General features: G+C 64.4%; 50 protein-coding genes (2 of these 50 running past the window's edge). 26 read left to right on the forward strand and 24 right to left on the reverse strand.

Annotation, left to right across the window (positions count from 1 at the left end; genetic code table 11):
- The 4 genes from CFE42_RS08990 to CFE42_RS09005 all read left to right on the forward strand — a co-directional run.
- Positions 1 to 621: the 3' portion of a DUF692 domain-containing protein gene (locus CFE42_RS08990; protein ID WP_004627293.1), read on the forward strand. 246 nt of this gene lie to the left of the window's left edge; only the last 621 of its 867 coding nucleotides appear in the window; the start codon falls outside the window, past its left edge; its stop codon occupies positions 619 to 621.
- Positions 608 to 1,366: a DNA-binding domain-containing protein gene (locus CFE42_RS08995; RefSeq protein ID WP_004627296.1), complete on the forward strand. Its 759-nt coding sequence runs from the start codon at positions 608 to 610 to the stop codon at positions 1,364 to 1,366. Before CFE42_RS08990 ends, CFE42_RS08995 begins: the two co-directional genes overlap by 14 nt.
- Positions 1,363 to 1,833: a DoxX family protein gene (locus CFE42_RS09000; protein WP_004627297.1), complete on the forward strand. Its 471-nt coding sequence runs from the start codon at positions 1,363 to 1,365 to the stop codon at positions 1,831 to 1,833. Before CFE42_RS08995 ends, CFE42_RS09000 begins: the two co-directional genes overlap by 4 nt.
- Positions 1,834 to 1,894: 61 nt before the next feature.
- Positions 1,895 to 2,311, forward strand: coding sequence for a BON domain-containing protein (locus CFE42_RS09005; RefSeq protein WP_004627300.1), 417 nt, complete (start codon positions 1,895 to 1,897; stop codon positions 2,309 to 2,311).
- 13 nt (positions 2,312 to 2,324) lie between these two features.
- On the opposite strand, the gene CFE42_RS09010 is transcribed toward CFE42_RS09005, so the two are convergent.
- Positions 2,325 to 2,747 (reverse strand): hypothetical protein, encoded by a 423-nt coding sequence (locus CFE42_RS09010; protein ID WP_004627301.1) that lies wholly within the window; start codon positions 2,745 to 2,747, stop codon positions 2,325 to 2,327.
- A gap of 104 nt (positions 2,748 to 2,851) precedes the next feature.
- Here CFE42_RS09010 and CFE42_RS09015 point away from each other — a divergent pair, with 104 nt between their 5' ends.
- From CFE42_RS09015 to fdhD, 9 genes are all read left to right on the forward strand, one after another.
- Positions 2,852 to 3,253, forward strand: coding sequence for a MerR family transcriptional regulator (locus CFE42_RS09015; protein WP_004627303.1), 402 nt, complete (start codon positions 2,852 to 2,854; stop codon positions 3,251 to 3,253).
- Between the two features lie 273 nt (positions 3,254 to 3,526).
- Entirely contained in the window at positions 3,527 to 4,780 is a 1,254-nt protein-coding gene (locus CFE42_RS09020; RefSeq protein ID WP_004627306.1) for a TolC family protein, read from the forward strand.
- Between the two features lie 4 nt (positions 4,781 to 4,784).
- Positions 4,785 to 5,933, forward strand: coding sequence for an efflux RND transporter periplasmic adaptor subunit (locus CFE42_RS09025; RefSeq protein ID WP_004627308.1), 1,149 nt, complete (start codon positions 4,785 to 4,787; stop codon positions 5,931 to 5,933).
- Positions 5,934 to 5,935: 2 nt separating this feature from the next.
- On the forward strand, positions 5,936 to 9,031 hold the full coding sequence (locus tag CFE42_RS09030; protein WP_004627309.1) for a CusA/CzcA family heavy metal efflux RND transporter: 3,096 nt from the start codon (positions 5,936 to 5,938) through the stop codon (positions 9,029 to 9,031).
- Positions 9,032 to 9,123: 92 nt separating this feature from the next.
- Positions 9,124 to 9,603 carry an Hpt domain-containing protein gene (locus CFE42_RS09035; RefSeq protein WP_004627312.1) on the forward strand — a complete coding sequence of 160 codons (480 nt, stop codon included), beginning with the start codon at positions 9,124 to 9,126 and terminating at the stop codon, positions 9,601 to 9,603.
- 278 nt (positions 9,604 to 9,881) lie between these two features.
- The gene (locus tag CFE42_RS09040) at positions 9,882 to 11,537 is read left to right on the forward strand and encodes an OFA family MFS transporter (protein ID WP_004627313.1); all 1,656 of its coding nucleotides are present in this window, start codon (positions 9,882 to 9,884) and stop codon (positions 11,535 to 11,537) included.
- Positions 11,538 to 11,565: 28 nt separating this feature from the next.
- A complete protein-coding gene (locus CFE42_RS09045) occupies positions 11,566 to 13,905 on the forward strand; it encodes an FdhF/YdeP family oxidoreductase (protein ID WP_004627315.1) in 2,340 nt (779 codons plus the stop codon).
- A complete protein-coding gene (locus CFE42_RS09050) occupies positions 13,905 to 14,150 on the forward strand; it encodes a hypothetical protein (protein WP_004627316.1) in 246 nt (81 codons plus the stop codon). The genes CFE42_RS09045 and CFE42_RS09050 overlap by 1 nt, the downstream gene beginning before the upstream one ends.
- Positions 14,147 to 14,962 carry a formate dehydrogenase accessory sulfurtransferase FdhD gene (gene fdhD, locus CFE42_RS09055; RefSeq protein WP_004627318.1) on the forward strand — a complete coding sequence of 272 codons (816 nt, stop codon included), beginning with the start codon at positions 14,147 to 14,149 and terminating at the stop codon, positions 14,960 to 14,962. Before CFE42_RS09050 ends, fdhD begins: the two co-directional genes overlap by 4 nt.
- 18 nt (positions 14,963 to 14,980) lie before the next feature.
- Here fdhD and CFE42_RS09060 read toward each other — a convergent pair whose 3' ends face one another.
- Positions 14,981 to 16,876, reverse strand: a complete 1,896-nt coding sequence (locus tag CFE42_RS09060; RefSeq protein WP_004627320.1) for a potassium transporter Kup — start codon at positions 16,874 to 16,876, stop codon at positions 14,981 to 14,983.
- 351 nt (positions 16,877 to 17,227) lie between these two features.
- Between CFE42_RS09060 and CFE42_RS09065 the strand changes: the two genes are divergently transcribed.
- The gene (locus CFE42_RS09065) at positions 17,228 to 17,431 is read left to right on the forward strand and encodes a cold-shock protein (protein WP_004627322.1); all 204 of its coding nucleotides are present in this window, start codon (positions 17,228 to 17,230) and stop codon (positions 17,429 to 17,431) included.
- A 177-nt stretch (positions 17,432 to 17,608) separates the two neighbouring features.
- Complete coding sequence (locus tag CFE42_RS09070; protein ID WP_004627325.1) at positions 17,609 to 17,815, forward strand: cold-shock protein; 207 nt, start codon at positions 17,609 to 17,611, stop codon at positions 17,813 to 17,815.
- Between the two features lie 76 nt (positions 17,816 to 17,891).
- On the opposite strand, the gene CFE42_RS09075 is transcribed toward CFE42_RS09070, so the two are convergent.
- On the reverse strand, positions 17,892 to 19,415 hold the full coding sequence (locus CFE42_RS09075) for a CoA-acylating methylmalonate-semialdehyde dehydrogenase (protein WP_004627326.1): 1,524 nt from the start codon (positions 19,413 to 19,415) through the stop codon (positions 17,892 to 17,894).
- A 1-nt stretch (position 19,416) separates the two neighbouring features.
- On the reverse strand, positions 19,417 to 20,754 hold the full coding sequence (locus tag CFE42_RS09080) for an aspartate aminotransferase family protein (RefSeq protein WP_004627328.1): 1,338 nt from the start codon (positions 20,752 to 20,754) through the stop codon (positions 19,417 to 19,419).
- A gap of 155 nt (positions 20,755 to 20,909) precedes the next feature.
- On the opposite strand from CFE42_RS09080, the gene CFE42_RS09085 reads away from it, so the two are divergent.
- From CFE42_RS09085 to CFE42_RS09100, 4 genes are all read left to right on the forward strand, one after another.
- On the forward strand, positions 20,910 to 22,313 hold the full coding sequence (locus tag CFE42_RS09085) for a PLP-dependent aminotransferase family protein (RefSeq protein WP_004627330.1): 1,404 nt from the start codon (positions 20,910 to 20,912) through the stop codon (positions 22,311 to 22,313).
- A gap of 192 nt (positions 22,314 to 22,505) precedes the next feature.
- Positions 22,506 to 23,249 carry an acetoacetate decarboxylase gene (locus tag CFE42_RS09090; protein ID WP_004627332.1) on the forward strand — a complete coding sequence of 248 codons (744 nt, stop codon included), beginning with the start codon at positions 22,506 to 22,508 and terminating at the stop codon, positions 23,247 to 23,249.
- Positions 23,250 to 23,302: 53 nt separating this feature from the next.
- On the forward strand, positions 23,303 to 24,088 hold the full coding sequence (locus tag CFE42_RS09095; protein WP_004627334.1) for a 3-hydroxybutyrate dehydrogenase: 786 nt from the start codon (positions 23,303 to 23,305) through the stop codon (positions 24,086 to 24,088).
- Between the two features lie 31 nt (positions 24,089 to 24,119).
- A complete protein-coding gene (locus tag CFE42_RS09100) occupies positions 24,120 to 25,382 on the forward strand; it encodes a patatin-like phospholipase family protein (RefSeq protein WP_004627335.1) in 1,263 nt (420 codons plus the stop codon).
- A 27-nt stretch (positions 25,383 to 25,409) separates the two neighbouring features.
- On the opposite strand, the gene CFE42_RS09105 is transcribed toward CFE42_RS09100, so the two are convergent.
- Together CFE42_RS09105 and CFE42_RS09110 are read right to left on the reverse strand one after the other, a co-directional pair.
- Complete coding sequence (locus tag CFE42_RS09105) at positions 25,410 to 27,521, reverse strand: cation:proton antiporter (protein ID WP_004627338.1); 2,112 nt, start codon at positions 27,519 to 27,521, stop codon at positions 25,410 to 25,412.
- Positions 27,518 to 28,594: an oxidoreductase gene (locus CFE42_RS09110; RefSeq protein WP_004627341.1), complete on the reverse strand. Its 1,077-nt coding sequence runs from the start codon at positions 28,592 to 28,594 to the stop codon at positions 27,518 to 27,520. The genes CFE42_RS09105 and CFE42_RS09110 overlap by 4 nt, the downstream gene beginning before the upstream one ends.
- A 266-nt stretch (positions 28,595 to 28,860) precedes the next feature.
- On the opposite strand from CFE42_RS09110, the gene CFE42_RS09115 reads away from it, so the two are divergent.
- From CFE42_RS09115 to speG, 3 genes are read left to right on the forward strand one after another with little or no spacing between them, the layout of a single operon-like run.
- Positions 28,861 to 30,981 (forward strand): TonB-dependent siderophore receptor, encoded by a 2,121-nt coding sequence (locus CFE42_RS09115; RefSeq protein WP_004627342.1) that lies wholly within the window; start codon positions 28,861 to 28,863, stop codon positions 30,979 to 30,981.
- Between the two features lie 30 nt (positions 30,982 to 31,011).
- Entirely contained in the window at positions 31,012 to 32,154 is a 1,143-nt protein-coding gene (locus CFE42_RS09120; protein ID WP_004627344.1) for a PepSY-associated TM helix domain-containing protein, read from the forward strand.
- A gap of 55 nt (positions 32,155 to 32,209) precedes the next feature.
- Positions 32,210 to 32,752: a spermidine N1-acetyltransferase gene (gene speG, locus CFE42_RS09125; RefSeq protein ID WP_004627346.1), complete on the forward strand. Its 543-nt coding sequence runs from the start codon at positions 32,210 to 32,212 to the stop codon at positions 32,750 to 32,752.
- A gap of 16 nt (positions 32,753 to 32,768) precedes the next feature.
- Here speG and CFE42_RS09130 read toward each other — a convergent pair whose 3' ends face one another.
- Positions 32,769 to 33,485, reverse strand: a complete 717-nt coding sequence (locus CFE42_RS09130) for a winged helix-turn-helix domain-containing protein (protein WP_004627348.1) — start codon at positions 33,483 to 33,485, stop codon at positions 32,769 to 32,771.
- A gap of 88 nt (positions 33,486 to 33,573) precedes the next feature.
- Between CFE42_RS09130 and CFE42_RS09135 the strand changes: the two genes are divergently transcribed.
- The 3 genes from CFE42_RS09135 (at position 33,574) to CFE42_RS09145 (ending at position 36,413) form a co-directional block, all read left to right on the forward strand.
- A complete protein-coding gene (locus CFE42_RS09135) occupies positions 33,574 to 34,713 on the forward strand; it encodes a cytochrome P450 (protein WP_037043587.1) in 1,140 nt (379 codons plus the stop codon).
- Between the two features lie 48 nt (positions 34,714 to 34,761).
- On the forward strand, positions 34,762 to 35,106 hold the full coding sequence (locus tag CFE42_RS09140) for an antibiotic biosynthesis monooxygenase (RefSeq protein ID WP_004627352.1): 345 nt from the start codon (positions 34,762 to 34,764) through the stop codon (positions 35,104 to 35,106).
- A 152-nt stretch (positions 35,107 to 35,258) separates the two neighbouring features.
- Positions 35,259 to 36,413, forward strand: coding sequence for a Gfo/Idh/MocA family oxidoreductase (locus CFE42_RS09145; protein ID WP_004627353.1), 1,155 nt, complete (start codon positions 35,259 to 35,261; stop codon positions 36,411 to 36,413).
- A gap of 52 nt (positions 36,414 to 36,465) precedes the next feature.
- On the opposite strand, the gene CFE42_RS09150 is transcribed toward CFE42_RS09145, so the two are convergent.
- From CFE42_RS09150 to CFE42_RS09230, 17 genes are all read right to left on the reverse strand, one after another.
- The gene (locus CFE42_RS09150) at positions 36,466 to 36,756 is read right to left on the reverse strand and encodes a hypothetical protein (RefSeq protein ID WP_004627354.1); all 291 of its coding nucleotides are present in this window, start codon (positions 36,754 to 36,756) and stop codon (positions 36,466 to 36,468) included.
- Positions 36,757 to 36,924: 168 nt separating this feature from the next.
- The gene (locus CFE42_RS09155) at positions 36,925 to 40,164 is read right to left on the reverse strand and encodes a cytochrome P450 (protein WP_004627355.1); all 3,240 of its coding nucleotides are present in this window, start codon (positions 40,162 to 40,164) and stop codon (positions 36,925 to 36,927) included.
- Between the two features lie 150 nt (positions 40,165 to 40,314).
- Complete coding sequence (locus CFE42_RS09160) at positions 40,315 to 41,097, reverse strand: DUF2968 domain-containing protein (protein ID WP_004627356.1); 783 nt, start codon at positions 41,095 to 41,097, stop codon at positions 40,315 to 40,317.
- 106 nt (positions 41,098 to 41,203) lie between these two features.
- The gene (locus tag CFE42_RS09165; protein WP_004627357.1) at positions 41,204 to 42,619 is read right to left on the reverse strand and encodes a sigma-54-dependent Fis family transcriptional regulator; all 1,416 of its coding nucleotides are present in this window, start codon (positions 42,617 to 42,619) and stop codon (positions 41,204 to 41,206) included.
- A 15-nt stretch (positions 42,620 to 42,634) separates the two neighbouring features.
- On the reverse strand, positions 42,635 to 44,338 hold the full coding sequence (locus CFE42_RS09170) for a TadG family pilus assembly protein (RefSeq protein ID WP_274521280.1): 1,704 nt from the start codon (positions 44,336 to 44,338) through the stop codon (positions 42,635 to 42,637).
- Positions 44,339 to 44,357: 19 nt separating this feature from the next.
- Positions 44,358 to 44,687, reverse strand: coding sequence for a DUF3613 domain-containing protein (locus tag CFE42_RS09175; RefSeq protein ID WP_004627359.1), 330 nt, complete (start codon positions 44,685 to 44,687; stop codon positions 44,358 to 44,360).
- Complete coding sequence (locus tag CFE42_RS09180; RefSeq protein WP_004627360.1) at positions 44,684 to 45,607, reverse strand: tetratricopeptide repeat protein; 924 nt, start codon at positions 45,605 to 45,607, stop codon at positions 44,684 to 44,686. Before CFE42_RS09180 ends, CFE42_RS09175 begins: the two co-directional genes overlap by 4 nt.
- 1 nt (position 45,608) lies before the next feature.
- Positions 45,609 to 46,598: a type II secretion system F family protein gene (locus CFE42_RS09185; protein WP_004627362.1), complete on the reverse strand. Its 990-nt coding sequence runs from the start codon at positions 46,596 to 46,598 to the stop codon at positions 45,609 to 45,611.
- 9 nt (positions 46,599 to 46,607) lie between these two features.
- Positions 46,608 to 47,534 carry a type II secretion system F family protein gene (locus tag CFE42_RS09190; RefSeq protein WP_004627364.1) on the reverse strand — a complete coding sequence of 309 codons (927 nt, stop codon included), beginning with the start codon at positions 47,532 to 47,534 and terminating at the stop codon, positions 46,608 to 46,610.
- On the reverse strand, positions 47,527 to 48,882 hold the full coding sequence (locus CFE42_RS09195; RefSeq protein WP_004627366.1) for a CpaF family protein: 1,356 nt from the start codon (positions 48,880 to 48,882) through the stop codon (positions 47,527 to 47,529). Before CFE42_RS09195 ends, CFE42_RS09190 begins: the two co-directional genes overlap by 8 nt.
- Complete coding sequence (locus CFE42_RS09200) at positions 48,879 to 50,222, reverse strand: CpaE family protein (protein ID WP_004627368.1); 1,344 nt, start codon at positions 50,220 to 50,222, stop codon at positions 48,879 to 48,881. The genes CFE42_RS09195 and CFE42_RS09200 overlap by 4 nt, the downstream gene beginning before the upstream one ends.
- Positions 50,223 to 50,231: 9 nt before the next feature.
- A complete protein-coding gene (locus CFE42_RS09205; protein WP_004627370.1) occupies positions 50,232 to 51,596 on the reverse strand; it encodes a type II and III secretion system protein family protein in 1,365 nt (454 codons plus the stop codon).
- Positions 51,589 to 52,512 carry a Flp pilus assembly protein CpaB gene (gene cpaB, locus CFE42_RS09210; protein ID WP_004627373.1) on the reverse strand — a complete coding sequence of 308 codons (924 nt, stop codon included), beginning with the start codon at positions 52,510 to 52,512 and terminating at the stop codon, positions 51,589 to 51,591. The genes CFE42_RS09205 and cpaB overlap by 8 nt, the downstream gene beginning before the upstream one ends.
- Positions 52,513 to 52,564: 52 nt before the next feature.
- Entirely contained in the window at positions 52,565 to 53,032 is a 468-nt protein-coding gene (locus tag CFE42_RS09215) for a TadE/TadG family type IV pilus assembly protein (protein WP_235202098.1), read from the reverse strand.
- A gap of 100 nt (positions 53,033 to 53,132) precedes the next feature.
- Positions 53,133 to 53,684 carry a prepilin peptidase gene (locus CFE42_RS09220; RefSeq protein ID WP_012430290.1) on the reverse strand — a complete coding sequence of 184 codons (552 nt, stop codon included), beginning with the start codon at positions 53,682 to 53,684 and terminating at the stop codon, positions 53,133 to 53,135.
- Positions 53,685 to 53,693: 9 nt separating this feature from the next.
- The gene (locus tag CFE42_RS09225; protein ID WP_004627381.1) at positions 53,694 to 53,873 is read right to left on the reverse strand and encodes a Flp family type IVb pilin; all 180 of its coding nucleotides are present in this window, start codon (positions 53,871 to 53,873) and stop codon (positions 53,694 to 53,696) included.
- A 565-nt stretch (positions 53,874 to 54,438) separates the two neighbouring features.
- Positions 54,439 to 55,563: a collagen-like triple helix repeat-containing protein gene (locus tag CFE42_RS09230; protein WP_004627382.1), complete on the reverse strand. Its 1,125-nt coding sequence runs from the start codon at positions 55,561 to 55,563 to the stop codon at positions 54,439 to 54,441.
- Positions 55,564 to 56,052: 489 nt separating this feature from the next.
- Here CFE42_RS09230 and CFE42_RS09235 point away from each other — a divergent pair, with 489 nt between their 5' ends.
- Positions 56,053 to 57,320: the 5' portion of a collagen-like triple helix repeat-containing protein gene (locus tag CFE42_RS09235; RefSeq protein WP_004627385.1), read on the forward strand. The gene runs 91 nt beyond the window's last position; only the first 1,268 of its 1,359 coding nucleotides appear in the window; it begins with the start codon at positions 56,053 to 56,055; its stop codon lies beyond the right edge, outside the window.

Raw genomic sequence — 57,320 nt, forward strand, 5'->3', positions numbered from 1 at the left:
CTTGCCGATGCCGTAGCGCCGGCCGCCATTTCCGAGCACCTGTGCTTCAACCGCAGCGGCGCGCAGGTCGTCAACGATCTTCTGCCGCTGCCCTATTCCCGCGAATCGCTCGATATCGTCTGCGCCAACGTCATGCGGGCACAGGACATTCTCAAGCAGCCGCTGCTGATCGAGAACATTGCCGCGTACATCGACTGCCGCACGCTGGTCGATGCCGACGAGGCCATCTCCGAAGGCGCATTCCTGACCGCCCTCGCCCGACGCACGGGCTGCGGCATCCTGCTGGACCTGAACAATCTGTACGTGAACAGCGTCAACCATGGCGTGACAGTCGAATCCGTACTCACCGATATCGACCCAGCGCTGGTCGGCGAAATTCACCTGGCGGGCTTCAGCGTGGAAGACGGCATGCTGATCGACACGCATAGCGCGCCGGTCCATGCGCCCGTCTGGGCGTTGTATGACGCGTGGGTTGCCAAGCACGGCGCACGCCCGACACTGATCGAATGGGACGCTGAACTGCCGCCCGTGCAGGTGTTGCTGGACGAGGCGGCACGTGCCCAGGCGGTACTGAATCGCCACACCAACGCCATGCAGGAGACACGCCATGCGACTGCCTGACTGGGAGGCGCACCTCATCGGCGCGCTGACGCATCCTGTAAGCGACGATGAAACACGTGGCATCGCCATCTACCGCAATGCGCGTCTGGCCATTCTGCGTAACGCGCTGGCGGGGGCCTATCCCGTCTGCCGCGCGCTCGTCGGCAACGACTGCTTTGATGCGCTCGTGCGCGACACGCTGGCCGCGCAGGCGTCTACATCCCCCAATCTGCATCGCTATGGCAATGCGCTGCCGGATGTCATTGCGCAATGCCCGTTGGCGCACAGCGTGCCGTATCTGGCTGACGTGGCGCGGCTGGAATGGTGCGTCCACTGGGCGCATTACGCCCCGGATGCACACGTCGAAGCGGCGAACGCCACCCTCCTCGCGCAGCCCGCGGACACCGTCCGCGCGGGGCTGATCGAAGGTGTGCAGTGGGTGGCCTCACCGTGGCCGGTGGTGTCGATCTGGCGCGCACATCAGCCCGGCGCAACCATCGCGCTCAACGAAATCGACCTGGACGCAGCCGAAGCCGCTGCGATTGCCGTGCGGGGGCACCGCGTTGCCGTGCTCGATCTCGATGCCGCCACAGCGATGTTTCTGGCAGCTTGCGAGGCTACGCCATCGCTCCAGACCGCGCTCGAGACCACGTTGGCTGAGCTGCCAGCTTTTGATCTGACCGCGAGCCTATCTGGCCTCTATCGCTCGGGGCTGCTCGCGCTATCTGCATGCCACACAACAATGCCTACCGGAGACACGCCATGAATACCCTCACCACAACCTTTGCCCCACTCACGCGTATCCGCGCATCGCTGGAACGGCTTGCCGGCCCGCAGAGCACGCTCTGTTCGATCATCCTGTTGATCGCGCGCGCGTATCTCTTCTACGTGTTCTTCCGCTCGGGCCTGACCAAACTGCACGACTGGGACACGACCGTGCTCCTCTTCACCGAGGAATACAAGGTGCCGCTGCTGCCGCCCGCACTGGCAGCGGCGCTTGGCACCTTTGGCGAACTGGTCTTCCCCTCTCTGATGCTGGCCGGCATCGTGCCCCGGCTGGCGGCGGCGGGGCTGTTCTTTGTCAACGTGGTGGCAGCGGTGTCGTACTGGGCCAATCTGTCAGCATCGGCCATCGAGTTTCACTTGGTTTGGGGCGTGCTGATTGCGCTCGTGGCGACGGTGGGACCCGGCTGGCTGGCGGCGCAGAACCTTTGGCAGCGCCGTAAGCACTAAGCGGATTGTGTGGGCGGCAGGCTTATGATGTGAGCCTGTCGCCCTCTCTTCAGGAGCATCGATGCGCTTCCCTCAGTTGTCCTTCGCTGCCTCGGCCGGTGTGTTGGCTGCAATCGGCGCCGCAGCGCTTCTTACGGCCTGCGCGTGGGGCGATAGCCCGAACACCACCGGCGCGCGCATGCTCGACGACTCGCTCCTGACGTACCAGGTCAAGGCGGCGCTGGATCAGGACACGGCGCTCAGCACGCGCCAGATTCGCATCCGATCCAGCCCGGACGGCAAGGTCATCCTGACGGGCTGGGTCGATACCCCAGAGATGGCCCGCCGGGCCGGCGACGACGTCAAACGCTTTGTTGACTCGGCCAAACTCGACAACCAGCTGCGCGTGCTGTCGCGCATGCAGGTGCTGGGCGGCGGCCCGTACATCCCGGCCGGCTTGCCGCCCGAGGCACCCGCCAGCGCCCCGGCCGCGCGCTAAACCACGCAAGCGGTTACGCCGCCCGCGCGCCTGCTCGCCGGGGCACGCGGCCCACGGGCAGCGATTGCAGCAACCCAAAGCCAATCTCTGCGATCAGGAAGGGCACCAGCAGCAGCGTCGCGCCCGATGCCAGGGCGTACGCCTGCCACGCCGCAAACAACCAGCGCGCCACGGCGTCGTACCGGCCGAGCGCCACACTCGTCTGTCGGAGACGCAGCACCGACCACACGCACACCACCGATCCCATCAGATTGGCCATCAGCAGATGCGTTGGCTCAAATGCCGGCAAGCTGCCGATGCCCAGCGCCTGCGCCAATGCGCTGAGCGCCTGATGCAACAGCGCGAACGTCCACGGCGTCGCAAACGGCGCGGTCACGATCAGGTCATACCAAGCGCTGACCCGCACGATACGCAGGAAGGTCGATTCGGAAACCATGGGGAAACTCCAGAAGTGAAGTGAAGTGAAGGAGTCGCCACGCTAAAGCTTGGTGTACGCTCCAAGGTCAAGCCCGCCGACCGTATCCCTCCTCCCAAACCACCATGCCTGCCGCTCTTCCCGCTCCCATTTCCAATGCGCATGCCGGTGACCTGTCCATCGGCGACCTGGCCGCTGCCACCGGCGTCTCACGGGATGGCCTGCGCTTTTACGAGGCACGTGGACTGATCCGTGCGCGGCGCCGGAGCAACGGTTACCGCGCCTATCCGCCCGAAATCGTGGAACTGGTGCAGTACGTCCGCACGGCCCAGCAGCTGGGTTTCACACTGGCGGAAATTAGAGAAGGCATGGCGCAGGTGTGGCAGCAACCCGACACCGTTGCCGCCGTCACCGCGTTGCTGCGGGAGAAGCTTGCCACCATTGATGCCCGCATCGCCAGCCTGCAGGCCATGCGAGACGCACTTGCCACGCGCGTCGGCATGGCATGTCCACTTGCACCGGCCTGAGACGGTCGTCATGTCTTGTCATATAACTGTCGCAGACTGGCACTGGAGGGCGGGGTTTTTGCGTTTCCCCCATCCTGACAGCTTGCTGAGCCGTGAAAGGCGCTTGAAAGTTCGCGTCGGTAAAAACGCTCCCGTCTCAAGGGGGAGTCTGCTGCAGTGAAATATCGGGGTGCGTTTCATTCAAGGGCGAGGGCCGTGCTATGCGCGGTGGTCTGCCTGCCATTTGCCGCTGCCTGGGCAGCCACGCCGGCATCGGCGCCGGCTGCGGCCAGCATGCCGGTCCCGACCATGCCGCCGATCCAGCCATCCGTGCCGGGCGTGACGGGTGCTGGCTTCAACCTGGTCGAACTGTTGCAGGAGCTGAAAGGCAACAACCCGCAATTGATCCAGGGGCGCCACACCTACCTGTCAGCCAAGTCGATACCGCCGCAGCTTGCGTCGCCCAACAACCCGCAGCTCGGCTATATCTGGAACAGCATCCCGAAGGGATTCCCGCTGGCGGTGAACCGCGCGGGCGGCAGCCAGTACAACCTGACGCAGCAGATTCCGTTTCCGGGCAAGAAAGCGCTGGCGGCCGAGATTGCCGATCGCCAGGCTGAGTCCCTGAACGCGCAAAACGACGCGCTGTACCTGCAGCTCTATGCGCAGCTTTCCACCACGTACTACCAGGCGATTGCGCTGCAAAAGCAGATCGACGTGCAAAAGCTGACCATCACGCGCCTGGAGCAGGTCAAGCAGATCACGCGTGTGCGCTACGCCAACAACGCCGCCGCCTATGCAGACTTCCTCAACGCGCAGGTCATGCAGAGCAGCGCGCAGAACGACCTGTTTGCCGCTCAGCGCCAGTACGACAGCACGCTGCAGACGCTCAACACGCTCATCGGGAAAGATCCGAGCTTCCCGCTCGTGCTGCGCGCAGACGACGAGGCTGTCCACCTGCCGGAAGAACCGCTGCCCGAACTGGAAAACCAGGCGCTGCGCGAGCACCCGTCGATCAAGGCATCGGCCGAGCTGATGGACGCGGCACGCAAGAGCGTGACGCTGGCGCGCAAGGCCTACCTGCCCGACTTCCAGGTCATTGCCACCGTCACGACGGACAACCCGCCGTATGGCGTGCGCCCGAACAGCTACCAGATCGAGCTGGACGTGATCATCCCGTTCTGGTTCCTGACCAAAGAGAAGTACGGCGTGAACCAGGCGGTGGAAAGCCAGATTGCCACCGAGGCGAACGACGTGTCGGTGCGCCAGCAGACGTTACTGGCCGTCGATACCGCCTACAACACGCTGCGCCAGACGCTTGCGCAGCTCGACTTCAACAAGCAGCGGCAACTGCCGCAGGCGCTGGCGGCCTATCGCGTCACGATGACCAACTACGCCAGCAACAACGCCGATTTCAACGACCTGCTTACCGCCCAGGGCGCGCTCAAAAACGCCGAACTGGCGGTCGCGCAGGCGCAGGCCACGGCCTTGCAGGCCTATCACGCGCTGCTCGCGGCCACCGGCCGCTCGCCGGTTCAAGCTCAATAACATCATGAAGAAGTTCTCTCCCGTCGTTGCTGTGATCGCCCTGGCAGCGGCCCTCGCTGTGGGCGTGGTGGTCGGACGCAAGTGGCCTGCCGCCGTGCCGGCCGAGACTGCAAAACCCGAAGCGGGTCCGGCATCTGCGCCGGCTGCCGCGTCGCGTCCGAAACCGGACTCCATTGAAATTCCTTCTGGCGGCTTCGACCCCCAGCAGGTGAAGGTCGCGCAGGCCAGCCAGCTTTCGGTGCCGGTGGAATTGTCCACACCCGGCAAGCTGGCCTACAACGCGGAGCGCACCAAGCTGGCGTCCGCACGCGTGGCCGGCCGGCTTGATCACATCCTCCAGTTCGAAGGGGCGCTGGTGCGTGAGGGCCAGCCGATTGCCGAGCTGTACGCGCCGGACTACATCTCTGCGCAGAAGGAATACCTGCTGGCGCTGAATACCGCCCGCCAGCTCAAGGGCTCCAACATGAAGGACTTGCAGGAAGACGCAGACGCCACCGTGCAGTCCGCTGCAGGTCGCCTGCACGTGCTGGGCATGTCCGATGCCGATGTCGCGCAAATAGCCAAGCGCGGCACACCGGCTGAACACCTGACGCTGCGCGCGCCCATCTCGGGCACGATCGTCAAGCGCAACATGGACCCGGGCGCCTTCCTGAATGTGGGCGACTCGTTCATGAGCATCGTCGATACGCGTGTGCTGTGGTTTACGGGCAATGTGTATGAGAACGACATTGCCAGCGTGCGCATCGGTCAGCCGATCTCGCTGCACACGTCGGCGTATCCGGACCGCGAGTTCACGGGCCGCGTGAGCTTCATCGCCCCAAATATCGACCCGGCCACGCACACGTTGACGGTGCGCTGCGACGTGCCGAACAACGACGGCCTGCTGCGCCCCGAGATGTACGCCACGGCGCGCATCCAGACCGGCACCGGCCAGGCCACGGTGGTGCCGAAGTCCGCCCTGGTGAAAGACCATGGCAGCTACTTCGTGATCGTGCAGAGCGATGCTACGCACTTCAAGCGCGTCGAAGTGCACGGCAAGGACATCGGCACCGACGGCAACTTTGCCGTGACGGCAGGGCTTGAGGCTTCGTCGCAGGTGGTGGTGCGCGGTGCCGCGCTGCTTAACGAGATGATCGTCAAGGCAGGAGCGTAGGCATGGGCTTCAACCCCATCGCGGGCATTCTCAAGCGGCGGCTGCTGATTGTCTTCCTGGCTGTCGCGTTGCTGGTGGCTGGCGTGCTGTCGTTCCGCGAGCTGCCACTGCAGGCGTATCCGGGCGTGGCACCGCTGTCGGTGCAGGCCATCACGCAGTGGCCCGGCCGCAGCACGACCGAAGTCGAGCAGCAGATCACCATCCCGATTGAAAACGCACTGGCCGGCGTGCCGGACGTGCAGTCGTTCCGCTCGGTATCGCTGTTCGGGCTGTCGGTGGTGACGCTCAAATTCAAGGAAGGCACCGATAGCTTCAAGGCGCGGCAGAACTTTTCGCAGTATCTGGCGAGCGCCAACCTGCCGACGGGCGTGCAGTCTTCACTGAGCCCCGACTCGGACGCCACCGGCGAGATCATGCGCTTTCGCCTCGAGGGCGATGGCGTCGACCTCACCACGCTCAAGAGCTACCAGGACTACGACATCTCCAAGGGGCTCAAGCACGTGCAGGGCGTGGCCGATGTCAGCTCCTTCGGCGGCAAGGTGAAGGAGTACCACATCGTCCCATCGCCGGCGAAACTGCAGTCGTACGGCATCACGCTGTCGCAGCTCATCACGGCCATCGGCAACGCCAACAACAACACCGGCGGCAACCTGCTGCGCGATGGCGAGCAACAGTTCGTCGTGCGCGGCGTGGGCCTGCTGCAGACGGTGGACGACATCCGCAACGTGGTGGTCAACACCAACAATGGCGTGCCGGTGCGCGTGCGCGATATTGCCGAAGTGGAAGTCGGGAACGTGCAGCGTCTGGGCCAGGTGCAATACAACGATCAGCCCGACGTGGTGGAAGGCATCGTGCTGCTCAAGCGCGACGCCAACGCCACCGAGGTGCTGGCCAAGGTGCGCGAGAAGGTGGCGGAGCTGAACAACGGCGTCCTGCCCAAGAGCATTCAAGTCAAGCCGTTCTATGACCGCCAGGTGCTGCTCGACATCACCATGGGCACGGTCGAACACACACTGGTGGTGGGGATCTCGCTGGTGCTGGCGGTGTTGTTCGTCTTCTTGGGCAACTTCCGGGCGGCGGCCGTGGTGGCGGCGGTGATTCCGCTGGCGCTGTGCGTGTCGTTCATCAGCATGGAGCACTTCCATGTGCCGGCCAACCTGATCTCGCTCGGGGCGATCGACTTTGGGGTGATCGTCGACGCGGCCGTGATCGTGATGGAAAACATCATGCGGCACCTCGAAGAAGGCGCCGAGAAGCTCGAAGACGCGATCATCAAGGCGACCAACGAAGTGCAGCGCGCGATGATCTTTTCCACCGGCATCATCATCGTGGCGTATTCCCCGCTGTTCTTCATCGGCGGGGTGGAAGGCATCATCTTCAAGCCAATGGCCTTCACGATGGGCTTTGCCCTGATGGCGTCGATCGTTCTGAGCCTGACGTTCGTGCCGGCTACCACGTCGTTCGTCTTCGGCAAAACGCTGCATCCGCATTCGCCGGCCTTTATTGCGGCGATTCTGCGCTGGTACAAGCCATTGCTGCGCAAGCTCATTGCACGCCCGATGGCCGTCTTTGCCACGGCCATTACGGCGCTATTGCTGACGCTGTACAGCGCCACGTTCCTCGGTACGGAGTTCCTGCCCACGCTGGAAGAAAACAACCTGTGGCTGCGCATCACGCTGCCCAATACGGTGGACCTGGATTACTCCGCGTCGGTGGCCAACGACTTGCGTACATACTTCACCAAGCAGCCGGAGATCAAGCAGGTTTCGGTGCAGATTGGCCGCCCGGACGACGGCACCGACTCTACCGGCGTATTCAACCAGGAATACGGCCTGTACTTCGCACCGCCCGACCAGTGGGAGGCCGGCATGACCAAGGGCAAGCTGGTCGAGCGCCTGTCGAAGCATCTGGAGAAGATTCCCGGCATCGAATACAACTTCTCGCAGTACATCCAGGACAACGTGGATGAGGCGCTCTCGGGCGTGAAGGGCGAGAACTCGGTCAAGCTGTTTGGCAATGACCTGAACATGCTCGAAGCCAAGGCCAACGAAATCCAGGCGCAGCTCAAGAAAGTAACGGGCCTGGTGGACGTGGGTATCTTCCGCGAGCTGGGCCAGCCGACGCTGAACGTTTCGATCGACCGCCAGGCGGCTGCGCGCTTCAACATCAACGTGAGCGACGTGCAGAACCTCGTGCAATACGCCATTGGCGGCGCCCCGGTCACGCAAATCCTGGAGGGCGAGAAATCGTTCGGCCTGGCGGTGCGCCTGAATCAGCAGGCACGTGCGTCGTACGACGCCATCCGCGAGCTGCTGATCGATACGCCTGACGGCCAGCACATTCCGCTGTCGATGATCGCCAAGGTGGAAATGACCGATGGCCCGTTCTTCATCTACCGCGAGGAAGGCAAGCGCTACATTGCCATCAAGTTTGGCGTGCGCGGCCGTGACCTGGGCGGCGCCGTGGACGAGGCCCAGCATGTGGTGGGCAGCAACGTAAAACTGCCCGAAGGCTACACCGTCAAGTGGGACGGCCAGTTCAACGAGATGAAGGTCGCCCAGGGCAAGCTGATGGTGATCGTGCCGTTGACCATCCTTGTGATCTTCCTGCTGCTCTACAGCACGTTCGGCAATTTCAAGGATGCGCTGATGGTGGTGCTGAATGTGCCGTTTGCCGCCATCGGCGGGCTGCTGGCGCTGCACATTGCCAACGAGACGCTGTCGATTTCGGCGGGGATCGGCTTCCTGTCGTTGTTCGGCATCGCCATCCAGGACGGGGTGATCCTGATTTCGTACGTCAATCGTCTGTCCCAATCCGAAAACGTGCGTGAAGCGACCGTCGATGGCGCCGCGCTGCGCCTGCGACCAGTGATCATGACGGCCATGCTGGCAGGCCTGGGTCTGTTGCCGGCGGCGCTGTCGCACAGCATCGGCTCGGAAGCGCAGCGCCCGCTGGCGCTAGTGATCGTCGGGGGCATGGTCACAACCACGATTCTCACCCTGCTGGTGTTGCCGGTGGTCTTCACGTGGGCGCACCGCCATCGTCGTCCGCCCCCGCGCGATTCGGACGTCAATCCGACTGCTGCCATGCTGCCTTAACCTGCGCATGTGCTGAAAGCGCAACGGGCGCATCGCTTTACCGGCGGTGCGCCCGTTTTCATTTGGGCTCACACCAGAATCGGACCAATCTCATGGCGACGCGTGGACGAGGCGAGCAGAGTGCATCTCTGATTCCCACCGCACGCACCGCCACCATGCACCCCACGTCCAACGTCTCCCCCGGCGTCGTCGCACAATTCCCGCCGCAGGTCATCACTACGCTCACCGAGCTGTTTGGCACCGATCTGCAGCAATGGCGTTTTATCGTCGATTTATTTTGTGAGACGGTGGAACAGGATCTCGCCAACCTGGCGAACGCCATCCGCACCGCTGACGACGACACACAGATCGTTGAAGCGGCGCACCGCATCGTCGGTTCGGCTCGCATGCTTGGGCATCAGGCGATTGGCGATGCCGCCCGCTGCATCGAGCGCGCAGCGCAGAGCATCGGACCGTATCAGCAGCGTGTGGAAGACATGCAATCCGCCCTCACCTGCCTGCGCGCGCTGGCGAGTGAATTCCGCCAGCAGGCAAGCGGCTGCCCGTGGTCAGACGCTGCGGTTGCGGGCTGACCGTCCGCCACCCTGCGCCGCACATCGCTTGAACAGGCCCCCCGGCTATTTATGTTATCAGCCACATAAATTAAGCGATTAGGTTGTACGTTGCGTAACTCGCAATACAACGGGTGACTACAACTATTGATCTAGAACAGACTACCCCACTATCTTTCGCGGGCAACGTCGGCGCATTCCAACTGCAGCTGGCTGGCACGCACCGGCCATGACCAGCGCGGCCGCACCGTTTCACCACGTACGTCACAACGCGGGCTCAACCTATCCGGGGGGATTCGATGTCCGAAGCAGTCCTGCATCCATTTTTTTCGCGCGAGCGCACCGTCGCCGCGGTTGGCTTCAACCGCTGGCTGGTTCCTCCTGCCGCACTGGCCATCCATCTGTGCATTGGCATGGCCTACGGTTTTTCTGTCTTCTGGCTGCCGCTCGGCCGCGCGCTGGGCATCACCAAGCCGCTCACATGCGGCGCCGATGTCTCGCTGATCGCCGAGCTGTTCACCACCACCTGCGACTGGCGCGTCTCCAGCCTGGGCTGGATGTTCACGCTGTTCTTCGTGTTCCTGGGCGCATCCGCTGCCATGTGGGGCGGTTGGCTCGAACGCGTTGGCCCGCGCAAGGCTGGCGTCGTGTCGGCTGTGTGCTGGTGCGGCGGGCTGCTGATTTCCGCACTGGGCATCCAGATTCACCAACTGTGGCTGCTGTGGGTGGGCTCGGGCGTGATCGGCGGCGTCGGCCTGGGGCTGGGCTACATCTCGCCCGTGTCGACGCTCATCAAGTGGTTTCCGGACAAGCGTGGCATGGCCACGGGCATGGCCATCATGGGTTTTGGCGGCGGCGCGATGATCGGCGCCCCGCTGGCTGACCGCCTGATGAAGCTGTTTGCGACGCCCGAATCTGTGGGCGTGTCGCAAACCTTTATTGTGCTGGCCGGCATCTACTTCGTGTTCATGATGGCAGGTGCGCTGGGTTACCGTGTGCCGCCCACGGGCTGGAAACCGGCAGGCTGGACACCCTCCCCGGCCAAGGCGAAGGACACGATGGTCACGCAACGCCATGTCCACGCAAACGAAGCGCTGAAGACGCCGCAGTTCTGGCTGATCTGGGCCGTGCTGTGCCTGAACGTATCGGCCGGTATTGGCGTGCTGGGCATGGCCTCGCCACTGCTGCAGGAAGTGTTTGGCGGCAAGCTGCTGGGCGTGACAACGTCGTTCATGGACCTGACCGCCGCGCAAAAGGGCCAGATCGCAGCCATCGCTGCGGGCTTCACGGGTCTGCTGAGCCTGTTCAACATTGGCGGCCGTTTCTTCTGGGCGTCGCTCTCGGACCGCCTGGGCCGCAAGATGACGTACGCGGTCTTCTTCGTGCTCGGCTTCGTGCTGTATGCGTCGATTCCGTGGACGTCGCACACGGGCAATATCGCGCTGTTCGCACTGGCCTTCTGCGTGATCCTGTCGATGTACGGCGGCGGTTTTGCGACCGTGCCGGCGTATCTGGCTGACATGTTCGGCACGCAAATGGTGGGCGCCATCCACGGCCGGCTGCTCACGGCGTGGTCGACCGCCGGCATCCTGGGCCCCGTGCTGGTGAACTACCTGCGCGAATACCAGATCGCCCATGGCGTGGAACGCGCAGCCGTGTACGACATCACGATGATGATCCTGGCCGGCCTGCTGATCCTCGGCTTCATCTGCAACCTGCTGGTGCGCCCTGTCAACGCGAAGCACTTCATGACCGAAGCGCAGCTCGACGAGCAACGACATGCTGCGGCAACCAAGAGCCCAACGCCGTCGGTTGCTGCGCCGGAAACATCGCTGGAATGGCAGGCGCATCCGGGCTCGGCGGTAGCCGTGGTGCTGGCCTGGGCCGCCGTGGGCCTGCCGTTGGGCTGGGGGATTTGGATTACACTCCAAAAAGCTGCCGTTCTCTTCTCCTGACCCGTGATTTAAAGCCGCCCCGCCACCCATGAAGCACCAGAAGATCGAGTTCTACCGTCACCCGGCCGGTGGCTGGGGCGCGCTCAAAAGCGTTGCGCATCAATTGCTGTCGCAGGGCATCGCGGCCAAGGGCGCCAAGACCATGCTGTCGGCCAACCAGCCCGATGGCTTCGATTGCCCCGGCTGCGCCTGGCCTGATCGCGACCACGCCTCCACGTTTGAATTTTGCGAGAACGGCGTCAAAGCCGTGGCTGCAGAAGCGACGTCGCGCCGCACCACACCGGAGTTCTTCGCGCAGCACACCGTGCGCGAACTCGCCGAGTGGTCGGACTACGCGCTGGAAGATCAAGGCCGCCTGACGCACCCGATGGTCTACGACGCGGGCAGCGACAAATACGTCCCGATCGACTGGGACGCCGCCTTCGCGCTGATCGCGCAGCACCTGCGTGCGCTGCCCGATCCGAACCAGGCGATCTTCTACACCTCGGGCCGCACCAGCAATGAGGCGGCCTTCCTCTACCAGTTGTTCGTGCGCGCCTACGGCACGAACAATTTCCCCGACTGCTCCAACATGTGCCACGAGCCTTCCGGCACGGGCATGCGGGCCAGCATCGGCGTCGGCAAAGGCACCGTCACGCTCGACGATTTCACCAAGACCGACGCCATCTTCATCTTCGGGCAGAACCCCGGGACGAATCACCCGCGGATGCTCGGCGAGTTGCGCGAGGCATCGAAGCGCGGCGCAAGCATCGTGTCGTTTAACCCGCTGCGTGAGCGCGGGCTGGAGCGCTTTGCTGATCCGCAGAGCAAGATCGAGATGCTGACGCTGGGCTCCACGCGCATTAGCACCGAATACCACCAGGTGCGCATCGGCGGCGACCTGGCGACGGTCAAGGGCATCATCAAACACGTGATCGAGCGTGACGACGCGGCACGCAGCCGCGGCGAGCCCGCCATCATCGACCACGCCTTCATCGCCCAGCACACTGGCGGCTACGACGCCTTCGCCGCTGACGTGCGCGCGGAGTCGTGGGCGACCATCGAGGCCGAATCGGGCCTGCCAGAGCACGAAATCCGCCAGGCGGGCGACACGTACATCAAAGCCGGCAGCGTCATCGCGTGCTGGGGCATGGGAATCACGCAGCACAAGCATTCGGTTGCGACGATCCAGATGATCGTCAACCTGCTGCTCCTGCGCGGCAACATCGGCCGCCCGGGTGCCGGTGCGTGCCCGGTGCGCGGCCACAGCAACGTGCAGGGCGATCGCACGATGGGCATTTACGAGCAGCCCGCCCCCGCGTTTCTGGATCGGCTGGAGCAAGTCTTCGGTATTCAAGTGCCGCGCGAACATGGCTACGACACCGTCGGCGCCATCGAAGCGATGCAGCAAGGCGCCGCGCGCGTGTTCTTCGCCATGGGTGGCAACTTCGCGGCCGCCACGCCGGACACCGCCGCCACGTGGGCCGGCCTGCGCCAGTGCGACCTGACCGTGCACGTGACCACCAAGCTCAACCGCAGCCACATCGTGCATGGCAAGGCCGCGTTGATCCTGCCGTGCCTGGGCCGCACCGAGGTCGACCAACAGGCCGGCGGCGCGCAAGGCGTGACGGTGGAAGATTCGATGAGCATGGTGCACATGTCGGCAGGCATCAATCCGCCGGCCTCTCCGCATCTGCTCTCGGAGCCGGCCATCGTGGCGCGCCTGGCCGAAGCGACGCTGCCCGAAAGCACCATTCCGTGGCGCTGGCTGGTGGAAGACTACGACCGCATCCGCGAACGCATTGAAGCCGTGTTCGACGACTTTGCCGGCTTCAACGAGAAGATTCGCGTGCCGGGTGGCTTCCGCCTGCGTAACACCGCATCGGAGCGTGTCTGGAACACGCCGTCAGGCAAGGCGGAGTTCCACGCGCATGCCGTGCCGACTGATACCCCGGTCCACCGCGCCCGCGAGCGCCATGCCGACGCCACCGTCTTCACGCTGGCCACGGTGCGCTCGCATGACCAGTACAACACCACCATCTACGGCATGGACGACCGCTACCGCGGTGTGTTCGGCCAGCGCCGCGTGGTCTTCATCAACAAGGAAGACCTGCACACGGTCCGCATGAAAGACGGCGAGTGGGTCGACATGGTGACGCTTTCCGAAGACGGCACCACGCGCCGCGCCGATGGCTTCCGTCTGGTGGCGTATGACATTCCGCGCGGGTGCCTGGCGGCGTATTACCCCGAGACCAACCCGCTGGTGCCGCTGTCTTCCGTGGCTGACCAGGCACGCACGCCGACATCCAAGTCGATTCCGGTGATGCTGGTGCCGAGCCAGGTCGCGCGCACCGCTGACACCCAAGCGGCCACCACGGCCGAAGCCTGATGCCCACCGAGCCGGCGTGGTCTGCGCTGCAGCTGGCGCTGCTGGCCGCATTGCGCGAGACCGACGCCGGCAAGCCGGTGTCGATGCCGTGGCTGATCAAGCGCGTGGGCGAGCGCGCCAGCACGGTCCTGCGCGCGCTGCATCCGCTGGCCGATGCAGGCCTGCTGCGCGTCACCATGGACGACACACGCTGGCTCATTGCGCTGCTCGACGCCGGCCGCGTTCTGCCTGACTTCACTGCATGACTTTTCTGCCCCACCACCCCGCCGGCTTGCCCGTCGTTTCCACCGCCGCGACGAAACGCACGCGCGCCGGCACGCAAGAGGACACCCCCGCCGCCATTGCCGATGAAGCTGCGGTGGCGCTTGTCTTCAACGGCATCACGCATGCGGTGATGATGGCGTCGCCGACTGACCTGGAAGACTTCGCGCTGGGCTTTGCGCTGTCGGAAGGCATCATCGACAGTCGCGCCGATTGGCGTGGCGCAGACGTGGAAACGCATCCGCATGGGCTCGAAGTACACGCAGAAATTGCTTCGCATTGCTTCGTGCGGTTGAAGGAACGCCGTCGGGCGCTGGCCGGCCCGACCGGCTGTGGGCTGTGCGGCATTGAAAGCCTGCAGACTTTTGAAGACGCGCCGCAACCGCTTGTGCCACCCGCGTGGTTGGCATCACTTGCCGACGCGCAGGTATTGGATGCCATGCAGGCGATGACGGCGCATCAGCCGGCCAACGCGCTCACGGGCGGCTTGCATGCGGCGGGCTGGGTGCCCGCAGACACCCATGCACCACTGCATGTTCTGGAAGATGTGGGCCGCCACAACGCTCTCGACAAGCTGATCGGCCGGCTGGCTCGGCTCGGCATCCGCCCCTCGGATGGGTTCATCGTCATGACGAGTCGTGCGAGCTTCGAGCTGGCGCGCAAGTGCGTTCAACTGCAGGTGCCGCTGCTGGCAACGATCTCCGCGCCGTCCTCACTCGCGATCCGCCACGCCAAGGCCGGCCAGCTGACGCTGCTTGCGTTCTGCCGAGGCGATAGCGTGACGCGGTTTGCGTAACGCACAGAACGCGCGAGATTAGATCTCCACCTTGCTCCCCAGCTCAACCAGTCGGTTGGCAGGAATCCGGAAGAAGTCCGACGGTTTGGCGCTGTTGTGCTGCATCCAGGCAAACAACGACTCGCGCCACATCGCCATGCCCGGCAGTGGCGACGGCACCACCGTGGCGCGCGTAATGAAGAACGAGGTTTCCATGTCTTCAAAGACGATGCCCAGCCGCTCGCCCACGCTGCGGACGATCTCGTCCACAGCGGGCGTTTCCTTGAAGCCGAAATCCACCACTGCGGTGTGGATGTCGTCGCCAATGGTTTTGATGACCAGGCGCTTGGCAGGGTCCACATAGGGCACGGCAAGCGTGCGGAAGTGGATGAACAGCACGCGCTTGTGCAGCACGTGGTTGTGCTTGAGGTTGTGCAGCAACGCCAGGGGCACGAAATCGATGCTGGGCGTGAGATACACGGCCGTGCCGTCCACACGATACGGTGGATGGCGCAGCAGCCCGTCCATGAACGGCTCAAGCGGAATGCCGCCTTCTACATTGCGCGCCTTCAGCAGCTGTGTGCCCGAGTGCCACGTCACCATCAGGAAGAAGATCAAGCCGCCCAGCAGCAATGGGAACCAGCCACCCGCGGCAATCTTGAGCAGGTTGGCGGCGAAGAACGACAAATCGACCGCCAGGAACACGGCGCCAATACAGGCCACCAGCGACAGGCGCCACTTCCACGCGTTGCGCATGACCACCGTGACCAGCCCCGTCGTCAGCACCATGGTGGTCGTCACCGCAATACCGTAGGCCGCAGCCAGGTTGTCGGACTTGCCGAAAGCCAGCACCACCGCCACCACCAGCGCCAGGAGCACGTAGTTGACCACCGGCACATAGATCTGGCCGATCTCCACATCCGACGTGTAGAGAATCTTCATGCGCGGCGCATAGCCCAAATGCACGGCCTGCGCCGTCATCGAAAACGCACCCGAGATGACCGCCTGGGACGCAATGACCGTGGCCGCCGTGGCCAGCACCACCATCGGGCCCACAGCCCAGTTCGGCATCAGCAGGAAGAACGGGTTCTGCACGGCGCTCGGCTCGCGCAGCAGCAAGGCGCCCTGGCCGAAGTAGTTCAGCAGCAGGCACGGCATCGCAATGTAGAACCACGCATAGCGGATCGGGCGCGCGCCAAAGTGGCCCATGTCGGCATACAGCGCCTCGGCGCCGGTCAGCGCCAGGAACACCGAGCCGAACACGATGAACGCCAGCACCGTATGCCGGAATCCGAATTCGATGGCGTACACCGGGCTCAGCGCCACCAAAATCTGCGGCGACTTCACCACCGAAACCAACCCCATCAGCCCCAGCAGCACGAACCAGATCACCATGATCGGCCCGAACAGGCGCCCAACCACGTGCGTGCCATGCCTTTGAATCAAAAACAGCGCGATCAGCACGATCAGCGCCAAGGGCAACACCCACTTCTGCAGCGCAGGCGCCATGATTTCCATGCCTTCGATGGCGGAGAGCACCGAGATGGCGGGGGTAATGACGGCATCGCCATAGAACATGGCGGCGCCCAGCAGGCCGAGGAGCATCAACGTGCGTGTGAACCGGGCGCTGCCGCTGCTCGCGCGCATGGCCAGCGCCGTCAGCGCGAGGATGCCACCTTCGCCGTTGTTGTCGGCGCGCATGACGAAGAGCACATATTTGACGGATACCACCAGCGTCATCGCCCAGAACAGCATCGACAGGATGCCGAAGACGGTCTGATCGGAAAACGGGACCCCATGTTCGGGGTTGAAGCATTCCTTCAGGGCATACAGGGGGCTGGTGCCAATGTCCCCGAAGACCACGCCGATTGCGCCCACCATGGTGGCCATCAACGCGGGATTTTTCTTGGTTTTACTGGCTGCGGCTGTCGTCATGGGTAGGCTGCGACTGGAACGACGGGGTGCGCACGCAATTTCCGTGCACCGTCTGCGGCGCTGGCTTACGGGGTGAGCCGAGTGCGGCAGAAGCCACTAAAGCTTAGGTGAAAACGCCCGGTTTTGCGCGGGTGTTTGCACCGATGGCAAGAGCGCGCCAACCCTGGTGCAGGCCCGAAAACAGCGGCCGCGGCCGCTCCAAACGGAAACCTTGAAAAAACAGACTTTGACGAGGCGACGCGCCAAGCATATATTCACCAAACGATCGTTTGGCCGGTTCGGCCGGGTCTGCCTGCTACGTTTGTATTTGGCCGGCGGCCGATCGATTTCTCAACTTCACGACTCAAAATCATGGCTACTGGTACCGTCAAGTGGTTCAACGACGCAAAAGGTTTCGGCTTCATTACCCCGGATGATGGCGGCGAAGACCTTTTCGCACATTTCTCCGCGATCAACTCCGCAGGCTTCAAAAGCCTGAAGGAAGGTCAGAAGGTGTCGTTCGAAGTTACGCAAGGCCCCAAGGGCAAGCAAGCTTCGAACATCGTGCCCCAGTAACAAGGAGCACGCGGGCGCGGTAGACCGGTTTTGGCTTGCCGCGCGGGGTTTCCTCGCGCGTGTATTGGCCGGAATATGCCGCCAGGCAGGTTGTTTCAGTACGTGTTTGCCATCAAGCAGTCGGATGGCCACCGGAAGCGGTGGCCTGGTTTGACGAACCCCTATTGGGAGCATGCAATGGCCAGCCGAATTGAAGAGAACGCCGTTGAATATGATCCGCCCGCCGGGGCAGCTGCAGAAATGCATGCTGCCCCGAGTTTCATTCGGGATTCGGAAATCCAGTTTTCGCGCTCGCAGACATTCCACGAGGGCCAGCGCGTCAGCTTCGATGTAGAAATCGGGCCCGATGGCGAACTCATCGCCGTCAACATCAAACCAATATGACACGCCGGTTTCAACTCGGCATGTTCAAAAGATGAAGGGAGGCATTGCCTCCCTTTCTCATGGTCGATGCGCCGGCTTACTTGGCTGTCGGCATCACGAACTCGGCGCCCTTGGCAATCGAATCCGGCCAGCGTTGCATCACGCTCTTGTAACGCGTGTAGAAACGCACGCCTTCTTCGCCATAGGCGTGGTGGTCGCCGAACAGCGAGCGCTTCCAGCCGCCGAAGCTATGCCACGCCATCGGCACCGGAATCGGCACATTGATACCGACCATGCCCACCTGGATCTGCCGCGCAAATGCGCGCGCCACGCCGCCATCGCTCGTGTAGCACGACACGCCGTTGCCGAACTCATGCGCATTGATCAGATCCACCGCCTCGGCAAGGTCATGCACGCGCACCACCGAAAGCACGGGACCGAAGATCTCTTCCTTGTAGATCGTCATCCCGGGCTTGACGTGGTCGAACAGCGTGCCGCCCGTGAAGAAGCCTTCGGCATGGCCGTCGACCGTGTGGCCGCGGCCGTCCACGACCAGCTCGGCGCCCTCTTCCACGCCCTTGGCGATATAGCCTTCCACCTTGGCCTTGTGGGCGGCGGTCACAAGTGGACCCATTTCTCTGTCGGCTTGCATGCCGTTGCCGATCTTGAGCGCGCGGGCGCGCTCGGCAAGGCGCGGGACGAGCTTGTCAGCCACGTCGCCCACTGCCACAGCCACGGAGATCGCCATGCAGCGCTCACCGGCCGAACCGTAGCCTGCACCGATCAAGGCGTCCACCGCCTGGTCGAGGTCTGCATCCGGCATGACGACGAGGTGATTCTTTGCGCCGCCCAGGGCTTGCACGCGCTTGCCGCGCTTGGTGCCTTCGGCGTAGATGTATTCGGCGATGGGCGTGCTGCCGACGAACGAAATGGCCTGCACATCCGGATGCTCGAGCAGCGCATCAACGGCATCCTTGCCACCCTGTACCACGTTGAACACACCATCGGGAAGGCCCGCCTGCTTGAGCAGGTCGGCAATCATCAGGCTGGGGGTCGGGTCACGTTCGCTGGGCTTGAGGATGAACGTATTGCCGCACGCCAGCGCAACCGGCGCCATCCACATCGGCACCATGAACGGGAAGTTGAACGGCGTAATGCCGGCCACCACGCCCAGCGGCTGGCGCAGGTTCCAGTTGTCGATGCCGCCGCCGATGTTGTCCGTGAACTCCGTCTTGAGCAGGTTCGGAATGCCGCAGGCGAATTCGACGACTTCAATGCCGCGCGTCACTTCGCCTTTGGCATCGGAGAACACCTTGCCGTGCTCACGCGTAATGGCGGCGGCCAGGGCATCGTGGTTCTGGTCGAGCAGCTCCTTGAACTTGAACAAAACGCGCGAGCGCTTGAGCGGCGAAGTCTCGGCCCAGTCCGGGGCAGCCGCATGCGCGGCGGCTACGGCGGCGTCCACTTCGGATTTGCCGCCCAGCAGCACCTGCGCGCTCACCGCGCCCGTAGCGGGGTTGAAGACATCGGCGCTGCGTGTGCCGCTGCCGGCATGGCGCTGCCCGCCGATGAAATGGCTGACAACGGATTCGGTCACGGCGGGATCAATCGGTCGGTTCATTTCAGGCTACCTCTTGCAGAACGGTACGAACGGTGTCGAAGATGCGCGCGATCTGCGCCTCTTCGATGATGAGCGGCGGGGAGAACGCCAGGATGTCGCCGGTGTAGCGCACCAGCACACCACGCTCCAGGCATTTCAGGAAGACTTCGTAAGCGCGCGCGCCCACGGCGCCGGGGCGCGATTCCAGTTCGATGCCGGCCACGAGGCCGAGGTTGCGGATGTCCTTCACATGCGGCGCGCCCTTGACCGAATGCGCTGCCGCTTCGAACGCCGGCGACAACGAACGCGCGCGCTCGAACAGCCCTTCGCTGCGATACAGGTCCAGCGCGGCCACCGCCGCGGCCGCGGCCAGCGGGTGGGCCGAATACGTATAGCCGTGGAACAGCTCGATCGCGCCTGGCGCGCCGGCGTCGACGACGGTGTCGTGCACCGACTGGCGCACGGCCACGGCGCCCATCGGCACGGCGGCGTTGTTGATGCCCTTGGCCATCGTCAGCAGGTCCGGCGTCACGCCAAAGAACTCGGCCGCCGTCGCCGCGCCCAGGCGGCCAAAACCGGTGATGACTTCATCGAAGATCAGCAGGATGCCGTGCTTGTCGCACAAAGCGCGCAGACGCTGCAGGTAGCCCTTGGGCGGCACCAGCACGCCGGTGGAACCCGCCAGAGGCTCGACGATGACGGCGGCGATGGTCGACGCGTCATGCAGCGTGACGAGGCGCTCCAGTTCGTCGGCAAGGTGCTCGCCCCAGGCCGGCTGGCCCTTGGAGAATGCGTTGTGCTCGGGCGCATGCGTATGCGGCAGGTGGTCCACACCCGGCAGCAGGTTCGCCGAGAACGCCTTGCGGTTCGGCGAAATGCCGCCCACCGAGATGCCGCCGAAACCCACTCCGTGATAGCCACGCTCGCGGCCAATCAGGCGTGTGCGCTGCCCTTCGCCCCGCGCGCGGTGGTAGGCCAGCGCAATCTTGAGCGCCGTATCCACCGCTTCGGAACCGGAGTTGGCGAAGAAGATGCGGTTCAGGCCTTCCGGCATGATCTCGGCGACTTTTTCTGCCGCGCGGAACGCCAGGGGGTGCCCCATCTGGAAGGTGGGCGCGAAATCCAGCGTGGCGGCCTGCGTCGTGATGGCGTCGACGATTTCCTTGCGGCAGTGGCCGGCGTTGACGCACCAGAGGCCGGCAGTGCCGTCCAGCACCTCGCGGCCATCGCCGTCACGGTAGTACATGCCCTGGGCGGAAGTCAGCAGGCGCGGTGCGGCCTTGTACTGGCGGTTGGCCGTGAACGGCATCCAGAAGTAGGACAGATCGGTGGTTTCCAGCGGGTGGGGTGCGGGTTTCATCGGCGGCTCCGAAAAAACAGCGGAAAGGGAACGGGCTGGGCAAGCCAGCGGTTGAAGCAAACTGTACAGAGTCCAATCCGACACGGACATGCACAGATGGCGGTTCTATAAGAAACTGTATAGGCCCTCATCACGGCTTCGTGCCGCATCGCAACATGCAACTCGAACTCGATCCTTCTCATCCCCAGCGTACGTTGGTCGACCAGATCGTCCAAGGCATTCGTGCGGCGGTCGACAACCATTCTCTGCTGCCGGGCACGCGGCTGCCCTCGGTGCGCAAGTTGGCCCAGGCGCACGATGTAAGCACTTTTACGGTGGCGGAGGCCTATACACGGCTGGCGGCTCTGGGCGCCATCGTGGCCCGGCCACGTTCGGGCTACCTCGTAGCGGCGCGTACACCCACCCAGCCGGCCCCCGTGGCCCCACGCTGGGAGCCGCCCACGCTCAACGCGGCGTGGCTGCTGTCGGATGTGTTTGCCGACCGCTCCATCTCCATCAAGCCCGGCTGTGGCTGGCTGCCGAACGACTGGCTGGACGAGCGCGGCGTACAGGAAGCCATGCGCGCCGTGAGCCGTGTTTCCGCGTTGCGGGTGGCGGGCTACGGACATCCGTGGGGCTATGCGCCGTTGGGCGAATACGTCGCGCAGTCGCTTGCGCTACGGGGCCTGCCGGTGGAACGGTCGCAAGTGCTGCTGACCAGCGGCGCCACGCAGGCGCTCGACCTGATCGTCCGCACGCTGTTCAAAGCTGGCGACGTCGTCGCGGTGGATGATCCGGGCTATTGCAACGTACTCCAGGTACTCAAGCTGGCCGGTCTGCGCGTGGTCGGGGTGCCGCGCACGCCGGATGGGCTCGACACAGTGGCGCTGGAAACCATCCTGCGCGCGGACGATGCCGACCGGCCGCGCGCCCTCTTCACCAGCTCCGTGCTGCAGAACCCCACTGGCTCCTCAATGACGGCACAGAACGCCTATCGCGTGCTGCAACTGGCCGAACAGCATGGCCTCTGGATCGTTGAGGACGACCTGCACCGCGAGCTGGCCGACCCCGCCGCCCCGATGCTCGCCGCACTCGACGGCCTGCGCCGCACGCTGTATGTGAGCGGGTTCTCCAAGACGATCTCGCCCTCGTTGCGCGCAGGCTACGTGGTGGCCGATGCCGCCATCACACGCGAGCTGGCACGCACCAAGATGGCAGTGGCGCTCACCTCGTCGGAAATTACCGAGCGCATCGTGCACGCGTTCGTCACCCGCCCCGTCTATGCCGAACACGTGGCGCGGCTGATTGCGCGGCTGGGAGAAGCGCACGCGCCCATCGAAGCGCTCATGCGTCAACATCGTGCCGAGCCGTTCGATACGCCGGGCCGCGGCCTCTTCCTGTGGGCGCGGCTGCCCGGCCAGGCCGACGCCTCCGCACTGGCCAATCGGGCTATCGAGCACAACATCTGGCTCGCGCCCGGTCAGTACTTCCGGCCGCATGACGAGCCGAGCCCGTGGCTGCGCTTCAACGTCGCGTACTCCGCAGAACCGGCACTCTGGGAATTCCTCTCGCACGCGTGACGGCGCTGCCCCGCATGCGGCGCAACGGCGTATTGCATGCAATCAATCGCGTAACGGGCAATCAAACGTGAAATTCGCGTGAACGGAAGGCGGCAGCGTCACAAATGCGCGACACCATGCCTAGTCGCCTACCGTTCACTTGCCGTACCGACTCCCAACGCCACCTGCAGACCAACCTGCACAAGGAGTGCCATGGACATTAAGACCGTCCGCGAAACCGCCTTCGCGATGCCGCTCACGAGCCCCGCCTACCCACCCGGCCCGTACCGCTTCATCCACCGCGAATTCTTCATCATCACGTACCGCACCGACCCGGCCAAGCTGCGCGCCATGGTGCCGGAACCACTGGAAGTGCCCGAACCGCTGGTCGCCTACGAGTTCATCCGCATGGCCGACTCCACCGGCTTTGGCGATTACACCGAAAGCGGCCAGGTCATCCCGGTCACCTACGAAGGCAAGCCCGGCACGTACACGCTGGCGATGTACCTGGACGACCATCCGCCCCTGGCCGGCGGCCGTGAAATGTGGGGCTTTCCCAAGAAGTTGGCAAGCCCGAAGCTGGTGACCGCCAAGGACACGCTGATCGGCACGCTCGACTACGGCCCCGTGCGCGTGGCCACCGGCACCATGGGTTACAAGCACCGCGAGCTGGATCTGGCCGAGCAGAAACGGCGCCTGGAGCGCCCGAACTTTCTGCTCAAGATCATTCCGCACGTGGACGGCAAGACCGCGCGCATCTGCGAGCTGTCGCGCAACGTCATGATCGACATCGACATGAAAGGCGCCTGGACGGGCCCCGCGTCGCTGGAACTGGCGCACCATGCACTGGCGCCCGTGGCCGAACTGCCCGTGCTGGAGATTGTCGAAGCCCGGCACATCATTGCGGACCTGACCCTTGGCATGGGCGAGGTTGTATTCGATTACTTGGCGCAGTAGCACCTGCCCAAGGCCATTCTTATCCCGTCACCGTCAACCCCCGGAGTACACACATGTCTGATTTGAAAGGCAAAGTCGCCGTCGTCACGGGTGCCGCCAGCGGCATCGGCAAGCAGATCGCCCTCACGCTCGCCAATTCGGGCGCGGCCATTGCCATCGTTGACTTGAACGAAGACGGCGCCAAGGCCGTCGCCAAAGAGATCACCGATGCAGGCGGCAAGGCGATCGGCCTGCGCATGGACGTGACCGATGAACAAGCCGTGGACAGCGGCATCGACCGCGTGGCCGAAGAACTCGGCTCGGTCGACATCCTCGTTTCGAACGCCGGCATCCAGATCGTCAACCCGTTCGTGAGCTACTCGTTTGCCGACTGGAAGAAGATGCAGGCCATCCACGTCGACGGCGCGTTCCTGACCACGCGCGCCGCACTGCGCCACATGTACAAGGACGACCGTGGCGGCGTGGTGATCTACATGGGCTCGGTGCACTCGCACGAGGGCTCGCCGCTCAAATCGGCCTACGTGGCGGCCAAGCATGCACTGCTCGGCCTGAACAAGGTACTGGCCAAGGAAGGCGCGGCGCATAACGTGCGCTCGCACGTGGTGTGCCCCGGCTTCGTGCGCACGCCGCTGGTCGAAAAGCAGATTCCCGAACAAGCCAAGGAACTCGGCATCAGCGAAGATGACGTGGTGAAAAAAGTCATGCTGGGTGATACCGTGGACGGCGTATTCACCACGGTGGAAGACGTGGCCGAGACGGTGCGCTTCCTGGCCACGTTCCCAAGTGCCGCGCTGACCGGCCAATCGTTCGTGGTGAGCCACGGCTGGTTCATGCAATAAGTCTCTGCACACGCAAGGAGGTTGAGGAGATATGCCCGCACCAAAACTACGCGTGGCCGCAACCAAGCGGCCCACGCCGGCAGAGTCGTCACGCCCCGCCGATGCGCCGCTCACCACGGCGCAGCGCATCGTGCTCCCGGCGTACGAGAACATCGCGCTGGTGCTGCAAGGCGGCGGCGCGCTTGGCTCGTACCAGGCCGGCGTGTTCGAAGGGCTGGACGAAGCCGGTATCGTGCCGAACTGGATTGCGGGCATCTCCATCGGGGCATTGAATACGGCCATCATTGCCGGCAATGCGCCCGAGCATCGCCAAGCAAAGCTGCGTGAGTTCTGGCAGATCATCACGCAACCGACGTTCTCGCCGCCGCTGCCCGACATCCTGGAAAACGCCTGGTTTGACGGCAACGCGCATCTGCGCAAATGGCTGACCGCCATGCAGGCCGCCGACACGCTGCTCGAAGGCCAGCGCGGCTTTTTTACACCGCGCTTTCCTGCACCACTGCCTGCCAACGAAGTCGACCCGCTCGAAGCCAGCTACTACGACACCGCGCCGCTCAAGGCGACGCTGGAACGCCTTTGCGATTTCGACCGCATCAACGACGGTGGCATCCGCGTATCGGTGGGGGCTGTGAACGTCCGCACCGGCAATCTGGAAGCGTTTGACAACACCGAGCGCCGACTGCGCGCGGAGCACTTCATGGCATCCGGCGCGCTGCCGCCGGGCTTCCCTCCCGTGCTGATCGACGGCGAGTATTACTGGGATGGCGGTGTCGTCTCCAACACGCCACTGTCGTATGTGCTGGGCTCCAAGCCGCGCCGCGACACGCTGGTGTTCCAGGTGGACCTCTGGAGCGCACTGGGCCCGGTGCCCAATACGATGATCGGCGTGGCCAGCCGGCAGAAGGACTTGCAGTACTCCAGCCGCACGCGGCTTACCACCGACTGGATGGAACGTTCGCAATCCACGCGCCGGCTAATACGCAAGCTGCTCGACCACCTGCCGCCTAAAGAGTTTGAGCGCACCCAGTGGTACAAGCACGCGCAGGAGATGGCCTGTACCAAGCGCTACAACGTCTTCCACCTCATCCACGCTGCCAAGGAACACGAAGGGCCGGGCAAGGACATCCAGTTCGGTCCATCGACCATGCGCGACCACTGGGCCTCGGGCCTGGCGGATATTCGCGAATCGCTCTCGCACCCGGAGTGGCTTGAGATGCCCGATAACGACACGGGCTTCATCACGCATGACATCCACCGCCATCCGGGCGTAGAGCGGGAAGACAAGAGGCTTTGAGCCACCGCTGCGTCGCTCAGGGCCGGACTACTCCGGCGCGGCCGGCATACGCAGCGCAGTCGACAGCGGCGGCCGCGGCAGCGCAGCCGTCCAGGCGCGGCGGATCACCGCGCTGATCTGCTTGTAGACCTCTTTCGAGATCACGGTTTCAGCCAGCATCGTGTCGATTTTGCTCTGGCCGATGTACAGCGCAAACAGCACCAGCAGACGCTTTTCCAATGCAGCGCTGTAGCCGCCAAACTTCTCGCGCAACTCGGCCAGGCCCTCTTCGGCCGCCTCGATCCGGGTGATCAACACGCCATCGAGCAAGTCTGCCATGCGCTCACCCAGCACGGGTTGCAGCGATGCACGGTTGTACGCGCGCAAGCGTTCGAGCACCGTCTGGCGGCAAATGAGCAATTCAAAGCGGTCGGCCAGTGCATTGGCCAGCGGGGGATCGATATGCGCCACACGATGCAGCCAGACCGCGAACCGGTAGCCGGCGTGCTTGGCCAGGATGCGCCGCGAAGCGCGCTTGTAGCCCAGGCGCCCCTCCGTGCGGGCCGCGTCGATCATGTCGGCGGTGTTTCGCATCATCGCGTCGAGGTTGCGGATCGAGACGAGGCCGTTGCCATATTCGGGAATCAACTCGCGCTCACGCGTGGCGAGCGAAACCAGGCCGATGGTCAGGCGTTCGCGTTCGGACAGCGCTTCCTCAAGGTTCAGTTCGAGCGCGCCGGCCGCGACCTCCCGCCGATACACCTCCGCTGCCCGATCGGTCGCGCCCGACGTGAAATGGAAGTGCCCGCCGATGCGGCGCATGGTCGATTCCACTTCCTCCGTCGACATGTTCAGCGCCTGCCCTTGCAGTGCCTGCTCTTGCGGCGACAACTGATCGAGCCCCAGCCACCGCATCACCCAGCGCAGCGTGGCGCCGTTGAAGAGCACGCTGACCAGCACAAAGCCGGTGGCGAGGATGGTCACAAAATGACGATCGGCCGCGTGTACGGCCTGGTTCTCGGCCACCCCCAGCGCCAGCACCAGTGTGACGGCACCACGCAGGCCGCCCCATGCAATCGCCAGTTTGTAGGCATGACTGACCGGCGCGGAGAGCTTGAGCCACGCCATCGCGGGCAACAGGCCAAACAGCACGGCAAGGCGCGCCGCCAGTGCAGCCAGCACGATCACCGCGAGCCACAGCGCGTCTTTCCACACCGCGCCGTGCAGCAGTTCCGGCACGCGCACCGCAGCCAACAGAAAGACGACCGCTCCAGCCAGCGCCGCAATCTGCTCCCAAATCAGTTGCAGGTGCGACCAGTTGCGCGGCGTCAGGCGCGTGCGTCCCAGCGCGCCGATCACCAGTCCCGCGCAGACCACCGACACCACGCCCGACACGCCCAGCATGTTTTCCGCCACGAGATACAGCGGATACGGCAGCGCCAGCGTCCACGCGGCTTCGGCCTGAGCAATGCCGCGCAGAGCCGGCAGCAGGAATGCGGCGATGCGCCCGGCAATCAACCCGAACACCACGCCGCCACCGAACGCCCTGGCCAGTTCACGCAGACCGGTGCCGACGGTGGCGTCACCGCCGTGCCCCGTCAGCATGGCAAGCAGCACGCCCATGATCGCAATGGCAGCCGCATCGTTCAGCAGCGCCTCGCCCTCCACCAGGCGGATCAGCCGCGCCGGTGCGCCCACGTCGCGAAACACCGCAATCACGGCGGACGGATCGGTCGTGGCAATCATCGCGCCGAGCAGCAGGCACGTGACGATGCCGAACGGCGTGACGGCGGCCGCTGCAAGCCCGATCACACCCGTGGCGACCACCACGGCCACGATGGCCAGCATCAGGATCGGCGCGGCGTCCGGTGCCATGCTGCGCACATCGACCGACAGCGCCGCCTGAAACAACAGCGGCGGCAGGAACAGCCACAGGTAGGCCTCTGCCGGCCAACTCGGATCGACGAGCGGCGCGAAGAACGTGGTCGCAAAGGCAGGCGCGCTGTTCCGCAAGATCACATAGGCGCCGCCGATGCCGATGCCCGCCAGCGCCAGCAAGGTCGACTCGGGCAACGTCAGCCGCGAGGCCAGCATCTGCACCAGCGCCACCACCGCGAGCAGACCGCCCGCCACCAGCAACAGGATGACGACGCCGTTCACGAGGCGGTCTCCCGCGCAGCCAGCCAATCTGCACGTTCGGCATCGGTCAGGTCCGGCACGACTGCCGTGCCGGTTTCGGCGGCAGCCACGGCGGCTTCGAGCACGGCCATGACGGCCACGGCTTGCACGGGCGGCACGGGGTTTGTGCGCTGACCAAAGATGGCGTCGCGCACAGCGGCGTAGTAGGCGCGCTGATCGCCAGCGGGCGTTGCGATGCGGTTTTCGGAGGATGTTGCGCCATCGATGAAAAGGCCGGCGTCATCGTCCACGCCCCAGCCTTGCGCGCCGGGTTGCATGCCGGCGAGCAGTTGCGCTTCCTGCTGATCCATCCGGCGTTTGACGAACGAACCGCGCGTGCCGTGGACGATCCAGCGCGGGGATCCGCCCGCCACCAGCATGCTCGCGTGAAGGACGGCTCGGCGCTCCCCCACGTCCAACACGACATGCGCCCAGTCCGGCGTTTCGGCGCCCGGCCGCTGGCGTGCGAACGAGGCGCTCACCGCATCGGGCAGGCCGAGCAGTTGCAGCGCCTGGTCGATCAGGTGCGGGCCCAGATCAAACCAGATGCCCGTGCCCTGCCCCGCTTGCTCGCGCCAGCGCGCACGCACCTGCGGTCGATACCGGTCGAAATGCGCCTCGACGTGCATGACTTCGCCAAGGGTGCCGCCTCCGATCGCGGCTTGCACGGCGAGGAAATCGCTGTCCCAGCGCCGGTTCTGAAACACCGACAGCACGCGCCCCGCGTCGCGCGCCACCCGCGCCAGATGCCGCGCTTCTGCCAGCGTGACGGTGAACGGTTTGTCCACGACGACATGCTTGCCCGCTCGCAACGCCGCTTCTGCCAACGGCGCATGGCGGTCGTTGGGTGCGGCAATGACGACGAGGTCGACGTCCGCATGCGTTGCCGCCGCTTCTGGCGTGCAGATCACCGCGTTTGGCCGATCCGCGCGCACCGCCTCCGGTCGATTGGAGCCGATGACCTGCAAACGCAGCCCTGGCGTGGCGTCGATCAACGCGGCGTGAAAGCGCTTGCCGGCATAACCGTAGCCGACCAAAGCGGCGCTCAATGGCATCAGATGTGATGAAAGCGGCATGTAAAAAAATGGCAGAAAACAAGCGAATAAGACGATGACGGCGCAACTTGGTGCCCAGAATTTCGGGGCAGGACAGGGAAAAATTGCCCTATTCCCGCCTAGCAAACGTTGCCATTGTCAAAAATACGCCTTTACTCTCTTGTAAATAGGAATTGTTCTCATTATTATCTGAGCCTTCACATTCTGAAGGCGCCGCACCTCGGGGGAGGGAGTCGCGTCGTACTTTTCACTTTACGGGAACTGCAATGCCGCCGAAACGTTTGTGCCTGTCTCTGGCCGTCCTTGGAACGCTGCCCTTTGCTCAAGTGGCAAGTGCCGCCGACACCGTTGCTGCAGCCGACGCCGGCACGTTGCCGACTTCCACGGTCAAGGGTGCGCGCAGCAGCACGAGCTACGACACGCCCATCGCCAACACAGCCACGAAGATTCCCGTGCCGCTGCGCGAGATTCCGCAGTCAGTGAACGTCGTGCCGCGTGCGGTGATCCAGGATCAGGGCGCGCTGTCGATCAATGACACGCTGCGCAACGTGCCGGGCGTGTCGGCCTCGCTGGGCGATGCGCAGCGCGATCAGGTGACCATTCGCGGTTTCTCGTCGATCAATGACCAATACGTCGACGGCCTGCGCGATGATTCGCTCTACTTCCGCGACCTGTCCAACATCGACCACATTGAAGTGTTGAAGGGCCCGGCGGCCGTGCTGTATGGGCGCGGTTCGTCCGGCGGCATCATCAATCGCGTGACCAAGAAACCGCTGGCCACGCCACTGGCCGAGGTGGGCGTGGTGGTCGGCACGGAGCGCCAGAAACGCGCCGAGTTCGACCTGAACACGTCCATCAACGACGACGCCATCCGCGCGCGCATTACCGGCGCGGTTGAAGATTCGGGTGGTTTCCGCAACGACTACTTCCTGCGCCGCCAGGCGATCTCGCCGTCGTTCCTGTTCAACCTGGCGCCCGATACCAAACTGACCGTGCAGTTCGATTACCTGCACGACAAGCGCATCGCTGACCAGGGCGTGCCGTCGTACCACGGCCGCCCCGTGGATGTGCCCATCGGCACGCGCTATGGCTCGGCCGATGCGGGCGCCGGCAATGTGGAGTCCACCGTCAAGAGCGTGACCGGCACGCTGGACCACCGCTTCAACGACAAATGGTCGTTCCACAGCGTGGTGCGCAATTACGAATACTCGCTGGGCCGCAACAACTACACGACAGTCAGCCGCGTCACCGATGGGCCGATCCCGACCGTCACGCTTGCCGTCAACCAGCGCAACCGCAGCGACCGCGGCACGCTGTGGCAGAACGAGCTGACGCAGAAGGCCGAGACCTGGGGCATCCAACACACGCTGCTGTACGGCATCGAGCTGGGCTACCAGGACAAGAGCGACCGTGTGGCCGCCGCGCCGGGCAGCACGACCTACAACCTGTTCAACCCGACGCTGCAAGTGTTGCCGACCGTACCCGGCAACGCGGTGCCGACCAACTACGGCCTCTCGCACAACGAGACGTATGCGGCGTACGTGCAGGACTTGATCAAGTTTTCGCCGCAATGGACGGTGCTCGCCGGCCTGCGCTACGAAATCCTCAAGCAGAGCCGCGACGACCTGACCCCGCGCAATGTCGATCTGTCACGCACGGACAAGCCGGTCAGCCCGCGCTTCGGCGTTGTGTATCACCCGGTCGAGCCGCTCTCGCTGTACGCGTCGTACAGCCGCTCGTTCCAGCCGCTGGCGGATAGCTTCACCTTCTTCCCGAACAGCGGCGCACTGGCTCCGCAATCGACCACGAACTGCGAGATCGGCGCCAAGTACGACCTGTCTGCAGGCGCGAGTGTCACGGCCGCGCTGTTCGACATGAAGCAGACCAACCTGACGGCGGCGGATCCGGTCACGCTGCTGGGCGTGCCCATCGGCACCCAGCGCACGCGCGGCCTGGAGTTGTCGTTCACTGGCGAGATCGTGAAAACCTGGTCGCTGATGGCGAGCTATGCCTATCTGAACGGCCGCCTGGAAAACCCGAACGACCGCAGCGGTGGCGTGGCCGTCAACGGCAACCAGCCGTCGCTCACGCCGCGGCACAGCGGCTCGGTATGGCTGAAGCACGACCTGCCGAACGGCTTCTACGTGGCCGGCGGCGTGCGTGCGGAAGCTGCGCGTTACGCATCGCAGTACAACCTGACGACGCTGCCCGGCTACATGACCGTCGACCTGGGCGCCGGTTATCGCAGCAAGCACCTTGATGTCACGCTGAACCTGCAGAACCTGTTCAACCGCGCGTACTACGTGTCGGCTCACGGCGCCGCCGAGAACTACAACATGCCCGGTGCCCCGCGCATGGCGCTGCTGGGCGTGCGCTACAAGATGTAAGCGTCGAACAGGCGAACGGGCGAACGGGCGATGCTGCGACGGGTGCTGTTCCGCTTGCACTGGCTGATCGGGTTGTCGGCCAGTGTGGTGCTGGCCGTCGTTGGCGCCACCGGCGCGCTGATGGCGTACGAAGACGAACTGCTGCGCGCGCTCAATCCCGGCGTGCTCACCCTGCCCGCGCGCAGCGGACCTGCGCCGACGCTGCCGCAAGTGGCGGCGCAGGCGCGCGCTGCCATGCCGGACCGCCCCGTCACCTTCATCACCGCTGCGTCCGACCCCACCCAGCCGTGGCGCGTCTGGTATGCGTGGCCGCCCGGCAAACACGGTGGCAGCAGCCGCGGTGAGCTGCGCTACATCGATGCCGCCACCGGCACGTTGCTGCCGGAGGCGCGCGCACAGCGCTTCTTTGCCACCGTCAAACTGCTGCACCGGACGTTGCTTGCTGATGAGATCGGCAAGCAGATCGTAGGTGCGTGCACGATAGGGCTCGTCGTGATGGCGCTGTCGGGCTTATACCTGCGTTGGCCGCGTCGCGTCACGAACTGGCGAAGCTGGCTTGTCATCCGATGGAGCCGTGCGGGCCGCATCCGATGGTGGGATGTGCATACCGTCATCGGTACGCTGGTGTTGCCGCTGTATCTGCTGGCCGCCTTCAGCGGGCTGTATTGGGCATATGACTGGTACCGCGATGGCCTGCAGCGCTTGGCCGGCATGCCGGTTGTCTCCAAGGCAAAACCGGTGGAAGTCCCGCGAAAACCGCTCGAAGATGCGGCAATTGAGCGCACGTGGAACGCTTTCCGCGACAACGCGTCGAACTATGGAACAGTCACCCTCCGTATCGACGATGCCCGCACGGGCCAGGTCGATATCAACTGGCTGCCGGCCGATGCTCCGCACGACCGCGCCTTCAACCGATTGACGCTGGACGCTGCTACCGGCGCCGTCCTGCGCAACGAATCCTTCGCTGCAAAGCCGCCAATGCAACGCCTGCTGGCAGGCATGTTGCCGCTTCACAATGGACGCTATTTCGGCCCGATCGGCGTCGTGCTAGTGTTGATCGGAGCATTAATGCTGCCGGTATTTGCAGCAACAGGGTGGTGGCTGTATCTGGATCGGCGCCGACGCGCGCAACCGCAGCGCAAACACGCATCCGCAGCGACACGTCCTTGCTGACAACGTAGGGACGTCGACGCGATGTCGGGCGCCTCAACACAACAAGGACAACACCATGGTGATCGAAAAATCCCGCGACCTTTGCCTGCGCCCGCTCGAGCGCAATGACCTGCGTTTCGTGCACGAGCTGAACAACGACGCGAAGATCATGCGTTACTGGTTCGAAGAACCGTACGAAACCTTCACCGAACTCTCGCAACTCTACGACCGCCACGTGCACGATCAGCGGGAGCGCCGCTTCATCTGCGAGAACAATGCCGGCGAAGCCGTGGGGCTGGTCGAATTGATGGAGCTGAACTACATCCACCGCCGCGGCGAATTCCAGATCATCATCGCGCCCGGCTGGCAGGGTCACGGCTATGCGTCAACCGCGACGCGACTGGCCGTCGACTATGCATTCATGGTGCTGAATCTGCACAAGCTGTACTTGGTCGTCGACGTGGTGAACGAACGCGCGATCCACGTATACGAGAAATGCGGCTTCCAGCGCGAAGGCGAGCTGATCGAGGAGTTCTTCAGCAACGGCGCGTATCACAACGCCTTGCGCATGTGCGTGTTCCAGCGCGACTACGTGAAGACGATCCGCAACGCCAACTGACGCCAGGCGGGAGAACCTAAGCCGTGTGCAGCCACGCGTGCAATTCGCGCTGTCCGGCTTCGGTCATGCTCAGTGCGCGCGAGTGCTTCTGCCGCTCCAGCCATCCCAATGCGATGCAGCGCTCCGCCACGGCGGCCCCGAGCGCGCCTGCCAGATGCGGGCGACGCTCGCTCCAGTCCATGCAGCCGTAAGCAAAGCGGCGTCGGCCATTGCGCAGCGCATTCACATCGACGCCGATGGCGGCCAGCGCCTGCTCGCCCTCGGGCGTAACGTCGTAGGCGCCGTGGGTTGCATCGAGCTGCGTCAGCCAGCCGCGCGACAGGAGTTTCTCCGACACCTCGGTGCCGAGCTGCCCGGCCAGGTGGTCATAGCACAGGCGTGCCGCACGCAGGTTTTCAGGCACGACTGAGCGCCGCGGGTCGGCAGGTTTTTCAGGCGCGACCACCAGCAGCGATTCGATCATCTCCGCCACCGCCGGAGAGCGCAGCCCGAAGTACTTGTAGCGTCCGCTCGACAACGAGGTGATGAGCGCATCGGCCTCGAGCCGGCGCAAGTGCGCGCTGGCCGTGGCCGGCTCCACACCGGCGCCGTAGGCGAGTTCCTTGGCAGTCAGGGAGCGGCCTTCCATCAACAGCAGCAGCATGCGGATGCGGGTCGGATCGCCAATGGTGGCGGCCACACGGCCGATGTCCGGCTGGGTTGTCGATGCGGTGGCTGGGGAAGATGCGGTCATGGTTCGATGGAGACCAAACTGTTGGCGCGTGACAGGCGGGCGGCCAGTCCAGAGAATGGGAGCCATCTTACTCCCGCGCCCCACGCTGATGACCGCCCTCGACACCGCCCCGCCCGCCGACGTGCTGCAAGCCATCGTGCATGCCGATCCCGCACCCTACTACGCCGAACTTGCCGCCACGCGCCCGTTCTTCTTCGACGCCACCCTCGGCTGGTGGGTGGCCGCCAGCGCCGAGGCTGTAGATGCCGTGCTCGGCAGCAGCGCCTGCCGCGTGCGCCCCGCCGATGAACCCGTGCCCAAGGCCGTAGCTGCAACGCCCACGGGCGCATTCTTCGGCCGCCTCGTGCGCCAGATCGACGGGCCAGATCACAGCACACGCAAGACCAAGGTGATGGCCGCGCTGGGCCGGTTGGATGTGTCTGCGCTGGCCGGCCAGGCGCTGCGGCATGCGCGCACAGCCCTGCCCGACGCAGCGGCCCTGGATGCCGCGCTGGATACCGAAGCCCACTTCCGCGTGCCGCTAGCAACGATGGCGCAAACGCTGCTGGGCGATCACGCCGATGCGCCAGCCTGCCAGGCTGACATTGCTGCCTATCTGGCCGCGTTGGGCCCCGGTGCCAGCGCAGCCGCCGTCGCGCAGGCCAATGCCGCCGTTGGCCGCTTGCAGCAGCGCTTTGCCGACTCGCCGTTCGCTGGCGGTGACGATGACAGCGACGCCGACATCGCCAATCTCGCCGCCCTGCTCGCGCAAACCTACGACGCCTGCGCCGGGCTGCTCGGCAACTGCATCGTTGCGCTATCGCGGCACGCCGGGTTGACTGCCCGGCTGCGCGCGCAGCCGCTCGCCATCGAGCCTTTTGTGCGTGAAGTCCTGCGCCGCGATGCGCCGGTGCAGAACACGCGCCGCTTCGTCGCGCACGATATCGCGCTGCTCGGCCAGCCGCTGCGCGCCGGCGACAAGATCTTGGTCGTGCTGGCCGCCGCCAACGTGGATGGCACAACGAACCCGGACCCACTACGCTTCGACAGCGACCGCACAGCGCCGCGCCTGTGGACGTTCGGCGGCGGCACGCACCGCTGCCCCGCCGATGCATTGGCCACTGCCATCGCGCGCGAAACGGTGCGGCATCTGCTGAGCCTGCCGGATGTCGACCGGTGGCTCGCCGGGCTCGGCGAGGTGGCATACCGCCCCTCGCCCAATGCGCGCATTCCCCGCTTTCAAGCTTGAAGTTGCACCAACGAAGACATCACGAAAACGCCCCACAGGAGACTTGCCATGATCGCCGTCATCTTTGAAGTCGAGCCCGCACCGGGCCAGCGCGACACCTACCTCAACCTGGCCGCACGGCTGAAACCGCTGCTCGAGCAGGTCGACGGCTTCATCTCGGTGGAGCGTTTCCAGAGCATCACGAACCCGGACAAGATGCTCTCGCTGTCGTTCTTTCGCGATGAAGAGGCCGTCAAGGCCTGGCGCAACATGGAGCAGCACCGCGGCGCGCAGCACGTCGGCCGCGACCACGCGTTTGCGGACTACCGCCTGCGCATCGCCCACGTGGTGCGCGACTACGGCATGACCGAGCGCGACGAAGCCCCCACCGACAGCCGCGCCGAGCACGCCTGAGCGCAGGGCAAGGCACGTCGCCGGGCCCGATGTGACGCCTTTTTCGCCCCCCGGGCATTACCTTTGCTTAATCAGTCAGAACCCGCACGGCCGAGCACGCCGCACCACGGCCTCGGCATGCTGCCGTGCGCAACGATTGCAAAGGAATTGTCATGAATACCGCTTCTCATGAGGCTGAACGTGAGCCACAAGTCGCTCCCGCCCGCACCGTTCAGAGCCCGGTGCGCTATGCCGTGGTCGGCGCCGGGTGGATTTCCCAGGCCGCATTTCTGCCGGGCGTGGCGCAAAGCGGCAATTCCGTCGTCACTGCGCTGGTCACCGGCGATGAGGCCAAGGCCACCGTACTGGCCGACCGCTACGGCATCGAGCACGTTCACGGCTATGCCGATTACGACCAGTTGCTCGCCGCTGGCGATATCGACGCAATCTACCTCGCGCTGCCAAACGACATGCATCGGCAGTACGCCCTTCCGGCCCTGCAGCGCGGCATCCACGTCCTCCTTGAAAAGCCCATGGCCACCAGCGAGGCCGATTGCGAAGCGATGAACGAAGCGGCCCGCAACGGCAATGCAAAATTGATGATCGCCTACCGCCTGCATTTCGAGCCGGCCACACTGGCCGCCATCGAACTCGTGCGCGCAGGCAAACTTGGCCGCATTCGAGCGTTCTCGGCCATGTTCAGCCAATCGGTGGCGCCGTCCAACCACCGCGCCAGCCACGGCTATTGGGCCGGGCCGGTGTCCGACATGGGCGTCTATCCCATCAACGCGGTGCGCAATCTCTTTGGCGAAGAGCCGGTAGAGGTGTCGGCCTGTGGGGTTCGGGACCCGGATCTGCCCTTCAACTTCGATGACACTGTCAGCGTGACGCTGCGCTTTGCCGACCACCGCGTCGCACAGTTCGTGGTCAGCTACAGCGGCGCGAACATCGACCAGTACCGCATCCTGGGGACCAAGGGGGATCTGGAGGTCTCGCCCGGCTTCATGTTTGGCGTGGGGCTGAAGTACCGCGCCACGATCGACGGCAAGACGCACGAACAGGCGTTCGACGCGACCGACCAGTTTGGCGGCGAGCTGCAGTACTTCTCCGACTGCATCCTCAACAACCGGGAACCTGAACCCAACGGCGAAGAAGGCTTGGCCGACGTGCGCGTCCTGGCCGCCATTGAGCGCGCGCTGGAATCAGGACAGCCGCAGAACCTTGGGCCGTTCCAGCGTCAGGGCCGCATGGAGACTGCGCAGGTGCGCAAGCTGCCACCCGTGCCCGCACCGGAACTGGTGGACGCGGCTGAACCCAGCAAGGGATAGACACCTGGAAGAAAAAACGCCCGCGACGAACGGCGGGCGTGGGATTCACGATTTACAGCTTGATGCGCTGCACGGCGTCGCGCATGCGCTTCCGGATCGAGACGTCCGAGTTGGTGTTGCTGCTGGAGCCGTCGGTTTCCATGGCGTTATCGCAACGCCATTCCGTAGCTTCACCGTTGTCGGTCAGCGCACAGACGCGGTGCGTCCAGCGGTCCCACACAAACACATCGCTGCCCGCCTCACCGGAGAGCAGCGGCTCAAAACGGTACATCCACAAGTACCCGACACCCAACAGGGTGACCAGAAAGATCGCCATCCAGGACGCTTTGATTCGGCGCCACATTCTCATTTCTCCTCGCAGAGCCGCTGCGCCGGACGCGTCTGACAGTGCGTCGCTGGGCCAAAAGCGCGGTGCTCCGAAGGATAAATCGTAACATGGGGCACCCGGGCCGCCGCTCAAGCGGGCAGTCGATACGGCAGCGCCGCAACACCAACGACCGCCCGCGGCGCTTCAGTTGAAGACGTCCTGACGGTAGCGGCCAGATTGCATCTGCGCCGTCAACCAGCCGGACGCGGTCGCCAGGTCGCTACCGTAGCGCGCCTGGTGCATGCGGATCAGCGTGTCGCGTACCGCTGGCGCCATCGCACGACCGTCGCCGCACACGTACAAGGTCGCGCCTGCATCGAACGCCGCCCACACGGCTTCGCGCGCATCCCACAGGGCATGCTGCACGAAGCGATGCGGATGCTCGGCCACGCAGGAATACGCGGGAAAGACGCGCACCACACCTGCGTCTTCCCACGCACGCAAGGTGTCGCGGTAGAGAAAGTCGTGCTCGGGGTGGCGACAGCCGAAGCAGAGCAACGACGTCGCCACCGCCTCACCTGCCGCATGCTGCGCGGCGCGCTCCTCCAGGAAGCCACGGAATGGCGCGATGCCCGTGCCGGCGCCGATCAGCACCATCGGCTTGCTGGCGTCTGCGTCGGGTGCGAACGGCGGATTGGGCGTGCGCACGGCGGCAGCGATCTCCGCGCCTGCGCGCAGCGTCATCAGGTAGTTCGAGGCCGTCCCGCGATACGTACCCACCCCGGACCAAGCCGGCCCTGACACCGTGCCCACCGTTAGCGCGGCCACGCCGGGCGACACACGCGCCGACGACGCGATGGAATAGAAACGCGGGCGCATCGGCCCAAGCCGCGCGAGGAATGCTTCCAGGGTCAACTCAATTGCAGGCAAGCGGATCAACAGATCGAGCACGCTCACGTGCGGGGCTTGAATGTCCTGGTCGAAGCGCTCGGCCGCATCGTCGCCTTCCAGCCAGACGGCAAGTTGGCCTCGCGTGAACGGACAGCGCGTGGCCGCGTGCAGCGCGGCGATGTCGCGCACGGTGGCGGTGTCCTGCAGCTCGACGAAATCACGTAACAACTGACGCACGGACACCGGCTGGTTGAGCGGCAGGTGGCGCACGTGCGCATGGCGCGCGGTCAGGGTGACGAGCGCATCGGGCTCCAGCGCAAGCCGCGCGATGGCAGCGTCGACACGGTCATCGGCATTGCGCGGGTAGACGGCGAGGTGGTCGCCAGTGGCGTAGGTCACGTCGTCGGGCAACTGCACCGTGAGATGACGCGTCGGGCCGCGCGGCGCTTCCCGCGTGAAATCCCACAGGCCGGTGGCGTCGCTGACGAGTTCTTCATTGGCGAGCACCGTCATCGCGCGAGCGGCGGGCGGCAGCGTGGCGGCGCGGAGCGCATCAGGCGCAACGTAGTCGACGTGGACGGATGGGCCATCGGCGTGGGTTTGGCGGGTGCCCAGGGCACTCCACAGGCTGCGCGTCCAGGCGTCGACGGCAGCATCGAAACCGGCATTTCCGTCCGCCTCGCCACGCGGCACGATGGCTTGCGCGCCGGCTGCGGCAAGCATCGCTTCCACCCGCTTCGGGAACGCCTGGAACGCGGGCCATTGCGAGTTGCCGCAGCCCAGGACGGCATAGCGCAATCCGGTTGCCTGCCGGGTGAGCGCATCGGCGGCATCCAGCCGCGCCTCAAGTGTGCGGGCGCTGTCCGGTGCACGGCCGTTGTAGGTGGCGGCCACCACAACGAGCGTGCCCTGCTGCGGCAGCGCGTCGGCAATGGTGTCGAGCGGCGCCACCTTGGCGTCGAACCCGGCGCGCGATGCGGTGGCGGCAAGCTGCTCGGCGATGTCCTGGCAGGTGCCAAGGCTGCCGCCGTACAGCACGTGCATCGGTTCCCCGCCCCCCGCAAGCGCCCCTTCGGCATCGTCTTGCGTGACGGCCTCGGTGCGCGCAGGCGTGGCGACCGACAACCGCTCCCGTGCATGGCGCAGCCGCGCGCGCAGGCGGAAACCGTCCGGTTTGAGCGTCAGTGTTTCCTTGATGTGGAAGCCGTAATCGTAAGGGTCGGACAGCGCGAAGCGCTGCAGGATCACCGCAAGCGCCAGTTTGGCTTCGGTCAGCGCAAACTGGCGGCCGATGCAGGCGCGCTCGCCATTGCCGAAGGGCTTGTAGGCGTGCGGGTGGAGCTTCGCTTCGTTCTCTGGCAGGAAGCGGTCGATATCGAAGGCTTCGGGGCGATCCCACACCGCCGGATCGCGATGCAGCGCCAGCAGCACGGTCACCACGCGCTGGTCCTTGCGGATGGCGTAGCGGCCGCCAATGCGCGTGTCTTCATACGGCGCCACGCCAAAGCTCGGGGCGGTCGGCCACAGGCGCAGCGTTTCCTTGAGCACGCGCTCGATCACATCCAGCTGTGCGAGGTGCGCATACTGCGGCTCGGTATCGCCCGGCAGCACGCGGTCAACCTCGGCATACGCCTGGGCCAGCACGGCCGGATGGCGCAGCAGCATGTACAGCGCAAAGGTCAGCAGGCCGCTCGTGGTTTCATGCCCGGCGATCAGGAAAGTGATGACCTGGAAGCGGATGTTGGTGTCATCCAGCGGCTCGTCTGATAGCGGATCGCGCGCGTTGAGCATCAGCCCCAGCAAGTCGCTCGCGCCGATGCCGCCATCTTTTGCCTGACGGCGCGCGCGGATCACCTCGTCCACCAGTTGATGCATGGCGGCCACGTCCTGCTCGAACCGCCGATGGTGCTCGCGCATGAAGCGGTCTTTGAGCGGCAGGCGCGTGAGCTTGCCCATGGCTTCGGACAGCACACCCACCATGGCCACCAGGAACGGATGCAGCTCGGGCGTGTTGAACGAATCGAAGCGGTATCCAAAACCCGCCAGCGAGATGGTGTCGAGCGTGAGCCGCGTCATGTCGTCGGCCACGGGGATATCGGCGTCTGGCCCCTGGCGCGCCCATTTGTCGGCCAGCGCATTGGCCACGTCGAGCATCACGTCGAAGTAGCCCTTCATCGCACGCTGGCTGAAGGCCGGCAGCAGAATGCGATGCGCCTTGCCCCAGTTGGGCTCGTCCTGATGCGCCGTGAAGAGGCCATCGCCCGCTCCCGCCCGCAGGAACGACAGCGGCGGGCCGATCAGCTTGCGAAAGCGCGTTTCGTCGCAGAGTTCAGCCACCAGATCGGCGGAATAGACGAACGGCACGCGCCGCCCGGCAAAGTCGAGCTGGTAGAGGCCTTGGGGAAACTGCCGGCTGGTTTCCAGAAGCGTCTGGGCCAGGCGGTCTTTGGGGAGTTGCAGCAGGTTGCCCAGCCACGGCAAGCCTTTGGGCTGCGGGATGGGCTCCGCCGCAGCGGGCGAGGCATTGGCGGGCAACTCGGAGGCGGAGCGCATGCGCGGTCGACTGCGAAAATGGGTTATCCGCCAATGTACGCGCCGCTGCGCCCCGCATCAAACAAAGTCGCCATGTTTGAATGCAGGCCCCTAAAAGTGAATCGGGCGACCCGCAGGCCGCCCGATCTGGGGACGATGTGAAGCGCTGGATCAGCGACGGCGCGGCTGTGAATTGAACGGCGCGTTGACCTGGGCTTCGAGTTCGCGGATCTGACGCTGCAATTCGTCGACGCGGGCGCGGGCGGCACGGCGTTCGATATCCAGCGCCTCGGCTTCCGTGCGGGCGACCTTCTGTCGTTCCTGGGCCTGGGCCTGCTGCTTACGTTGGATGTCCAGGTCGGTCTTCAGGCCACGAAGCTTTTCCTGTTGCGCGGCAATCTGGCGCTCGGAACGCTCCTTCTGGGCTTCCAGGCGGATGCGCTGCAACTCGAGATCCGCCATCGTGCGGGTCTGCTTGGCGAAGTCGCTGTACAGGCGTTCGGCAGCGGCTTCATTGGTGGTCTTGATGACGCGCCAGAGGTCTTTCTGCTGGAACAGCGTGACGTAGTACGTCAGGTCACTCTGGGCAAATAGCAGGCTGGCGCCGTAGGCCCCGTTATAGGTGGTACGCAGCTCTGACAGTTCGTGCGCCTGCATGCGCTGTTGCAGTTCAAAGACGGCGCTGGTCGGGGCTGGACGCTCGGCGCTGGCGGCGCCGGGCGTGGCTGGCGCAGCGGGTGCCGTCGCAGCCGGCTGGCCAACTGTGGCAGTCAACGCCGGCACAGGCGCGGCGGCAGCAATCGGTGCAATAGCAGTGGGCGGAGCGGCCGGGCTCTGCGCCACGGCCGATGTGCAGGCGGCCGTACCAGCCATGACTGCGATGGCGGCCGCGATGGCCAATCCCCTCTGAAACGCCTGGTGCGACGCTTTCCCTGATTGTTTTCTTGTTCTCATCTCGACCCTGTGGATTCTGCGCAGGTGTTGCAGCCAAAAACTATACGCGATCCGCCACCCGAGTGGCGCATCGGGCGCCCGCCGCAGAGTAGGGTGTTGTATGGCGTCACTCCAGCTCGCGAAGCTCGGTTTCGCCGTCGGCGATCTGGTATTTGCGCATCTTTTCCCACAAAACCTTACGGCTGATGCCGAGTGTGGCGGCGGTGTCCTGGCGGCGCCAGTTGTTGGCGTCCAGCGCCGCGAGGATACGGCGGCGCTCTTCTTCGCCGCCATTGCCACCACTTCCACCCCCACCGCGATCGCCATACCCGCCATTGCCACCATTTCCCGCCTCGCGCTCGAACGCATCGCGCTGCAGGCCGGCAAACAGCGGCAGGATGCGGGCCTCGTCCCAGCGGCCGAACTGGCGCAGGGTGATGCCGATGCGCTCGGCCAGGTTGCGCAGTTCGCGCACATTGCCGGCAAAGTAGGCCCGCCCGACCGATGCCCGCACCCATTCGGGCACCGGCGGCATGGCATCAAACGTTTTGTCGCCCAGCAAATGCCGCAGGAAGGAAAGCAGCAGCGCGATCTTGTCATCCGCGCCGCGCTGCTCCAGGCTCGGGATGCGCAGCTCGATCACCGCCAGGCGGAAGTACAGATCGGCGCGGAATTTGCCCGTGGCGACCATCTCGCGCAGGTTCTTGTTGGTAGCGGCCACCAGGCGGAAATCCAGCTTGACCGGCACCGTCGAGCCCAGCCGCGTGCATTCGCTGTCCTCCAGCACGCGCAACAGCTTCACCTGCTGATACAGCGGCAGATCGCCCAGCTCGTCGAGAAACAGCGTGCCGCCGTTCGCTTGTTCAAAGTAGCCGCGGTGCGCATACATGGCGCCCGTGAACGCGCCCTTGGCATGGCCAAAAAATTGGGATTCGAACAGCCCGTCGGGAATCGCGCCACAGTTGACCGCCACGAACGGGCCCTTGCCATAGACACTGTTCTTGTCATGCAGCAAGCGCGCAATACGTTCCTTGCCGGCGCCGGTTTCGCCGTAAAGCATGACGTTGCTGTCGCAATCGGCAAAGGTATCGACCTGCTCCAGCAGCCCGTGCATGGCCGGCGACGCCGCCACGAGGTCGCTCTGATCCTGCGCCTGGGCCTGCGCCGACGACATCGACGGCAAGACCTTGCTGATCTGCGCGCGCAGTTCAGTCGCGCCAAAGTCCGGCCCGAGCACGTGCGTGTATTCGGGCGGGAAGCGGCTCGAATCATGCTGCGCGTCCGAGGCCACCCAGATTACCGGCATGCCTTGCGCGGCCTGCCAGTCGAGCACCGTAAAGCCACCGCTTTCCACCACCGAGGCGCTGATCACCGCCACCGCGGGCTTGAGCCGAGGCTCGGCCGGCTGAAAGTCGATGCCGCCCGCGCGGATCACCTCTGCCCCGAACGGCGCCATGAACCGCGCCACACGATCGGCAATGTCGTGACGGCCTTCCCAGACAAAAATCTCAAGCGTTTCGTACGCCCAGCGATCGGTTTTCATGTCGTCGCTTCCATGTCAGTAAACCAGCTCGACGGCGTCGCAGTCGAGCGAGAGGAGTTTGATGTCGGCGTAGCCGAGTTGGATGCCGAGGACTTCGAGTAGAGGCGACAACACAGTGTCAAGCGTCTGGCCGACAAGGCCAAGCGTCGCTCGCACGAGCACATCCGAAAGCCCCAGGATGTTCAGAACACCCAAGCCGAGAACCTGAAGGTTCACCTTGTTCGTATCGTTCAGAATCGAAGCAAAAAAGGTCCCAGTTCCTGATACGCGACTAGTTTGTCCAACGGTCAACGTGGTGGGATCAGGTGTCCAACCAGCACTGGCTGCGGGCGCGATATTGGCTTGTAGCGAAATCGCGTCAATGCCCAAGGCTTGCAACACAACCGCTGGTGTAGAAGGGCATGAATAACCATTGACACTACTGGCTGCAGTAGCGGATCCGTTGGCAATGCAAAGCGATACGGGGGCTATCTGCCCACCGAAATCAGCGGAGATGCCACTGCGAGGGACAGGGCAATGCGCGGCTTCGAAATGTGCATTGGCACCGGCCACAATCAAACCGATGGGAACATTCAAATTGGCGAGTCCGAGGACAGAGGCAGAAACGTTCAGCCCAAGGCTGACTTGACCCGTGCGCGCCACGGTGCGCCAGTTCCCCGATGCATCAGTGCCTGGAGGACCTATCGCAATCACCGGGGGCTGAATGATCTTGAGCGACAGCGCCACATTGACCAGGCCGGGCAGGCCTGCAACGCCCGGCAATCCCAGAATGGTCGAGATAGCTGCTCCATTTTGAGCGTTGGCAATCTGGGCTGCCGTCATCAATAGATCCAGCACATTCAACGTGGCATCTGCGGCCGACTGGTCATTTCCTACAGCTGCAAGCAGTTGCAGAACGCCCGGCGCAGCAACGCCATTACCTATATTGATGGTCGTGCCACTCAGCAAAGGGCCAAGAACCAAGGTATTCGGAGCGGCTACGGTACCGGCCGATACTCCGGCCAAGCCGTTCTGCGCGCCCGCCGAAATGACTGCGTTAAAAAACTGCGTCAAAGTCAGTTGCGTCGACAGCAATTGCTGCACGGTCCCGACGCCTACTGCGGTCATCAAGTCCGCGATTCGGATATTTGTGTTTGCCAGACCTTGGTAGGAAACCAGGCTCAGACTCAAGGGGTTGGCATTGCCAAGTAGGCTACCCAAAAGTTGATTGAGCAGACCGCTGTTAACAGACGCTAAACCGGACCCCAGCGAAAATGACGCAACCGGCGTGTTCTTCGCAATCGCAGTCGCCTGCAACCTCCGCTGACCGACCATGAAGAAATACGGCACGTTCTGCGTGATCGTCACCTGCGCGGCGTTCGTATTTCCATCCACTGCGGCTTGCGCGGTGAAGTACGTCGGAGCAGTCCCCGCACTCGCATCCCATACGCCCGGCACGACGGCCAGCGTGACGTTGGTGCCATCCACCGTCAGCCCGTTCTGTATCACCGCCTGCTGTGCGGCGGCAGGCAAATCCAGCCGCTGTGCGGCCGCCATGGCTGCGAGGTCGGCGGAACGCTGCAACGCGCGCTGCGTATAGAACAGGTTGCCGATGTCGATCGACACCAGCACCGTCAGACCAACCGTGGCGATAAAGGTGGCCGTCATCACGCTCACCGCGCCGCGCAGGCGGCGGCGGAGCTTAGCGGCTCGACGAAGGCGGGGGGTGGCTCGTGTCACAGCGGCGTTCTGTGAAGGGTCAACGTGCGGTAGTGGCTTGACTCGAGCTTGTCGACTTCGCACTCGGAGCCGTCTGCGAGAGGCCAGGCATCGGTCGACTGAACGAATCAAGGTAGCGCTGATACGCCAGCGCGGCCTGCTCCCCACGCAACGGGACGAACTCGCCCGCATACGTCCCATCGCGTTGCGCCTTGAGCAAGGCGCGAGTGGCATCGCCCATGTTGCTACCCACGTTGGGCGCGGCTTGCGTAGCGTTCTGCGGATTGCCGCCCGAAAAGCCTTGCGCGCCAGCCGGGTTGCTCATCAGCCATACCGCCATACCGGCAGCCATCAGAATGCGGGGGATCATTGCGCGGTCTCCAAGGTGTCAAGCAAGCGGCCGCGCTGCAATGCCAGCGGACGGGATTGGGTCGTGACAGCGGGCGTGGCCGTCCCGGCTACGCCTGCGGCAGATGGGCTGAGCGCGACCGCACGGGTGGCAGCCGCCGCCGCGTCGCGACCGATACGCCGATCGCGCCAAGCGCCCCGCACGCGCGCCACGTTTTCGTCAATGGCCTTGCGCGCGGATGCCGTCAGCTGGGCGTGCGACGCGAGCGACGCAGCATCGTCCTTGCGGTCATTCACGGTCAACCAGATCACCAGGTTGCCGGCGATCTTCGGGCTGGAAGCGGCCATCTGCTGCGCCTGCATCAGCGGCACGCGGGCTTGTTCGACCTCGCCGGCACGCATCAGCGCGTAGCCCAGATCGCTGGCTGTGCTGGCGTCGGTAGGATTGGCCTGCGCTGCCACCTGCAGCCGACGAGCCGCCTCGGTAAAGTTGCCCTGGCGCCCCGCAATGATGCCCAGACCGCGCCATGCGGCGGCATTGAGCAATCCGCCTTGCGTGCCTGCGCCCATGGCGGACGTTGCTCCCACCACCGCACGGTATTCGGCATCGGCAGCGGCAAGCTGATCGGTTTCGCGCAGTGCGTCCGCACGCAGCAGCATGATCTCGGGTGCACGGCCATAGCGTTGCTGGTAGGCATCGATATGCGCAAGCGATGCGTAGTACAGGCCCTGCTCCTGCATCTTGCGGATCAACGAAAGATACGTCGCCGGACTGGTGATCTCAGACTTCTCCTGGCTCTGGCGCTGACGTGCCATCTCGATGTCGGCATCGGCACGCAGGCTCATGTCGGACGCGGCCATCGAGCCGCAGCCAGCCAGCATGACGGTCAGCGTAGTCATACTGGCCAGGGCGGCGCGCACGGCGTTTGGGAAGCGTGTCATCTCAATGTCCCCCAGTTTGTTGCAGGCTGCGCATGACGCCCATGAACCCCGGCCCCGCGGTGATGATCAACAGCGCGGGCAATAGCGTCATGACCATGATCATCGTCATCTGCACGGTCAGCTTGCCCACACGCTCCTTCAGCCGCGCGCGGCGGTTCTCCTGCAGACGCCCGCCGAACTGCCGCAGCGGCTCCTGCACTGCGCCGCCGAAGCGATCCACCTGGGTAAGCAGCGTGATCAGGCCCTTCAGGTCTTCGTTGTCGAACAGGCGCGCGATGCGCAACAGCGTCTGCTCGCGGGGGCGGCCCGAGGCGAACTGCTGGTTGGCGCGGCCAAATTCACCCGCCAGCACAGGCAGCATGCCGTGGAATTCGTTGGCAATCACCTGCAGACTCTGGTCAATCGACAAGCCGACGCCCTGCAGCAGCCGCAGCATGTCGACCATGACCGGCAGCTCATCATCCATACGGCGCCGGCGGCTTTCCTTCCGACGCCCGAGCAGCCACTTCGGCGCAAGGTAGCCCAGCGCAAAGCCGACAAAGCCAAACACGAACACAAACAGGGCCGATGACGCGTGCAATGCGCCGAATACGGCAAGCAGCGGGGGCAGCAAGATACGGGTGCCGCCAAAGACCGTTCTGGCGTGTTCACCGTAGTAACCGCATTCTTCGAGCAGCTTGCGGTCTTCCTCAGTCACGATGCGGCGGCCCAGGCCTGTGTCGATCCAGCGCTGCCCCACCTTGGCGATCTGCTGCTGGAGCTGCTGGGCTTCACGCGAGCCATGCGGGCGTGGTCTGGCGGCGGGCGGCACAACCGGCGACGCTGCGGGCGCGGCCGGATTGGCCGCCGTCGCGCGCATGTCGGACAGCGCCGTATCGAGCTTGCGTGCGCTGCGATGTCGCGTGAGCGTTGCACGCAGCGCGAGCCCACCGAATACCAGCACGCCCGCGGCCGCTGCGGTCAGGCTGAGGGTGATCAGGGTATCGTCCATGCGTTCTCCTCAGACCGATTTCGCCAGCCTGGCCAGCATGACTGCACCCAGCACTTCCATACCGAAGGCCGTAAGAATCAACGTCTTGCCGAACGGATCGCGCCACATCGACATGATGTACGCCGCGTTGAACATGATGATGACACCGCCCACCACGACGGGCAGCAGCCCGATGATCCATGCGGATAACCGCGTCTCTGCCGACAGCGCAAACAGCTCGCGCTGGGCTTGCTGCCGGTCGCGCATGAATGCAGCCGTGCGCTCCATCACGATGTCGGCCCGCCCGCCGTAGCGCAACGCAAGGCGCAGCACCGACGACAGCAAGATCAATTCGTTCACGCGATACTGCCGGCCGACGGTCAGCACCGCGGCGTCGAGGTCCTTGCCGGCGCGCTGCATCTGCGTGATGGCAGTCAGGCAGTTGCGCAGCGGCTGTTCGGTGTTGGCGCTGGCCGCCTGAAACGCCGCGGGCACCGCGCTGCCGATGCTCATCAGCCGCACCACGCCATCGAGAAAGCCCGGCAATTGCTGCAGCAGGCGCTCGTTCATCTTTCGGGTCCGGTTCCAGAACAGGAAAGCAACGATCACGACGTACAGAGCGAGGGCCGTCAGGGCAGACAACATGCTCGACACCGCCCAGACGGCGAGCGTAATCATGAGCGCGGGGCCAATCAGCAGCACGTAGAAGCGCCGGCTCGGCTCGATATCTGCGCGGCGCAGTGCATCCTGCCAGGCGCGATTCAACGAGTCGGGCACGCTTGCCGGCACGGGCTCCACATTCGGTTGATAACGCGCGTTGATCTGCTCGGTCTGCGCACGCACAAAGCTGCGCGATGCCTCGCGCTCGCGACGGCGTACGGCCTCCGCCCACAGCATGAGCGATGCGCCCATCAGCAGCAGCGCGAGGCAACCGAACCAGAGCGTCATGCTAGACATGGAAACGGCCTCCACCGCCAAATCCAGTCATGCCGCCATCCATCCCGCCGCCTTCGCTGTTGCGCATGCGGGCCAGCTTGGGCGAATGCGGCTGCAGGCCAAGCGCCGTCCAGCGGTCGACCTCTTCGCCGTCTGGGCCGACATAGGGCTCGTAGCGGTACAGCTCCTGCGTCGAGATGATGTTGTCCCCGAGCCCGGTGACTTCCGTAATCGACAGGATGCGACGCTTGCCGTTGGATAGCCGCCCGATCTGCACGATGAAATCAATGGCGTTGGTGATCTGCCGGCGCAGGCTCACCTCACTGCCCTGGAAGCCGGCAAAGCCCGCCAGCATTTCCAGTCGGTAGAGGCATTCGCGCGGGCTGCTGGCGTGGATGGTGCCCATCGAGCCATCGTGGCCGGTGCTCATGGCTTGCAGCATTTCCAGGACTTCACCGCCGCGCACTTCGCCCACGATGATGCGGTCGGGCCGCATGCGCAGGCTGTTGCGCAGCAGTTCCCGAATCGTGACGACGCCCGTGCCCTCGAAGCCGCCCGGCCGGCTTTCCAGACGCACCACGTGCGGGTGGTTGAGCGACAGCTCGGCCGTGTCTTCAATGGTGATCACGCGCTCGGTCGTCGGAATGTGATACGCCATTGCGTTGAGCAGCGACGTCTTGCCCGAGCTGGTGCCACCGCTTACCAGGATGTTGCAGCGCGCGCGCACAGCAGAATCGATCAGCGCCCCGATCTCTTCGCTCATCGTGCCCAGGCCAAGCAGGTCTTCAGGCTTGAGCGGATCTTTCCGGAACTTGCGGATCGACACGACCGGCCCTTCCAGCGCCAGCGGCGGAATCACCACGTTGATGCGGCCGCCGTCCGGCAAGCGCGCATCGACCATCGGGTTGGATTCGTCCAGCCGCCGGCCGATGGGCGCAAGGATGCGGCGCACGATGCGCAGCAGGTGGTTGTTGTCGGCAAAGCGCACCGGAATGCGCTCCAGAATGCCGTGGCGCGACACGTACACGTCCAGGTGGCCGTTGACGAGAATGTCTTCCACCGCCGGATCGGCCAGCAGATCTTCGATGGGCCCGAAGCCAGCCAACTCCTTGGTCAGCGCCTCGGCAATCTGCCGGATCTCCGTCTCGTTGACGGGAATGCGGCGCATCCGCGTGAAGCCTTCCACTTCCAGATCGACAAAACGCTGGATGGCCGTGCGCGACCAACGGCCGAACTCGGCGCCAAGTTCTTCGATGCGTGTCAGCAGGTGTTCGTGGGCGGCTTCCTTGATGTCCTGGAAAGCCTGCGAAACGGCAAACGCGCCGTTGCCGGCGTCCGCCTGGTTGGAGAACTCGATGGGCTGTGTCATGTCGCGTTCCGTTCGGTAGTACCGATATCCAGTTCATTGGCGTCTGCCGACTTGCGTTTGGAGCGTCCGCCAAAGCGCCCACCCAGTCGAGCACTCACGCCAGACACCCAGTTCGACAAGCCAGACGCGCGCTCGCTCTGCTGGGCATAGCCGAGTGTCTGGGCAATCTGCGCAAGCGCGCGGACATAGGCATCGGTGGGGTGCGTTTCCGCGAGCATCGCGCCCTGGTTGGAAGCAATGACCAGGGCTTCACGGCGATTCGGTACCGTCAGCACCGAAGGAATCTCCAGCCGCTCGGCGATCTGCGCTGCGTCCAGCGACAGGCGTGCGTCGAACTTCGAAATGGTCAGGTGCAGGTGGTCACGGTCAATCTCGCGCTTCTTGAGTTCCTGCATCAGTTCAGCCGCCGACACGATGGCGCCCACGCTTTGCTCGGTCACCAGCATCACATCGTCGGCGGCCTTGATGATCTGTGCGATGAAGTCGATGTTGCCAAAGCCACCCAGGTCAACGACCTGCAGGTCGAAGAACGTGCGCAAGCGGTTGAGCAGACCCAGCGCTTCGGAGAACGAAACGTCGCGCATCTCGGCTAGCGAGATCGGCAACGGCAGGACCGCAAGCCCGTTCGGATGACGCGACAGCGCGGTCTGCACAAACACCTGGTCGAAGCGGCGCAGGTTGCGCACGGCTTCGACAAAGTGGAAGTTGGCTTGCACGTTGAGGTATAGGGCGCCATCACGCAGCGGCTGGCCAAGGTCGAGCAGCATCACATCGCTGGCCGACGTGCGGCGCACCAGCGTGGCCAGATTGGTGGCCAACGTGGTGGCGCCCACGCCAGGGCGCGCACCCAACACGGCCAGCACGCGGCCACGGCGGGTCGGCTCAGCCGATGCGCGGTCCGCCAGCAGTCGACGCACGACGCGCACAGCCTCGGCCGGCGCGCCGTCCACGTCAACGAAATCCTTTACCCCTGCGCGCAAGGCAGCCAGCATCGCGCGGCCATCGGCAGCGGAGCCCACCGCCACCAGCGGCAAGCCCGGAAACAGACGCGCAAGTTGCGCGACCAGTTGCATCGCCTCGTTGATCGCGTCGGCGCCCTCGCCCAGCTTCTGGTCCTGATCTGGCACGTCGATCAGTGTGGGAGACGAGGCAAAGCGCACGAACACGACTTCGGGGTTCACTGCGCCAATCTGCTCGATGAACGCGTCGTGGCCAGTGGTTTCGGCCACCAGCACGCCCAACTCGCGAATTGCCGCGGCCAGCCAGCGGTGTACGCCTGCCGACTGTGCGTCGCCTTGCTTACCGCCACGTGCGCCGCCGTGCAGAAGGAAATAGTCCATGCCCGCCCCTTACTTCGAGAACCCAGGCATGGCGGCCGGATCTGCCACCCCCAGCGCGAACGGCCGCCACACGGGATCGCCCGCGGTATCGCGATCCCGCCCGCTACTCTGTCCCGGCAGCATCTTGTCGATCGGCGCATTGCGTGCCATCGGCTTGACCAGATGCGGCGTGACGATGATCACCAGTTCCCGCTCTTCCTGGTTGTAGTTCAGGCGCTTGAAGAACGTCCCGATAATCGGCACGTCACCCAGGAACGGCACTTTGTCGACGTTGGACAGCGTGGACCGGCTGACCAGCCCGCCGATGACAAAGCTCTCGCCATCGCCAAGTTCAACTGTTGTATCGGCACGGCGCGTGACGATGGCCGGCACCGTCGCACCGTTGAGCGTCACGCCTCGGCTGAAATCCAGATCGCTCGCTTCAGGCGCCACCTTCAGCGCGATGCGGTTCTCCGAGAGAATGGTGGGCGACACCGTCAGCCCGATGCCGAACGGCTTGTATTCGATAGTCGTGGTACCCAGCGCTTGGGGCACGGGAATCGGAATCTCGCCACCGGCCAGGAAATTGGCGCTCTGGCCTGACAGGGCAACCAGGCTTGGCTCGGCCAGCACACGCGCCATGCCGTTTGATTCCAGCAAACTGAGGTCGGCAAAGAGGCCCTTGCTGACCGAGGAGACCAGCAGGTTGAACGCCGAACCGATCGGCATGGTGGATTCGGTAGACAAACCGTTGGAGCCGAACGTGACCTTGGAGAGCGACGACGGCGCAAATGTCCGGAAATCGAAACCGCCGCGCGTACGACCAAACGTGAACCCGGCCTCCTTGAGCACCGTCTTGCTGAACTCCACTACCCGCACGTCGACTTGCACTGTACCTGGCACGTTCATCGAGGTGGTGTCGATGACGTTGCCATCTTTAGGTTTTTCTGCGCCGCTGGCTGCAGCGGCCGAACGGCGCGCACGGGCCAGTGCGTAAACATCCTTGGGCTGACCTGAAACAACCGCCGTATCGCCCTGTGCAACCACTGCCGGGTCACCCGGCACAGGCGCCGCGGCGTCCACCTGCACGTTGTAAGTCGTCGCAACGCCGCCTTGCGTCCAGACCATCACGTTGGCCGCACCCGGCTTCTTGGCGATGATCAAAACGCTCGTGGCCGTACCTCGCCCCTTGAGCAACAGGGCATCGGCAATCTCGGGGTTGCCGATGGCAATGCGTTCGAGCGGTTTGCCCAGGCGAATCTCGCGCTGGCTTCCCGTCAGCAGATGAAGCGTCTGGCCGGTCGGTGCCGTCTCGGCAAATGCGCTCGACACGAAGGCGGCGCAGCCCAACGCGAGTCCGCCCATCCAACCGCGAACCATGGCGGCATCAGTCATGTTGCTCCTCACGTTTTCCTGCGCGGATGATCTCGACACCAGTGCTGGCGGTACTGCTGCGCACCGTCGTGCGGGCCGCGGCAATGGCCGGCAGCGGCGGCGGCACAACGACCAGCCTGCGCGCCGAGCCCGTCAGGCTGGCCATCGACACGCCGGCTTGTGCGACGTCCATCGGGTTGCGGTTGGCGGCCGCCAGCAATGCGGCATCCTGCGGTTTGACGGTCGGTTCGGCGTCGTCCCCTGGGTTGCGCAGCGCCAGCAGCAGACGACCGCTCTGGTGTGCCATCGCCAGCTGGCTGACAGCCTCCACCGGCACGGCCAGCACGGCCGTCTTGGCCTGATCGACCTTGCGCGTGACCCCGTTGTTCTCGGGCTGCTTCTGCGGCCCTTCATTGATGGCCAGCGGGCCAAACGCCAGGACCCGCAGGTGCGGCAGCAGCAGGCGCGCCTGGCTGTCTTCGATCTCCTGACCGTCCTTACGCATCACGAGAAACACATCGACGTAATCGCCCGGCATGACGCGATTGCCCACGCCGACCACCTCGTCCACGTTGATGGCAACCGCGCGCTGACCGGCCTCGACCTGCTGCGCCAATCCGGAGGAAAGTTGCGACGCAATCAGCGGCACACCAACGCCGACCGGCAGAATGGGTTCACGCCCGACGACCTTCGTGACGTCGGAAAACGCTTCGGCCGGATTGATGGGCAGTTGCTCGATGGCCACCTGGTCTGCGGTGATGGGCTTGCCCGCCTCCAGCGGTTTCGTGGTCACGACCACGGGATAGACCGCTTTGCCATCTTTCTGCTCGGCCACGGGCGCCGGCGGGCGATGCGCCGACTTCCATGCCACGGCGCCAAGAATGGCGGCGAGCAGCAATAGCGCGGCGGCGAAGATCTGAAGGTGTTTGCTGGTCATCTGTGCGGCGTGTCCGAGCGGTCGATCGAGAAGGTCAGCGAACTGAAAAACGTCAGGAGCCGGGCACAAGCTGCACGACGGCAGAGCCCGTCAACGTAGCCGGTGCGGGCAACAGCGGTATCGAGGGCAGCAGCGGGTTGTTGCCGGAGGTCACGGGCAATGTCAGGACCACGCTCAGGCATTGCATGCCCGCCACGTTCTGGCAATTCACCAGCGGGGTGCTGCTCTGATTGGTCTGGACCCGCCCCGTAAGGAAGGTGGGGAGTACTGACGTCACGGCCGCATAGGCGGCTGCCACACGCTGCGTGTTGGAAGGCTGATAGCGGAGCGCCGCGCGTGCGCCCTCTTCCGCCGCCAGGGTCAGCGCCTGCTGCATGGCGAGGATCACGCCGTAGTACACGACGCCAAGCATGAGCACCAGCAGCACCGGCACGACGATGGCGAATTCGACTGAAGCTGCGCCGCGGCCGCCGTGCCGCCGGGGGCGGCGGACAGCATGCGTGCGGACTTCCGGGTGCATGCGAGCACCCTCCCGTTCCCGTTGCAATGTCGGCATGGCCGACTCCTTTCTTATAGGCAGGCCGCTTGGCGGCTCTTCTTCAACGCCTCAACTGTCTGAACTACATGCCCGGCAGCCAAGGCATGCGCATCACTGAGGGAACCCATGGCAGACTCAGCAACCCGATCGCCATGTAGGCGGCGTAGGGGATGCCTCGAAGCCCTGCATGAGCGATATCCCAGCGAGCGATAGCCGGGCACACGCGCATCACAATCCAGGCCGATGGAGACGACGCGTCAAGCTGGCGTAACACTACGATGCCGAGCGCGTGCAGGCCGGAAATCATGCTCGAGACAAGCCATACGGCCACAAGGCCATGCCAGCCTGCCAGGAGGCCGACGACAGTGAAGAACTTCACGTCGCCGGCGCCCATCCAGCCGAGGGTGTACAGCGGCAGAAAGCAGGCAAACGCAATCGCTCCGCCGAGCCAGAAGTCCTGCCAGTCATAGGCAAGGTCTTGTACCCCGCCGAACTTGATCAGAGCGATGGACAGCACTACCCCCGCGGCGACGAGCCAGTTCGGCACGCGCCGTAAGCGGATGTCCAATGCGATTGCAAGAACTGCGAGAACTGCGACGCTTACCCAGCCAGCAATATCGATGTGGCTATGCAACGCCTGGCTCTAGCAAGCAGTCCCGCCCTTGACGGCTGTACAGATATTGGTGAAGACGGTGTTGAGCTGCGTGCCCAGCTTGCCCACGATGACCGTGATGGCCGCTGCGATCAGACCAGCGATCATGCCGTACTCGACGGCAGTGGCACCTTGTTCGTCACGGATGAACTTCAGAATGGCGTTTTTCATGATCTCTCTCCTGTTTGCACTCGCCCGCGGATGTGTTGATCTCGACCAGCTTTCGGCGCTCCTACCTTAGCCAGTTCATATTTGCTAATCACGGATAAAACGCATGGGGATTTACTGCGATGACACGAACAGCAGAAGATTCGCCGCCCGCGTCGTTCTACTAATGGAACGAAATTCGAATGTCATCGAACGCAGTGTCCCGAACGCGCCCGATGATCGCCGCCTACCCCCATGAACATCCATTTTTTCCGGCGTGTCACCTATGTCACGTAACACACCGTAACGCCTTTATAGGCGTGCGGCGCCGCAAACAAAATAACTCAATTAAGGTACTTACCTTAATTTAGAGTGAAGTCTCTATTTAATTCTATTAATGACACGCCAACCCCTTGAAAACTAATGGAAATCCCTTAATAAACCCGAGACCAGGCCGATTATTTGGACGGGTTTTCCATTAATACTCGCGGCTGACCTAAACGCTCCCCATTTCTGTCTAGGCAAAAAAAAGGATGCGCGAGCGACGGGAACACGCCCGCGCACCTTCAAGAGCACAGACAGGTACTGCTCAGTGCGCCGGGCTGCCAACGCCGCCCAGCAAGTTAGTGACAGGGGCCAGCGGATTGCCGCCCGATGTGCCGCCGGCTGCGCTGGTCGCGCCGCTCAGCAGATTGGTGATGGGCGCCAGCGGATTGCTGCCACCGGCTGCGCCGCCCAGCAGGCCCGTGACAGGCGCCAGGGGACTGGAGCCGCCAGATGCGCCGCCCAGGAGGCCGGTCAACGGAGCCAGCGGGGTCGTACCGCCGGAGCTGCCCCCCACGCCGCCGAGCAGGCCGCCCAGCGGGTTGCTGCCCGCCGACCCGCCGGTCGTGGCGACACCGCCGATTGCTGCGACAGTCGTCCCGAGCGACGTCACCACCGGGCCCAGGGTCGAGACCACCGGTACGCCCGTCCCGGTGATGGTGTTGCCGGCACCGCCCACGCCGCCGCCAACGGTCCCAAGCAGATTGTTCAAGGCTCCGCCCAGGCCCGTCGAATCGCCAATCATCTGAGTAGCGCCGCTGACCTGCGTGGTGACTGGCACGATGGCCGTGCTCAGTTGCTGCGTCACCTGCTGCACCGCGCCGGAAGACAGCGCGCTGCCCAGCAGCGTACCGCCACCAATCAGCGCCTGGCCGATCTGCTGGACGCCGCCGCCCACCGGTTGAGTGATCGGTGCCAACGGTGCGCCAGAACCTTGGCCGAGGCCTTGCACGAGCGAGCCTGCGCTCACGGTGGCCTGACCCAGGTCCGTCACGACATTGCCGGTGCTGGCCACCGTTGTGCCGATCGGATTGGGGTTCTGGCCCATCTTGCCAAGCCCGGTTTGGACGCCCAGACCGAGATCGCTGACCGCCTTGCCGGCGTTGTCAACCGTGCCGCCCAGCCCGGCCTTGGCCTGATCCGACAAGCCCGGAATGTTTGCGTTTTGAAGCGTGGAGCCGAGGCTGCTGACCGCCTGGCCAGTCGCCACAACGGTGTTGCCCGTGCCGTTTGCGACCTTGCCGACGGGCGTCACGCCCGTCGTGTCGTTCGGGCTGGGATTCGGCGAACTGCCCGAGCCGGAGCCTCCCGAAGAGCAAGCTGCCAACATAAGAGCGGCAACAGCGCAGGCCAACGGCGCAACGCGAATGGAGTGTCGAATGTGAGTCATGGTCCGTCCCTTTCTTGGAATGATGTGTCTTGATGTCTGAGCTCGGTATTGCGGACTGCGGGCCGCATTCTGCAAATCGCATGCCAACCGCATTAGAAACAGGGTTCAGTTTTCAAAGGACGGCGTGTGTGTTGGTTTTACGGGCACCGCGTCAGGTGTTTCCCTAACTTGAGCGCCGACCGTTACCCCACCCAAATCCATGTTCCCAGCGTTACGACGTAACGTGACACGGAACACATCCATCGCCGACATAACCCCGAGAGCAGACGTTTAACCCCCACTTTTGTGGGGTATGTAAATTCAGCATTCTGATTAGTTTTCACAATTCCCCCCGCTTTATCGAGATAAACGGGGCAAATTCAGATACAGCATTACACAGTGCGTAATAATGGTGACATGGCACACCGTTTGCAGAGTCCAGCCACCTCACGTCGAGAGTGAGACTTTTTCCTGCTGACTAAAGCGGACTTTTAAAACGGGAGATCCATCATGAATAAGAATATCAAGTGCCTGGCCGCCACCATGGCAAGCCTGTTGGTTTTGGGTGGTTGCGCCAGCTCCGGCTCAGGAGACATGGGCAGCTCGCTGGGCGGCTCGAACGGCGGCGGCTCGAACAACAACGGCGGATCAACACCAACGCCTTCGCCCTCCCCGTCGCCTTCGCCGTCGCCTTCGCCCTCTCCTTCGCCTTCGCCGTCCCCCAGCCCGACTCCGGCACCTGCGCCGCTGACGCCGACCGGCGCCGTCCTCAACAATGTAGGGGGCATCGTCACGGCGGCCGGCTCGACTGTGAGCGGCCTCGGCAAGACCATCGCCACCGCGCCGCTGCCCTCGCAGCTGAGTGGCGTGCAAAGCGGCTTGGGCGGTGTGGTTGAAAACGCTGGCGCGACGGTTTCGGCGCTGGGCACGGGCGTACAGAACGGGTTGGGCAGCATCGGCCGCAACACCAATCCGGTTGGCACCACCGTTTCCAGCCTCGGGAACGTGGTGACCGGTGCGGGCAACACGGTCACGAGCGCCGGCACGCTGGTCAACAACCTGGGCACCGGTCCGCTGGCGCCGCTGGCTCCAGTGACAACACCGCTGGCAGGCGTGGTCACGCAAGTCGGCCAGGCTGTTGCCAACGGCGGCGGCACGCTGGGCACGGCCCTGTCGACCGGCCCGGTGGAGCAACTCACGCAGCAACTGAGCACGGCCATCGTGCCGCTGACGTCGCAGATCACCAGCGGCACACAGACGCTGGGCGCGGCCACGGGTCTGGGTTCCCCGGCAAACTCACTGCTGGGCACGATTGGCGGCGCGGTGGCCAATGGCGGTACGACCCTCACCGCTGCCAACGTTCCGGTGGTCAGTGGTCTCGGTGGCGTGGTGACGGCCGCAGGCACCACGGTTGCCGCGCTGGGCGGCGCTGTGTATTCGCCGACGGCCTCGGGTGGTAATCCGCTGGCCCCGATCACGGGCTTGCTGGGCGGCCTGGGTGGCGCAACGGGCGGCAGCAACCCGCTCGCTCCGATCACTGGCGCACTCGGTGGCCTCGGCGGCGCTGGTGGCACCAACCCGCTGGCGCCAATTACAGGCTTGCTGGGCGGCCTGGGTGGCGCGACAGGTGGTAGCAACCCGCTTGCTCCGATCACCGGTGCGCTCGGTAGCCTGGGCGGTGCAGCCGGTGGTGCCAGCAACCCGCTGGGGCCCATCAGTGCGATCACGGCCCCGGTTGGCGGTGTGGTCACCACGGTGGGCACCGGCCTGACGTCAGC

This window comes from Ralstonia sp. PBBBR1 (assembly GCF_002256165.1).
GTDB classification, from domain to species: domain Bacteria; phylum Pseudomonadota; class Gammaproteobacteria; order Burkholderiales; family Burkholderiaceae; genus Ralstonia; species Ralstonia thomasii.

What these genes read in the sequence shown, in the direction of transcription:
- CFE42_RS09100 (WP_004627335.1), top strand. Translation starts at nt 24,120, where the DNA reads ATGCCCGCACCAAAACTACGCGTGGCCGCAACCAAGCGGCCCACGCCG.
- CFE42_RS09045 (WP_004627315.1), top strand. Translation starts at nt 11,566, where the DNA reads ATGAAGCACCAGAAGATCGAGTTCTACCGTCACCCGGCCGGTGGCTGG.
- CFE42_RS09110 (WP_004627341.1), bottom strand. Translation starts at nt 28,594, where the DNA reads ATGCCATTGAGCGCCGCTTTGGTCGGCTACGGTTATGCCGGCAAGCGC.
- CFE42_RS09010 (WP_004627301.1), bottom strand. Translation starts at nt 2,747, where the DNA reads ATGGTTTCCGAATCGACCTTCCTGCGTATCGTGCGGGTCAGCGCTTGG.
- CFE42_RS09165 (WP_004627357.1), bottom strand. Translation starts at nt 42,619, where the DNA reads ATGAAAACCGATCGCTGGGCGTACGAAACGCTTGAGATTTTTGTCTGG.
- CFE42_RS09150 (WP_004627354.1), bottom strand. Translation starts at nt 36,756, where the DNA reads ATGTGGCGCCGAATCAAAGCGTCCTGGATGGCGATCTTTCTGGTCACC.
- CFE42_RS09075 (WP_004627326.1), bottom strand. Translation starts at nt 19,415, where the DNA reads ATGAACCGACCGATTGATCCCGCCGTGACCGAATCCGTTGTCAGCCAT.
- CFE42_RS09080 (WP_004627328.1), bottom strand. Translation starts at nt 20,754, where the DNA reads ATGAAACCCGCACCCCACCCGCTGGAAACCACCGATCTGTCCTACTTC.
- CFE42_RS09020 (WP_004627306.1), top strand. Translation starts at nt 3,527, where the DNA reads ATGCCGGTCCCGACCATGCCGCCGATCCAGCCATCCGTGCCGGGCGTG.
- CFE42_RS09120 (WP_004627344.1), top strand. Translation starts at nt 31,012, where the DNA reads ATGCTGCGACGGGTGCTGTTCCGCTTGCACTGGCTGATCGGGTTGTCG.
- CFE42_RS09050 (WP_004627316.1), top strand. Translation starts at nt 13,905, where the DNA reads ATGCCCACCGAGCCGGCGTGGTCTGCGCTGCAGCTGGCGCTGCTGGCC.
- CFE42_RS09205 (WP_004627370.1), bottom strand. Translation starts at nt 51,596, where the DNA reads ATGACTGATGCCGCCATGGTTCGCGGTTGGATGGGCGGACTCGCGTTG.
- CFE42_RS09185 (WP_004627362.1), bottom strand. Translation starts at nt 46,598, where the DNA reads ATGGACGATACCCTGATCACCCTCAGCCTGACCGCAGCGGCCGCGGGC.
- CFE42_RS09065 (WP_004627322.1), top strand. Translation starts at nt 17,228, where the DNA reads ATGGCTACTGGTACCGTCAAGTGGTTCAACGACGCAAAAGGTTTCGGC.
- CFE42_RS09230 (WP_004627382.1), bottom strand. Translation starts at nt 55,563, where the DNA reads ATGACTCACATTCGACACTCCATTCGCGTTGCGCCGTTGGCCTGCGCT.
- CFE42_RS09005 (WP_004627300.1), top strand. Translation starts at nt 1,895, where the DNA reads ATGCGCTTCCCTCAGTTGTCCTTCGCTGCCTCGGCCGGTGTGTTGGCT.
- CFE42_RS09115 (WP_004627342.1), top strand. Translation starts at nt 28,861, where the DNA reads ATGCCGCCGAAACGTTTGTGCCTGTCTCTGGCCGTCCTTGGAACGCTG.
- CFE42_RS09160 (WP_004627356.1), bottom strand. Translation starts at nt 41,097, where the DNA reads ATGAGAACAAGAAAACAATCAGGGAAAGCGTCGCACCAGGCGTTTCAG.
- CFE42_RS09130 (WP_004627348.1), bottom strand. Translation starts at nt 33,485, where the DNA reads ATGACCGCATCTTCCCCAGCCACCGCATCGACAACCCAGCCGGACATC.
- CFE42_RS09145 (WP_004627353.1), top strand. Translation starts at nt 35,259, where the DNA reads ATGAATACCGCTTCTCATGAGGCTGAACGTGAGCCACAAGTCGCTCCC.
- speG (WP_004627346.1), top strand. Translation starts at nt 32,210, where the DNA reads ATGGTGATCGAAAAATCCCGCGACCTTTGCCTGCGCCCGCTCGAGCGC.
- CFE42_RS09155 (WP_004627355.1), bottom strand. Translation starts at nt 40,164, where the DNA reads ATGCGCTCCGCCTCCGAGTTGCCCGCCAATGCCTCGCCCGCTGCGGCG.
- CFE42_RS09090 (WP_004627332.1), top strand. Translation starts at nt 22,506, where the DNA reads ATGGACATTAAGACCGTCCGCGAAACCGCCTTCGCGATGCCGCTCACG.
- CFE42_RS09070 (WP_004627325.1), top strand. Translation starts at nt 17,609, where the DNA reads ATGGCCAGCCGAATTGAAGAGAACGCCGTTGAATATGATCCGCCCGCC.
- CFE42_RS09015 (WP_004627303.1), top strand. Translation starts at nt 2,852, where the DNA reads ATGCCTGCCGCTCTTCCCGCTCCCATTTCCAATGCGCATGCCGGTGAC.
- CFE42_RS09000 (WP_004627297.1), top strand. Translation starts at nt 1,363, where the DNA reads ATGAATACCCTCACCACAACCTTTGCCCCACTCACGCGTATCCGCGCA.
- CFE42_RS09225 (WP_004627381.1), bottom strand. Translation starts at nt 53,873, where the DNA reads ATGAAAAACGCCATTCTGAAGTTCATCCGTGACGAACAAGGTGCCACT.
- CFE42_RS09030 (WP_004627309.1), top strand. Translation starts at nt 5,936, where the DNA reads ATGGGCTTCAACCCCATCGCGGGCATTCTCAAGCGGCGGCTGCTGATT.
- CFE42_RS09085 (WP_004627330.1), top strand. Translation starts at nt 20,910, where the DNA reads ATGCAACTCGAACTCGATCCTTCTCATCCCCAGCGTACGTTGGTCGAC.
- CFE42_RS09025 (WP_004627308.1), top strand. Translation starts at nt 4,785, where the DNA reads ATGAAGAAGTTCTCTCCCGTCGTTGCTGTGATCGCCCTGGCAGCGGCC.
- CFE42_RS09140 (WP_004627352.1), top strand. Translation starts at nt 34,762, where the DNA reads ATGATCGCCGTCATCTTTGAAGTCGAGCCCGCACCGGGCCAGCGCGAC.
- CFE42_RS09135 (WP_037043587.1), top strand. Translation starts at nt 33,574, where the DNA reads ATGACCGCCCTCGACACCGCCCCGCCCGCCGACGTGCTGCAAGCCATC.
- CFE42_RS09095 (WP_004627334.1), top strand. Translation starts at nt 23,303, where the DNA reads ATGTCTGATTTGAAAGGCAAAGTCGCCGTCGTCACGGGTGCCGCCAGC.
- CFE42_RS09190 (WP_004627364.1), bottom strand. Translation starts at nt 47,534, where the DNA reads ATGTCTAGCATGACGCTCTGGTTCGGTTGCCTCGCGCTGCTGCTGATG.
- cpaB (WP_004627373.1), bottom strand. Translation starts at nt 52,512, where the DNA reads ATGACCAGCAAACACCTTCAGATCTTCGCCGCCGCGCTATTGCTGCTC.
- CFE42_RS09180 (WP_004627360.1), bottom strand. Translation starts at nt 45,607, where the DNA reads ATGACACGCTTCCCAAACGCCGTGCGCGCCGCCCTGGCCAGTATGACT.
- fdhD (WP_004627318.1), top strand. Translation starts at nt 14,147, where the DNA reads ATGACTTTTCTGCCCCACCACCCCGCCGGCTTGCCCGTCGTTTCCACC.
- CFE42_RS08995 (WP_004627296.1), top strand. Translation starts at nt 608, where the DNA reads ATGCGACTGCCTGACTGGGAGGCGCACCTCATCGGCGCGCTGACGCAT.
- CFE42_RS09215 (WP_235202098.1), bottom strand. Translation starts at nt 53,032, where the DNA reads ATGCACCCGGAAGTCCGCACGCATGCTGTCCGCCGCCCCCGGCGGCAC.
- CFE42_RS09035 (WP_004627312.1), top strand. Translation starts at nt 9,124, where the DNA reads ATGGCGACGCGTGGACGAGGCGAGCAGAGTGCATCTCTGATTCCCACC.
- CFE42_RS09040 (WP_004627313.1), top strand. Translation starts at nt 9,882, where the DNA reads ATGTCCGAAGCAGTCCTGCATCCATTTTTTTCGCGCGAGCGCACCGTC.
- CFE42_RS09195 (WP_004627366.1), bottom strand. Translation starts at nt 48,882, where the DNA reads ATGACACAGCCCATCGAGTTCTCCAACCAGGCGGACGCCGGCAACGGC.
- CFE42_RS09175 (WP_004627359.1), bottom strand. Translation starts at nt 44,687, where the DNA reads ATGATCCCCCGCATTCTGATGGCTGCCGGTATGGCGGTATGGCTGATG.
- CFE42_RS09060 (WP_004627320.1), bottom strand. Translation starts at nt 16,876, where the DNA reads ATGACGACAGCCGCAGCCAGTAAAACCAAGAAAAATCCCGCGTTGATG.
- CFE42_RS09200 (WP_004627368.1), bottom strand. Translation starts at nt 50,222, where the DNA reads ATGGACTATTTCCTTCTGCACGGCGGCGCACGTGGCGGTAAGCAAGGC.